The 57,671-nt window shown below is 45.3% G+C and carries 42 protein-coding genes and 1 riboswitch (1 of these 43 running past the window's edge); of the genes, 32 read left to right on the forward strand and 10 right to left on the reverse strand.

Going from position 1 to position 57,671, the window contains the following annotated elements; all coding sequences use genetic code 11:
• Nucleotides 1-683: 683 nt before the first annotated feature.
• Nucleotides 684-2,015 (reverse strand): cation:proton antiporter, encoded by a 1,332-nt coding sequence (locus MTR11_RS17180; protein WP_114323950.1) that lies wholly within the window; start codon nucleotides 2,013-2,015, stop codon nucleotides 684-686.
• 191 nt (nucleotides 2,016-2,206) lie between these two features.
• Here MTR11_RS17180 and metH point away from each other — a divergent pair, with 191 nt between their 5' ends.
• On the forward strand, nucleotides 2,207-5,887 hold the full coding sequence (gene metH, locus MTR11_RS17185; RefSeq protein WP_243328126.1) for a methionine synthase: 3,681 nt from the start codon (nucleotides 2,207-2,209) through the stop codon (nucleotides 5,885-5,887).
• 86 nt (nucleotides 5,888-5,973) lie between these two features.
• Here metH and lysC read toward each other — a convergent pair whose 3' ends face one another.
• Complete coding sequence (gene lysC, locus MTR11_RS17190; protein ID WP_012841364.1) at nucleotides 5,974-7,326, reverse strand: lysine-sensitive aspartokinase 3; 1,353 nt, start codon at nucleotides 7,324-7,326, stop codon at nucleotides 5,974-5,976.
• Between the two features lie 101 nt (nucleotides 7,327-7,427).
• Nucleotides 7,428-7,606, reverse strand: a riboswitch (Lysine riboswitch).
• A 219-nt stretch (nucleotides 7,607-7,825) separates the two neighbouring features.
• On the opposite strand from lysC, the gene MTR11_RS17195 reads away from it, so the two are divergent.
• Nucleotides 7,826-8,947, forward strand: coding sequence for a pyridoxal-phosphate-dependent aminotransferase family protein (locus MTR11_RS17195; RefSeq protein WP_017821323.1), 1,122 nt, complete (start codon nucleotides 7,826-7,828; stop codon nucleotides 8,945-8,947).
• A 59-nt stretch (nucleotides 8,948-9,006) separates the two neighbouring features.
• Here MTR11_RS17195 and MTR11_RS17200 read toward each other — a convergent pair whose 3' ends face one another.
• From MTR11_RS17200 to MTR11_RS17215, 4 genes are all read right to left on the reverse strand, one after another.
• Nucleotides 9,007-10,788: a PglL family O-oligosaccharyltransferase gene (locus MTR11_RS17200; RefSeq protein ID WP_243328127.1), complete on the reverse strand. Its 1,782-nt coding sequence runs from the start codon at nucleotides 10,786-10,788 to the stop codon at nucleotides 9,007-9,009.
• 67 nt (nucleotides 10,789-10,855) lie between these two features.
• Nucleotides 10,856-13,678, reverse strand: a complete 2,823-nt coding sequence (uvrA, locus tag MTR11_RS17205; RefSeq protein WP_243328128.1) for an excinuclease ABC subunit UvrA — start codon at nucleotides 13,676-13,678, stop codon at nucleotides 10,856-10,858.
• Nucleotides 13,679-13,827: 149 nt separating this feature from the next.
• Nucleotides 13,828-14,700 (reverse strand): UTP--glucose-1-phosphate uridylyltransferase GalU, encoded by an 873-nt coding sequence (galU, locus tag MTR11_RS17210; protein ID WP_005397418.1) that lies wholly within the window; start codon nucleotides 14,698-14,700, stop codon nucleotides 13,828-13,830.
• 158 nt (nucleotides 14,701-14,858) lie between these two features.
• Nucleotides 14,859-15,503, reverse strand: a complete 645-nt coding sequence (locus tag MTR11_RS17215; protein ID WP_005397417.1) for a LuxR C-terminal-related transcriptional regulator — start codon at nucleotides 15,501-15,503, stop codon at nucleotides 14,859-14,861.
• A gap of 277 nt (nucleotides 15,504-15,780) precedes the next feature.
• On the opposite strand from MTR11_RS17215, the gene MTR11_RS17220 reads away from it, so the two are divergent.
• The 26 genes from MTR11_RS17220 (at nucleotide 15,781) to tldD (ending at nucleotide 46,981) form a co-directional block, all read left to right on the forward strand.
• Nucleotides 15,781-16,314, forward strand: a complete 534-nt coding sequence (locus MTR11_RS17220) for a single-stranded DNA-binding protein (protein ID WP_005397416.1) — start codon at nucleotides 15,781-15,783, stop codon at nucleotides 16,312-16,314.
• Between the two features lie 242 nt (nucleotides 16,315-16,556).
• A complete protein-coding gene (gene csrD / locus MTR11_RS17225) occupies nucleotides 16,557-18,566 on the forward strand; it encodes an RNase E specificity factor CsrD (protein WP_048626836.1) in 2,010 nt (669 codons plus the stop codon).
• Between the two features lie 11 nt (nucleotides 18,567-18,577).
• The gene (locus MTR11_RS17230) at nucleotides 18,578-20,023 is read left to right on the forward strand and encodes an MSHA biogenesis protein MshI (RefSeq protein WP_243328129.1); all 1,446 of its coding nucleotides are present in this window, start codon (nucleotides 18,578-18,580) and stop codon (nucleotides 20,021-20,023) included.
• Nucleotides 20,020-20,670: a type II secretion system protein GspM gene (gene gspM / locus MTR11_RS17235; RefSeq protein ID WP_047009166.1), complete on the forward strand. Its 651-nt coding sequence runs from the start codon at nucleotides 20,020-20,022 to the stop codon at nucleotides 20,668-20,670. Before MTR11_RS17230 ends, gspM begins: the two co-directional genes overlap by 4 nt.
• Nucleotides 20,663-20,995 carry a hypothetical protein gene (locus MTR11_RS17240; RefSeq protein ID WP_046873588.1) on the forward strand — a complete coding sequence of 111 codons (333 nt, stop codon included), beginning with the start codon at nucleotides 20,663-20,665 and terminating at the stop codon, nucleotides 20,993-20,995. Before gspM ends, MTR11_RS17240 begins: the two co-directional genes overlap by 8 nt.
• Before the next feature lie 20 nt (nucleotides 20,996-21,015).
• On the forward strand, nucleotides 21,016-22,659 hold the full coding sequence (gene mshL, locus MTR11_RS17245) for a pilus (MSHA type) biogenesis protein MshL (protein WP_046873589.1): 1,644 nt from the start codon (nucleotides 21,016-21,018) through the stop codon (nucleotides 22,657-22,659).
• 44 nt (nucleotides 22,660-22,703) lie between these two features.
• A complete protein-coding gene (locus MTR11_RS17250) occupies nucleotides 22,704-23,549 on the forward strand; it encodes an ExeA family protein (RefSeq protein ID WP_046873590.1) in 846 nt (281 codons plus the stop codon).
• Nucleotides 23,546-24,640, forward strand: coding sequence for a tetratricopeptide repeat protein (locus MTR11_RS17255; RefSeq protein WP_243328130.1), 1,095 nt, complete (start codon nucleotides 23,546-23,548; stop codon nucleotides 24,638-24,640). The genes MTR11_RS17250 and MTR11_RS17255 overlap by 4 nt, the downstream gene beginning before the upstream one ends.
• Nucleotides 24,637-26,361: a GspE/PulE family protein gene (locus tag MTR11_RS17260; protein WP_074191841.1), complete on the forward strand. Its 1,725-nt coding sequence runs from the start codon at nucleotides 24,637-24,639 to the stop codon at nucleotides 26,359-26,361. The genes MTR11_RS17255 and MTR11_RS17260 overlap by 4 nt, the downstream gene beginning before the upstream one ends.
• Before the next feature lie 8 nt (nucleotides 26,362-26,369).
• Nucleotides 26,370-27,593: a type II secretion system F family protein gene (locus MTR11_RS17265; RefSeq protein WP_047009160.1), complete on the forward strand. Its 1,224-nt coding sequence runs from the start codon at nucleotides 26,370-26,372 to the stop codon at nucleotides 27,591-27,593.
• A 3-nt stretch (nucleotides 27,594-27,596) separates the two neighbouring features.
• On the forward strand, nucleotides 27,597-28,058 hold the full coding sequence (locus tag MTR11_RS17270; protein WP_012841372.1) for a hypothetical protein: 462 nt from the start codon (nucleotides 27,597-27,599) through the stop codon (nucleotides 28,056-28,058).
• Between the two features lie 291 nt (nucleotides 28,059-28,349).
• Complete coding sequence (locus MTR11_RS17275) at nucleotides 28,350-28,823, forward strand: type II secretion system protein (RefSeq protein WP_115386317.1); 474 nt, start codon at nucleotides 28,350-28,352, stop codon at nucleotides 28,821-28,823.
• 68 nt (nucleotides 28,824-28,891) lie between these two features.
• Nucleotides 28,892-29,116, forward strand: coding sequence for a type II secretion system protein (locus tag MTR11_RS17280; protein ID WP_012841374.1), 225 nt, complete (start codon nucleotides 28,892-28,894; stop codon nucleotides 29,114-29,116).
• Nucleotides 29,117-29,225: 109 nt separating this feature from the next.
• Nucleotides 29,226-29,687, forward strand: coding sequence for a type II secretion system protein (locus tag MTR11_RS17285; protein WP_025501885.1), 462 nt, complete (start codon nucleotides 29,226-29,228; stop codon nucleotides 29,685-29,687).
• Nucleotides 29,684-30,247, forward strand: a complete 564-nt coding sequence (locus MTR11_RS17290; protein WP_025501886.1) for a type II secretion system protein — start codon at nucleotides 29,684-29,686, stop codon at nucleotides 30,245-30,247. Before MTR11_RS17285 ends, MTR11_RS17290 begins: the two co-directional genes overlap by 4 nt.
• Nucleotides 30,247-31,008: a PilW family protein gene (locus MTR11_RS17295; RefSeq protein ID WP_243328131.1), complete on the forward strand. Its 762-nt coding sequence runs from the start codon at nucleotides 30,247-30,249 to the stop codon at nucleotides 31,006-31,008. Before MTR11_RS17290 ends, MTR11_RS17295 begins: the two co-directional genes overlap by 1 nt.
• On the forward strand, nucleotides 30,998-31,426 hold the full coding sequence (locus MTR11_RS17300) for an MSHA biogenesis protein MshP (RefSeq protein WP_025501889.1): 429 nt from the start codon (nucleotides 30,998-31,000) through the stop codon (nucleotides 31,424-31,426). The genes MTR11_RS17295 and MTR11_RS17300 overlap by 11 nt, the downstream gene beginning before the upstream one ends.
• 4 nt (nucleotides 31,427-31,430) lie before the next feature.
• Entirely contained in the window at nucleotides 31,431-35,990 is a 4,560-nt protein-coding gene (locus MTR11_RS17305) for a DUF6701 domain-containing protein (protein ID WP_243328132.1), read from the forward strand.
• Nucleotides 35,991-36,141: 151 nt separating this feature from the next.
• A complete protein-coding gene (locus MTR11_RS17310; protein ID WP_005381144.1) occupies nucleotides 36,142-37,185 on the forward strand; it encodes a rod shape-determining protein in 1,044 nt (347 codons plus the stop codon).
• A 150-nt stretch (nucleotides 37,186-37,335) separates the two neighbouring features.
• Nucleotides 37,336-38,235, forward strand: a complete 900-nt coding sequence (gene mreC, locus MTR11_RS17315) for a rod shape-determining protein MreC (protein WP_046873599.1) — start codon at nucleotides 37,336-37,338, stop codon at nucleotides 38,233-38,235.
• The gene (mreD, locus tag MTR11_RS17320) at nucleotides 38,225-38,713 is read left to right on the forward strand and encodes a rod shape-determining protein MreD (RefSeq protein WP_243328133.1); all 489 of its coding nucleotides are present in this window, start codon (nucleotides 38,225-38,227) and stop codon (nucleotides 38,711-38,713) included. The genes mreC and mreD overlap by 11 nt, the downstream gene beginning before the upstream one ends.
• Before the next feature lie 4 nt (nucleotides 38,714-38,717).
• Nucleotides 38,718-39,287, forward strand: coding sequence for a Maf family protein (locus MTR11_RS17325; RefSeq protein ID WP_048626847.1), 570 nt, complete (start codon nucleotides 38,718-38,720; stop codon nucleotides 39,285-39,287).
• Nucleotides 39,288-39,305: 18 nt separating this feature from the next.
• A complete protein-coding gene (rng, locus tag MTR11_RS17330; protein WP_005381138.1) occupies nucleotides 39,306-40,775 on the forward strand; it encodes a ribonuclease G in 1,470 nt (489 codons plus the stop codon).
• A 12-nt stretch (nucleotides 40,776-40,787) separates the two neighbouring features.
• On the forward strand, nucleotides 40,788-44,669 hold the full coding sequence (locus tag MTR11_RS17335; protein WP_243328134.1) for a YhdP family protein: 3,882 nt from the start codon (nucleotides 40,788-40,790) through the stop codon (nucleotides 44,667-44,669).
• A gap of 33 nt (nucleotides 44,670-44,702) precedes the next feature.
• Nucleotides 44,703-45,524: a carbon-nitrogen hydrolase family protein gene (locus MTR11_RS17340; RefSeq protein ID WP_104969835.1), complete on the forward strand. Its 822-nt coding sequence runs from the start codon at nucleotides 44,703-44,705 to the stop codon at nucleotides 45,522-45,524.
• An 11-nt stretch (nucleotides 45,525-45,535) separates the two neighbouring features.
• Nucleotides 45,536-46,981, forward strand: a complete 1,446-nt coding sequence (tldD, locus tag MTR11_RS17345; RefSeq protein ID WP_047009150.1) for a metalloprotease TldD — start codon at nucleotides 45,536-45,538, stop codon at nucleotides 46,979-46,981.
• A 66-nt stretch (nucleotides 46,982-47,047) separates the two neighbouring features.
• Here the strand turns inward: tldD and MTR11_RS17350 are convergent, their stop codons facing one another.
• Entirely contained in the window at nucleotides 47,048-48,424 is a 1,377-nt protein-coding gene (locus MTR11_RS17350; protein ID WP_006742346.1) for a PhoH family protein, read from the reverse strand.
• Between the two features lie 560 nt (nucleotides 48,425-48,984).
• On the opposite strand from MTR11_RS17350, the gene rapA reads away from it, so the two are divergent.
• Nucleotides 48,985-51,894 carry an RNA polymerase-associated protein RapA gene (gene rapA, locus MTR11_RS17355; protein ID WP_243328135.1) on the forward strand — a complete coding sequence of 970 codons (2,910 nt, stop codon included), beginning with the start codon at nucleotides 48,985-48,987 and terminating at the stop codon, nucleotides 51,892-51,894.
• Nucleotides 51,895-52,002: 108 nt separating this feature from the next.
• Here the strand turns inward: rapA and MTR11_RS17360 are convergent, their stop codons facing one another.
• Nucleotides 52,003-53,268 carry an NRAMP family divalent metal transporter gene (locus tag MTR11_RS17360; protein WP_243328136.1) on the reverse strand — a complete coding sequence of 422 codons (1,266 nt, stop codon included), beginning with the start codon at nucleotides 53,266-53,268 and terminating at the stop codon, nucleotides 52,003-52,005.
• 342 nt (nucleotides 53,269-53,610) lie between these two features.
• On the opposite strand from MTR11_RS17360, the gene MTR11_RS17365 reads away from it, so the two are divergent.
• Together MTR11_RS17365 and MTR11_RS17370 are read left to right on the forward strand one after the other, a co-directional pair.
• Nucleotides 53,611-54,363, forward strand: coding sequence for a pseudouridine synthase (locus MTR11_RS17365; RefSeq protein ID WP_243328137.1), 753 nt, complete (start codon nucleotides 53,611-53,613; stop codon nucleotides 54,361-54,363).
• A gap of 93 nt (nucleotides 54,364-54,456) precedes the next feature.
• Nucleotides 54,457-55,419, forward strand: a complete 963-nt coding sequence (locus MTR11_RS17370; protein ID WP_243328138.1) for a D-2-hydroxyacid dehydrogenase — start codon at nucleotides 54,457-54,459, stop codon at nucleotides 55,417-55,419.
• An 87-nt stretch (nucleotides 55,420-55,506) separates the two neighbouring features.
• On the opposite strand, the gene yjgA is transcribed toward MTR11_RS17370, so the two are convergent.
• A complete protein-coding gene (yjgA, locus tag MTR11_RS17375; RefSeq protein WP_005396253.1) occupies nucleotides 55,507-56,034 on the reverse strand; it encodes a ribosome biogenesis factor YjgA in 528 nt (175 codons plus the stop codon).
• A 110-nt stretch (nucleotides 56,035-56,144) separates the two neighbouring features.
• Between yjgA and pmbA the strand changes: the two genes are divergently transcribed.
• Nucleotides 56,145-57,488, forward strand: a complete 1,344-nt coding sequence (pmbA, locus tag MTR11_RS17380) for a metalloprotease PmbA (protein ID WP_243328139.1) — start codon at nucleotides 56,145-56,147, stop codon at nucleotides 57,486-57,488.
• 61 nt (nucleotides 57,489-57,549) lie between these two features.
• Here pmbA and mgtE read toward each other — a convergent pair whose 3' ends face one another.
• Nucleotides 57,550-57,671 carry the 3' portion of a magnesium transporter gene (mgtE, locus tag MTR11_RS17385; protein ID WP_005396251.1) on the reverse strand. It continues 1,237 nt past the right edge of the window, so only the last 122 of its 1,359 coding nucleotides appear in the window; its start codon lies beyond the right edge, outside the window — the gene reads right to left on this strand; the stop codon is at nucleotides 57,550-57,552.

A 57,671-nucleotide genomic window follows, 5' to 3' on the forward strand; every position in this document is an offset into this window, starting at 1 on the left:
TCATTTCCATATTGAAATCTTGCATCGAGAGGCAGGCTTCCCTCTTCGCTATGCTTTCTAAGCCTTGTCATGAACTAGTTGATGACAGTCTCGAGCTCTCGTTTTGAGTACCAGCACGTGCTTACCAAAGATTCCTCTATAACATATTAGAAATATCTAGCTATGTGACAGAACTTAGTCGTTCGAGGTGTCGCTTTGTTTCTATCTCGAAAACAGAACAACTTTGAATATAAGTTCAGTGTCGCTGAGATCAAGTATGAGGACTCTAAACTTCTGCTAAGGGCTTGAACAACCTGAGTGCCAGCTCAGACCTTAGTTTGGTGGGGGTTCTAGTCCGTTTGGATAGTGATTCGCAATCATCCTAAATGTCTCTTTCTCATAAAAAAATACAAACTCGCTCATTGCAAAGTATTGTGAAAGCTTAGCTTTGATGTTTGCGAGGAGCCTATGTTGCCAAGGGAAGAGAAGTGATATAGATGAAAATGCTTAAACTAAAAGATTCGTCTATGAATATTATCTATCGGTAATAGTTAGTATCTATGAAACAGTAGCGTGACGATTATTCGAATATTTAACTGTATATCAAAGAGTAACAAGCGTTCTATTCTTGAAGGGGAGTCCGAAGATTAGATATGAAAAAAGCAGCTAGATAGCTGCTTTTTCATCTATTAAGTTACGTGTCTTTAAGAGTCCACTGGCTCCGTATGCACCGGAGTGGTTATTGCTTGGTTGTTCTCTTCCATTTTCTTCTCTTCATCTTTTGCTTTTTCAATCATTGGGGTGATTGTTGAGCCTTGAATGAGGATAGAGAAAACAACGACGGAGTAGGTCATTACAAGAATAATCTCTTTTACATCGATTAACTTATCTTGAATCACCCAAATACCTGATGGAATGGAAAGAGCCATTGCCAATGCAAGGCCCCCGCGTAAGCCGCCCCACGTCAAAATACGTACTGACCACGGGTTATATTTTCTGTAACGCTTAAAGCCAATGTACGAGAGAAATACGCTTAGATAGCGAGCTGCTAGTACAAGAGGGACTGATATAGCCATCATGATCCAGTCTTCTTTGTGGAATTCAAATAGTAGCATTGACATACCGATCAGTAGGAATAACACGCCATTCAAAAACTCATCAACAAGCTCCCAAAAATGGTCAAGGTGATCTTCACTCTCTTTTGAAAAGCCAATAAAGCGTGTCCAGTTGCCAATCATAATTCCGGATACAACCATCGCGAGTGGGCCTGATACATGGATGTATTCAGCAAATGCGTAACCTGCCGTTGGGACACCAATAGTAAGTAATAACTCCATTGAGTGATCATCGGTGGCACTGATTAAGTAGTGGAATAGCAAACCGAGGACGAAACCATAAGTGATACCACCGATAGCTTCTTGGATGAAGAGCAAGGTGACACTACCTACAGTTGGTGCCTCAGTACCAAATGCAATCGTGAATAGAGTGACAAAGATAACCAAACCGAAGCCATCATTGAAGAGTGACTCTCCTTCAATCTGAGTGGAGATACGTTTGGGAGCGTCGAGCTTTTTAACTATAGCCAGTACAGCGATTGGGTCAGTTGGCGATATAAGTGCACCGAAAAGTAAGCAGTAGACTAAATCAAATTGGATGCCAATTAACTGACAGAATCCGTAGAGCGCAAACCCGATAAAGAAAGTGGAAAACAGGGTGGCTCCGAGAGCCAAAACGGTAATTTCCCATTTTTGATCCTTAAGGTTCGGGAGTTTGATGCCTAATCCACCCGCAAATAGTAAGAAGCCAAGAATGCCTTTGAGCAAGAAATCTTCGAAGTTGATCCTTGTGACCGTCTCCGTCGCAATTTCGGTGAGATGGAACCAGTTGTTTTGACCCGCAATTAAGATTAGAAGTGAAAGCACCATTGAACCTGCGGTAATCGCAATGGTGGTTTGCATCTTTCCTATCTTGCTGTTTACAAAAGCAATTAGCATTGCAGCTGCGGATAGAAAACATAAAGTATGATAGACCGACATAGAGCTCTCTATTTGTAACATTTTATGAATGGGATTCTCGACTGATGCTGCTTAAATAGCAAACATTTTTTCGCGATTATTTTGTAAGTTAAGAAGGAGATAAAATAATCATTAATTCCACGTTTAGACGTCTAGACTCCTGAAGTTTGTGTGATAGGATGGAATGATAACTAAAGGAATGAGGTTGTACTGTGGGAAGTAATGTAAGACAACAGATTGAAGCTCAATTGAAGCAACGTATTCTTTTGATTGATGGTGGTATGGGAACCATGATTCAGGGATACAAACTTGAAGAGCAAGACTATCGAGGAACGCGCTTTGCGGATTGGCATTGTGATCTAAAAGGTAACAACGACCTGTTGGTTCTAAGTCAGCCTCAACTTATCAAGGAAATTCACGCTGCATATTTAGAAGCGGGTGCTGATATTCTCGAAACCAACACGTTTAACGCAACAACCATTGCGATGGCTGACTACGAGATGGAAAGCCTAAGTGAAGAAATTAACTTTGCTGCTGCCAAGCTTGCACGTGAAGTTGCAGACGAATGGACCGCAAAAACACCCGATAAACCGCGTTATGTCGCAGGGGTTTTAGGGCCGACGAACCGAACTTGTTCTATTTCTCCTGATGTAAATGACCCCGGATATCGAAATGTTTCTTTCGACGAGTTAGTTGAGGCTTACTCTGAATCGACTCGAGCGCTGATTAAAGGTGGCTCTGACCTTATTCTTATCGAGACCATCTTCGATACTCTTAACGCTAAGGCTTGTTCATTTGCTGTTGAAAGTGTGTTTGAAGAGATGGGTATTGAGTTACCTGTGATGATCTCGGGGACTATTACTGATGCTTCCGGTAGAACATTATCAGGTCAAACTACAGAAGCGTTTTACAACTCATTACGTCATGTTAAACCGATTTCGTTTGGTTTGAACTGTGCGCTGGGCCCAGATGAGCTTCGTCCTTATGTTGAAGAGCTTTCGCGTATATCAGAATCTTTTGTTTCCGCTCACCCAAATGCCGGGCTTCCGAATGCATTCGGCGAATACGATTTGTCGCCAGAAGATATGGCTAAGCATGTTCAAGAGTGGGCTCAAAGTGGCTTTTTAAACTTGATTGGTGGGTGCTGTGGTACAACTCCTGAGCACATTCGCCAAATGGCACTCGCGGTTGAAAATATCGCCCCTCGTCAATTACCTGATCTTCCCGTTGCTTGTCGCTTGTCTGGCTTAGAGCCGCTTGCCATTGATAAAGACTCTTTATTTATCAATGTCGGTGAGCGTACGAATGTAACTGGTTCTGCGCGTTTTAAACGCTTGATTAAAGAAGAGCTGTACGATGAAGCGCTCGATGTGGCTCGTCAACAAGTTGAAAATGGCGCTCAAATTATCGATATCAACATGGATGAAGGCATGTTGGATGCACAAGCTTGTATGGTTCGATTTTTAAACCTTTGTGCGTCAGAACCTGAAATCTCAAAAGTACCAATCATGGTCGACTCTTCCAAGTGGGAGGTTATTGAAGCCGGTCTTAAGTGCATCCAAGGCAAAGGCATTGTTAACTCGATCTCTCTCAAAGAAGGCAAAGAGAAATTCGTTGAACAAGCTAAGTTGATTCGCCGTTATGGTGCGGCTGTGATTGTGATGGCGTTTGATGAGATTGGGCAAGCAGATACACGTGAGCGCAAAGTTGAAATTTGTACCAACGCTTACCGAATTCTCGTTGATGAAGTGGGCTTTCCACCAGAAGACATCATTTTTGACCCAAACATTTTTGCCATTGCTACGGGTATCGAGGAGCATAATAACTACGCGGTGGATTTCATTGAAGCCGTTGGCGATATCAAACGTGATTTACCACACGCGATGATCTCGGGTGGTGTTTCTAACGTTTCCTTCTCATTCCGCGGTAATAACTATGTGCGTGAAGCGATTCACGCGGTGTTCCTCTACCACTGTTTTAAAAATGGTATGGATATGGGGATTGTGAATGCGGGTCAGTTAGAAATCTACGATAACGTGCCTGAAAAATTGCGTGAGGCTGTGGAAGATGTCGTTCTTAACCGTCGTGATGACGCCACTGAGAGATTGTTAGATATCGCGGCGGAATACGCAGGCAAAGGGGTAGGTAAAGAGGAGGATGCCTCTGCACTTGAGTGGAGAACTTGGCCTGTTGAAAAGCGTTTAGAGCACGCGTTAGTGAAAGGAATAACCGAGTTTATCGTTGATGATACCGAAGAGGCTCGTGTCAATGCTTCAAAGCCATTAGAGGTGATTGAAGGTCCACTAATGGATGGGATGAACGTCGTCGGAGACTTGTTTGGTGAAGGTAAAATGTTCCTTCCTCAGGTCGTAAAATCTGCACGAGTGATGAAGCAAGCAGTCGCGCATCTGGAGCCCTACATCAATGCAGAAAAGCAGGTGGGACAAACAAACGGTAAGATTTTGCTAGCGACGGTCAAAGGTGATGTACATGATATCGGGAAAAATATCGTTGGCGTTGTATTGCAGTGCAATAACTACGAAATTATCGATCTTGGTGTCATGGTTCCTTGCGAAAAGATCTTAAAAGTAGCGCAAGAAGAAAACGTCGATATTATTGGTTTATCAGGGTTGATCACGCCTTCATTAGACGAAATGGTGCATGTTGCAAAAGAGATGGAGCGTCTCGACTTTAACTTACCTCTTCTCATCGGTGGCGCAACAACTTCAAAAGCCCATACAGCAGTTAAGATTGAGCAAAATTACAAGCATCCTGTGGTTTACGTGAACAACGCCTCACGTGCAGTGGGCGTATGTACTTCTCTATTGTCAGATGAACGTCGCCCTGAATTTGTTGAAAAACTTGAAGCTGATTACGAACGAGTACGTGATCAACATAATCGAAAGAAACCGAGAACCAAACCAGTGACATTAGAAGCGGCTCGAGCGAATAAAGTTGCGATCGATTGGGAAGCTTATACTCCTCCAGTGCCTGTTAAGCCTGGCATTCATATCTTCGATGATTTTGATGTGGCTATATTACGTCAATACATCGATTGGACACCATTCTTTATGACTTGGTCACTTGTGGGTAAGTATCCAACAATTTTCCAACATGAAGAAGTTGGTGAAGAAGCAAAACGTTTATTCGAAGATGCCAACGAGTTACTTGATCGAGTTGAGCGAGAAGGCCTGTTAAAAGCGCGTGGAATGTGTGGCTTATTCCCTGCTGCGAGCGTGGGGGACGACATTGAAGTTTATGCTGATGAAACTCGTACCGACGTTGTGAAAGTATTACGTAACTTGCGACAACAGACCGAGAAACCAAAAGGATTCAACTATTGTTTATCCGACTACATCGCACCTAAAGAGTCGGGTAAACATGATTGGATAGGGGCATTTGCTGTCACTGGTGGTATTGGTGAACGAGAGCTTGCTGATGAATACAAAGCACAGGGAGATGATTACAACGCAATTATGATTCAAGCGGTGGCGGATCGCCTAGCCGAAGCGTTTGCTGAGTATTTGCATGAGCGTGTCCGTAAAGAAATTTGGGGTTATGCTGCGGATGAAGATTTATCTAACGATGATCTCATTCGTGAAAAATACCAAGGTATTCGCCCTGCACCAGGTTATCCAGCGTGCCCTGAGCATACTGAAAAAGGACCGCTTTGGGAGCTACTTAATGTGGAAGAGAATATTGGCATGACTCTAACCTCCAGCTATGCAATGTATCCGGGCGCGTCAGTCTCTGGTTGGTATTTCTCTCATCCTGACTCACGCTACTTTGCGATCGCACAGATCCAAGAAGATCAGCTAGAGAGTTACGCCGATCGTAAGGGGTGGGATAGGATCGAGGCTGAAAAATGGTTAGGGCCAAACATTAACGGTTAAATTGATGTTTACCTCGTCCAAATGTAACAACTAATGAAACGACAAAGGGCTGCAGATACGCAGCCCTTTGTTTTATTGAGTTGAACTTACTTCTCAAACAACTCAGTGTGGAGTTTTTGTATGGCTTGTTTCGATACCGATTCATGGAGCAAGAAGCATAAGTTGTGAGGGCTAGCACCATAACAAATCATGCGTAGGTTAAAGTCTTCTAGCGTGCCAAAAACCTGTTTCGCGTAGCCTTTACTCTCACTCATGTTGTTACCAATGAGAGCAACGAGGCATAGGTCATGTTCAACTTCTACCTTACATAACTCTTCTAACTCTTCTCGTACAGCTTGCGGCAGCTGCGGCGCGCCGCCGGATGTATCGGTTTGATCAAGTGTTAACGATACACTGATTTCAGATGTCGTGATCAAATCGACCGAGATCTTATGCTTTGCAAGGATCTCAAAGACCTTTGCTAAGAAGCCGTATGCGTGGAACATGTTGGCGCTGCGTAGCGTTACCATGGTTTGGTTACAACGCAAAGCTAGCGCACGGAACAACGGTGAGCTTTCGACTTGGTGGCGAATCCAAGTTCCCCCTTTTTCTGGCTCTTTCGATGACCCTACAAATACCGGAATGTCGTGGCGCAATGCGGGTACTAGCGTAGAAGGGTGAAGGATTTTAGCGCCAAAGTTAGCCATTTCTGAAGCTTCACTAAAGCTGATCTCGGGAATTGGTGAGGCTTTTGGCGCAATTCGCGGGTCTGTTGTGTAGATGCCCGGAACATCAGTCCAGATTTCTAACCCTGCCGCTTTGACGCTCTCAGCAATTAAGGCGGCGCTATAATCGCTGCCTCCTCGACCTAGTGTTGTTGTATTACCGGCTTCGTCAGATCCTATGAAGCCTTGAGTAACAACAACGGATTGTTGGCAAAGTGGTATGAGTTTATCTTGCGCAAGCGTCGAAATTGCTTCAATGTTTGGCTCCGCGCGACCAAAGTTGTCATCAGTACGCAGCACATCGCGGATATCAAAGCGCACAGCTTGAATGCCTCGCTCACACATTAACTGAGTTAGAATATGCGTCGACATGAGTTCGCCACATGCGACCAAATGATCGGTTAACTTCGCACTAGCTTGGATAGATGCAGCCTCGGCCAGGCTGGTTACGGTATCTAATATGCCATACACCTCGGCAGCAGTTTTCGTGCTGTCTTCGAGCTGAGTTAAAATGGCGTCATGAATGTTGGCCAGATTTTGCAGCAGCTCAGTACGGTGCGTTTGATCCTGAACACCGTTGGCGAGTTCTACCAATAGGTTGGTGACGCCAGAGCAAGCGCTGCTCACGACCAAGCGAGTATTTGGATTGTTTTCGATAATGGTGGCACAACGACTCATTGCCTCAAAGTTGGCAACACTGGTTCCACCGAATTTAGCTACGTTAAATGCGCTCACTGCGTTCTCCCACGACTTCCTAAAAAATTGTACATCCAATGTTTAGTGAGAAAAGGAACAGAGCAAAAAGAGAGGTATTTAGAATGCTATTTGAAAAATTTACCCTCAGAAGCCCTTCATCAGACTGCGCTGATGACAGTTGATGGGATTCAGCCCAATTCAACCGACAAGTCAAACCCTGCAACTTTGACTTACCTCGGCACTACTCCCCCTCAATGATTGGTGTTGGAATTGCGGTTCCACAAATCATCTACCTGGGTAGCGCTCCTCTTCTACATAAAGCTCAAACATTGAACGGTTTTGAGGCCTTAATGTCAATCAATATTTCAACCTTTATGGTGTTTTTATTAACGATTTTGTGACACTGGTTTGACCTCCATACTTACGGCTAATTGCTGATAGAGGAAAAATCTATTAGGGTGAAGAACCCTACACCTGAGCCATGTTATTGAATAGAACTTTTAGAATGCTCAGGATAAAAGATAATCAAGGAGCTGACATGTCGATCCAAAGCTTTATTCCACCTCACCGTATTTTAATGGGACCTGGTCCTTCTGATATTTATCCTCAAGTGTTACAAGCGCTAAGCCGTCCTACCGTAGGTCACCTTGATCCTCTGTTTATCGGTATGATGGATGAGCTCAAGCAGCTATTGAAGTATGCCTTTCAAACTGACAATGAGTTCACTATTGCGGTTTCAGCGCCAGGTAGTGCAGGGATGGAAACCTGCTTTGTAAACTTGATCGAGAAAGGCGACAAAGTGATCGTCTGCCGTAACGGTGTATTTGGTGAACGCATGCGCGAAAATGTCGTCCGTGCTGGTGGTGAAGTTGTTATCGTCGATGATGAATGGGGGACGCCTGTTTCCATTGATAAAGTCGAGCAAGCACTCGAACAGCACCCAGATACAAAAATTCTTGCTTTTGTGCATGCGGAAACCTCAACTGGTGCAGTCAGTGATGCTCAAGCATTGGGTAAGCTGGCGAAACAGCATAATGCATTATCTATTGTTGATGCGGTGACATCGCTTGGTGGTGTGCCGTTAAAAGTGGATGAATGGCAACTGGATGCGGTTTACTCTGGTAGTCAAAAATGTTTGTCATGTGTACCTGGGCTCTCACCAGTGACGTTTTCTCCTGCCGCGATTGAAAAGATTCAAGCAAGAACAACACCAGTACAGAGTTGGTTCCTCGATCAGAGTTTAGTTTTGGGGTATTGGAGTGGAGAAGGCAAGCGTAGTTACCATCATACGGCGCCAGTTAATAGCTTGTATGCGCTTCATGAAGCTTTATTGATACTGAAAAATGAAGGATTAGAAAACGCTTGGGCTCGTCACCAACTGATGCATGAAAAACTCAAAAATGGCTTACAAAAGTTAGGCTTTGAATTTGTTGTGGACGAAGCCCATCGGTTGCCACAATTAAATGCGATTTACGTGCCTGAAGGAATTGATGAAGCAAAAGTTCGTGCTCACTTGCTAGAAACCTATAACCTAGAAATTGGTGCAGGCCTTGGGGCATTAGCTGGTAAAGCGTGGCGTATTGGCTTAATGGGTTACGGTGCTCGATCTGAAAACGTTGCGCTGTGCTTAAAAGCGTTAGAAGAGTCACTCACTGAATAAAATCATACAGCAATGAGATAAAGAAAAGCGAAGGTCATCCCTTCGCTTTTTTGTATTTATTACTCAGCTCCTGAAGTGGGGGCTAGTGAGGCAGAGATTGCTTGAGAAGGTGGTTGGTAATTGACGTCACTGAAATCAATCTTCGGGAACAAAAACTGCGCTTCAGCTCTGATTTGCTCCGCTTTACTTGAGTCATCTAAGCCTTGGTAGGCCAAAATCAAATTATTATAAAATGCAGGGCGAGGCTTATCTTTGATGATTTTTAGCGACCAATCGATATAAGGCTGAATCAAGGTTGCGTCTTGTTGGTACAGCCCAATGTTTAAAAACGTGCTATAGACATCCCAATCAAACCTGTCTTTCCAAACTACAGGGTTACTGACTTGATTCAGAATATCAGGGTTAGTTGGCCTAGTGGTCTCAAACTTCGTCAATACATAGTTCGTATGCAATGCGCTTACCATGTAAAACGTAAACGCAACGGGAAGTACCAAACTAAAGACTCGCAGCAAGCTTTTGGTCACATGACTAAAGCCGACTTGTCGATAACGAGAGACGCGCTGATCGACCCAGTACAGCAGGATAACGAAGATCAACCAATGCACGAGAGAGTGGTAGAAAGGGTATTCCAGTTGTGAGTGCAATACGATAGGTATAAACAAGGCCAGCAACGCAAGACGAGTTCCGCGTTTGGCTTGATAGATTCGATACAGTACCAGTGCCATCGCTAAGAAGATGCCGAGTATTGGCAGCAAACCACCTTCTACTCCCCAGTAAAGCAGCTCGTTATGCGGATGATCCATGGCTGGCAAACCAGCTGGGTAATTCTCATTTAGGGCATGTTGACGAGCCGTATACAGCATGTACTCAGATTCAAACTTGCCATATCCATAGCCAGTAAAAGGCTTTTCAATCACCATGTCTAATGTTTGCGGAAAAGTATACGCTCGAGGAGACTCCATGTTTACTTTTTCTGCGGCTAACCCACTTCCATCAGGAAAGGCAAGATACATGACAACCACTGAGAGTGCGAGCCCAGTGACAAGCGACGTAACCCAGCGGATAAAGCGCCCTTTGGTCGCAAAGCGATACATGTATGGGATGACCAACAACACGGCGATGATCGAGGCTAACCAACCTGTGCGTGAAGCCAACGCCACAATCAATGGTAAGGTTAAAACTGGCACAGCATAGAGAAGATAAACATCGCTTAACTTACGGTCGTATTTGTAAGGCTGACGTGCAAGTAAATAGCTGGCAATCACCAGTCCTGTTGCAAGAAAGCTGGCCATTACATTGGGCTGTTGGAAAATACCATAAGGACGATTGACCATCGTGTTGTAGCCAAACGCATTGCCTGGTTTGAGATACAGATATTGTGTCAGACCCAAAATGGCTTCGATAACAACCGCAAGGACAATGAACCATAACAGGCGTTGGCGATGTTTATTACTGAAATGAAATTGTTGTAAGACAATAAAAAACAGGACGCCACACCACAGACCAATGAGCTTGTTGGCTGCCAAACTGCTATTCGCATTTGGGTACAGAATGGGCACCGTCATGATAAGAGCACTAATGAACAAGCCGATGGTTAATTTTGAGTAACGTAGCGCTCGATTATTCGCGAGTTGGTAGCACCCAATGCCTAATGCAAAGCTAAAAGCAATCCAAGTTGTCGCATTGAAGGAAAGTGAAAGCCCTGAACCGCCGGGGTTGGGCATGAAAAAGTGCATTGCCAACACAAATAGTGTTGCCAAGGCAATGAGAAACTTGCGATTGAGGGGAACCTGTACTTTTTCGGGAGAAAGCTTTGTTCCACTTACATGTATAGTAGCCATAGTTATTGCGTTGTTTTGAATGAAAAAAGACCAGCACTTGCTGGTCTCGGTACTTTACCTGTTTTTTCTACTTCAACATAGGCTTAAGGAAGTGAGCTGTGTGCGAACCCTCGATTTGCGACACATCTTCCGGTGTGCCTTGAGCGATTATCTCGCCTCCACCCTGTCCCCCTTCAGGTCCTAGATCGATAATCCAGTCCGCAGTCTTAATGACATCTAGGTTATGCTCGATCACCACGACAGTATTTCCGTGGTCGCGAAGTCTGTGCAATACAGTGAGCAACTGCTGGATATCATGGAAGTGCAGGCCGGTTGTTGGTTCATCCAAAATGTACAAGGTTTTTCCTGTATCGCGCTTGGATAGCTCTCGCGCCAGTTTAACACGCTGTGCTTCACCACCGGAGAGTGTCGTTGCGGCTTGACCTAGGCGAATGTAAGACAAGCCAACATCCATTAGAGTCTGTAGCTTACGTGCTATAGCAGGTACGGGTTCAAAGAACGTTCGGGCGTCTTCGACCGTCATTTCTAGCACTTCATCAATGGTTTTGCCTTTGTAACGTACTTCAAGTGTTTCACGGTTGTAGCGCTTACCTTTACATACATCACATGGCACATAAACGTCTGGTAGGAAATGCATTTCAACTTTAATGACACCATCACCCTGACAGGCCTCACAACGACCACCGCGTACGTTAAAGCTAAAACGTCCTGGCTTGTAACCGCGAGAACGCGACTCTTGTGTGCCTGCAAACAGTTCACGGATTGGGGTAAAGATTCCCGTATAGGTCGCTGGGTTAGAGCGAGGTGTACGACCAATTGGGCTTTGATCGATATCGATAACTTTATCGAAGTGCTCTAAACCTTTAATCGACTTATAAGGTGAAGGCTGAGCCGTTGTCGCCCCGTTAAGTTGGGTATGAGCAATTTTAAAGAAAGTATCATTAATCAGCGTTGATTTACCTGAACCAGATACCCCTGTAATACAGCTGAATAACCCAACAGGAATTGAAAGATTAACGTTCTTAAGGTTATTACCTGTTGCGCCTAAGAGCTCAACCGTTTTTTGCGGATCACGCGGCGTGCGATCTTTCGGCACTGCGATTTCTTTAGCGCCACTTAAGTACTGACCTGTCAGAGAATTCGGATTTGCGATTATCTCTTCCATGGTGCCTTCCGCGACAACATGACCACCGTGTACGCCAGCGCCAGGACCGATATCTATGACATGATCCGCACAGCGAATAGCATCTTCATCGTGTTCTACCACGAGCACGGTATTCCCCAAATCGCGCAAATGAGTGAGCGTTTTTAATAAGCGTTCATTATCACGCTGGTGGAGACCAATCGAGGGTTCGTCCAGAACATACATCACACCAACAAGACCCGCCCCAATTTGGCTTGCTAAACGAATACGTTGTGCTTCACCACCAGAGAGCGTTTCGGCGCTGCGAGACAAGTTTAGATAGTTCAAACCAACGTTAACCAAGAACTGCAGGCGATCGTTGATTTCCTTCATCACTTTTTCAGCGATTTGGGCTCGTTGACCCTCCAGTTTCAAGGAATGGAAGAATTCCAATGCATCAGCAATGCTAAGTTCAACAATCTCAGGCAGTGTCGTATCAGCAATAAACACGTTACGTGCTTCAAGGCGCAGACGAGTACCACCACAGCTTGAACAAGATTTAGTGGAGATGTATTTCGCAAGCTCTTCACGGACAGAGTTGGATTCTGTATCACGATAACGACGTTCGAGGGTATTCAGAATACCTTCGAATGGATGGCGTTTAACACGAATATCGCCACGATCGTTGATGTATTTAAACTCAATCTCAGTGCGGCCAGAGCCCTTTAGAATGACATCTTGCGTTTTCTTTGGCAGAGAATTAAAAGGGGCATGGAGATCGAAACCATAATGATCGGCCAATGAGGTGAGCATTTGGAAGTAGTAGTAGTTCTTTTGATCCCAACCGCGAATCGCACCTTGTGCCAAGCTTAATGAATCATCTTGAATTACTCGGCTTGGATCGAAGTATTGCTGCACACCCAAACCATCACAAGTGCCACATGCACCAGCAGGGTTGTTGAATGAGAAAAGTCGCGGCTCTAACTCTTGCATGCTGTAACCACATTGTGGACAAGCGAAGTTGGCGGAGAAAATAATCTCTTCACCGTCTCCATCCATTGGCGCGACAACCGCAATTCCGCCTGATAACTCGAGCGTGGTCTCGAAAGATTCCGCTAAGCGCTGTTGCAGATCGGGACGAACTTTAAAGCGGTCGACCACGACTTCAATGGTGTGCTTTTTATGTAGCTCTAGCGTTGGAGGATCAGATAGATCGCATGTCTCTCCATCAATACGCGCACGAATAAAGCCCTGAGCTGCCAGGTTCTCAAGCGTTTTAACATGCTCACCTTTACGCTCTTTGACAATAGGGGCCAACAGCATCATTTTGCTGCCTTCTGGCATCTCTAGAACTTTGTCCACCATTTGACTGATGGTTTGTGCGGCAAGAGGGGCATGGTGCGTTGGACAGCGTGGTTCGCCTACACGAGCATACAACAGACGTAAGTAGTCGTAGACTTCGGTAATTGTACCTACGGTTGAACGCGGATTATGAGAAGTAGACTTCTGTTCAATAGAAATCGCGGGTGATAACCCTTCAATATGGTCGACATCGGGTTTTTCCATCAGAGACAAAAACTGACGAGCGTAGGCAGAGAGAGACTCTACGTAGCGTCGTTGGCCTTCTGCATACAATGTATCGAAAGCGAGAGAGGATTTACCGGAGCCACTTAGTCCAGTAATGACAATCAGTTTATCGCGAGGGATTGTAAGATTAATGTCTTTGAGGTTATGGGTTCGGGCACCGCGAACTTCTATTTTATCCATCGTTTTTGCTCTATGTATAACCAAGTGGGGCAAGTATTACATAGTGTGAGAAATGTGCAAAGAAAATTACTGGATAAAAAAACAGTAAAAATAAAAGCCCAACATAATGCTGGGCTTTAGAAACAATAATTTCGTACTACGACGATGCTTTATACCGCTTTTTGTGTTGCGTGTTTACCTAACTCTGAAGCTTTTTCATCTTTTAGATAAAGGTTTTCAAAACAGTAGTTGGTTGCTTCGATGTAACCTTCAACACTACCACAGTCAAAGCGTTTGCCTTTGAATTTGTAAGCCAAGACACAGCCCGCTTTTGCTTGTTTAAGTAGCGCGTCAGTGATTTGAATTTCACCACCTTTACCTGGCTCTGTATTTTCAATCAGTTCGAAAATATCAGGGGTCAGAATGTAGCGACCAATGATCGCAAGGTTGCTTGGTGCCGTGCCTTTCTCAGGTTTTTCTACCATGTCGTCTACGCGGTAGATGTCATCTTTGATCATTTCACCAGAGATAACGCCGTATTTGTGAGTCTCATCTTCTGGGACTTCTTGTACGGCAACGATAGAACAACGGAACTGTTTAAATAGCGCCACCATTTGAGCTAGTACGCCTTCTTCTTCGTTGACACAAAGGTCATCAGCAAGAACGACGGCAAATGGTTCGTCACCCACCAGTTCACGCCCGGTCAGAATCGCGTGGCCTAAGCCTTTCATCTCGCGTTGACGGATGTAAGTGAAGTTTGCAGATTCAATGATTTCACGGATATCTACCAATAGCTCTTCTTTATTGGTACCGCTAATCTGGTGTTCTAGTTCGTAGTTCTTATCAAAGTGGTCCATGATAGAGTGTTTGCCACGACCTGTCACAATACACATGCCGTTCATACCAGCTTGAATTGCTTCTTCAACGCCGTATTCAATAAGCGGTTTATTCACGACTGGCATCATCTCTTTTGGCATAGATTTCGTTGCCGGTAAGAAGCGAGTGCCATAGCCTGCAGCAGGGAACAGACATTTTTTAATCATTGGGGGAATATCCTATCTCGTTATTATCAAGAATCTGCGCATAACTTTAACACGAGAGTCGTCAATGAATCATGAATAAAGTAGGAAAAAGTGTGAGACTCAGTGCGGAAAAAAGATGAGCGACTCGTCATTTTAGTCATAAGAGTCGCGGCATCGCATCATGACATTAAGTTTTGATCTGCCCACGCGATTGCCTGAACGCGATTCTTCACTGATAGCTTTTTGAATATCTGATACAAGTGCGATTTGATGGTGAATTCACTGACAAATAATTCCTCGGCCATTTGACTGTTTGAGGCGCCAGCTTGCAAGCAACGCAGTACTTGCAGCTCGCGAATGGTTAGGTCTACCGTGGCTGGGGCAGTATGAGTGTTAATGACGTTACGGTAATAGTGTAAAAGTTGACTGGTTACATTACGCGGCAGCCAGTTTTGACCGTTAACAATGCCTTTTAATCCTTCTCCAATTTGCTCTAGCGTATCTTCGGAATAGAACAGCCCCTTTAATTGACCAAATGAAAGAAGCTCATCCGTGGTCAGCCTTTTAGGGACATTGAACACAACGGTTTCAAAGTTCTTCCATACCAGCGGTAAGTTTTTGATCGATTGAACGAGTGATTTATGTTCACTGAAGTCGATCAGTAGGATTTTATTACGATGCTGTGGCTTAGCTTCCATGAGTGCTTCGGTCGAAATCACCGGGATGCTCATATCAATGTATTTTTCGAGTGCCGCCACCTTTTTTTGCGCATTATCTTCCATACTGATCAGAAATAGCTTTCTTGCGTAAGCCGACTTTCTCACGTGTTCAAATCTCCCAGCGTTCAATAAAGGCCATAAGTTGGCATTAAAGAGAGGTTATAACCATAGCTTTACTGAATAAATGCGTTCGAATTCAAAGCTTCACGAAACGATGTCTGCAAAGCGAATCAAAAATGCTACATGCGTAAGTTGAAATGCGATTTGGGTTCTAGTAGGTGACTCATTAGATCACAATGGTATTAGACTTTAATCAAAACATTAAAGCGTGCTATTCTAATGCGCTAAAATTTTATATATCCAGAGTGAAACGGAGCACATCATGGCCAGCCGTGGAATTAACAAAGTTATTTTGGTGGGGAATCTAGGTAACGACCCTGAAATTCGTTACATGCCGAACGGCGGTGCAGTAGCAAACATTACTATTGCGACTTCTGATTCATGGCGTGATAAAGCGACTGGCGAACAGCGCGAAAAAACGGAATGGCACCGTGTTGTGTTGTTCGGCAAACTTGCGGAAGTAGCAGGTGAGTACTTGCGTAAAGGTTCTCAAGTATACATTGAAGGCCAACTGCAAACTCGTAAATGGCAAGACCAAAGCGGTCAAGATCGCTACTCAACTGAAGTCGTTGTTCAAGGCTTCAACGGCGTGATGCAAATGCTTGGCGGTCGTGGTCAAGGTGGCGGCGCACCAATGGGCGGTCAACAGCAGCAAGGTGGATGGGGTCAGCCTCAACAACCAGCTCAGCAGCAGTACAATGCGCCTCAGCAACAGCAACAACAGCAGGCTCCGCAGCAACCACAGCAGCAGTACAATGAGCCACCAATGGATTTTGACGACGATATCCCGTTCTAAATTCTGCTTATGCTTGAATCGAAAAGGCCGCGAATATCGCGGTCTTTTTTATTGTCACTATCTAATGATCTCAAAGGCTTATCTCAGCAAGGTTAGGCGTAACAATAAAACTTATCAATGAGTGTGATGTTCTTTATGCTCCAGCCTCTCACTATCAGACGAATCCGATTGTTTGATGAACTCTTATCAAGTATAAATATTTCAATAAGGTATATGATGAATAAAAAAGGAATTTGGTATTCATGAGGTATACCCCAACTCTTAAGTTAAGCACACGGCTGGTGGCTTTTGTCACCATGATCGTCATCTGCGCCATGTTTATCTTGTTTGTCGGTGGCACCCTCTCTTTTAAACGTCTTGGGCAGGAATATCTCACCCATTATTTAGAAGGGATCGTAGAGGTGGTCGATAAGGAGATGGAAGATCCTGACGCTGCTTATTCTATGCAGCGCTGGATGCCGAAAATGCTGCAGGCTTCCAATATTGTCGAAATGACATTGTCGACCAACAATGCGGTTGTTTATCGCTTCAAAGATACTTCTCATCAAATGGAAGCGTCAGTCTTGTTTGAGACAGAATACCAACTGACTCACAATCAAGATTACACGATTCATTTTAAAGCGATCCCGCCTTACTTAGGTTACAGCTACTCAATGCAGGCGCTTTGGTCGATCACGCTTGCCGTTATCTTGATCATCTTCTGTTTAATGCGCGGCGTTGCGTGGCTTAAGGAGCAATTAGAAGGCTCTGAAATGCTCGAAGAGCGAGGCAGGATGATCCTTGCTGGTCGGGTAGAGCAGTATGCAAAAGGCGACAAAAAAGAATGGCCTTATACTGCCAGTGAAGCGCTCGATGTATTAATTGAAGAGTTACAAGATGCGCGTCAAGAGCGAAGCCGATTTGATACCTTTATTCGAACTCAAACCTTCCTTGATAAGTTAACAGGTACAGCCAATCGAGTGCTGTTTGATAGCAAACTGGAATCGGCGTTACTAGAAAGTGGGGCTCGCGGCGCCGTTTTGCTAGTACGTATTCAAGACTGGAAACTGGTTGAAGAAGAGCAAGATAAGCAAATTACGGATGAGTTTATTGTTGAAGTTGGGAGTTTATTATCCAACTTAGTTCAGCGATACCCTGATGTTGTGTTTTCTCGTTATTACGATGCTGATTTTGCGTTATTTCTGCCGCATCAAAGTGCCAAAGATGTGGCTAATTTGGCATCACAATGCATTCGCCAGTTAGAAAAATTAATTCCGCCAGAGCCACTCGACCCAGACAACTGGTGCCATATAGGCATCACTACTTATAAAGAGGGTGAGCGACACAGCCAAATCATCGATGAGGCAGAGACAGCTTTGCGTAGTGCGCAACTACAAAATAACAATAATTGGAGTCGCTTCAAAAAATGGAACCACGATGAAGAAGCTCGCGGAAGTGTGAGGTGGAGAACGTTATTTGACACAGCACTTACACCAGAAAATGTGATACTCTACGCACAATCTGTGCACCCAATAAGTGACGCGACGCATAAAAAATCATTATATGAAGAGTTAACATGCCGGATTCGCGATCCTGAGAATGGTATTGTTAAAGCGTCTCGGTTTATTTCTGCGATCAGACAGGTTGGTTATGAAGCGCAAATGGATAAGTCAGTTATTAATAAATTCTTAAGAGAATTTAAGGATAATTTTGATAACTCAAGATCGTATGCGCTCAATTTGAATGTAACGCCTTTTTCTAACCGAGAGTACTTTAAATGGTTTCGTGATGAACTCTTACAGTTGTCACGTGAACAGCGAAAGTGTCTCAGTTTTGAGTTTGTTGAAGCACAATTTGTAAGACACTTAGACTTTATGCGACCAGTCGCTAAAATGCTGGCCGGTTTAGGGTGCCACTTAATGGTTGGGCAGGCTGGACGAACCATCGTCAGCACTCACTATTTAAAAGAAGTGGATATTCGTTACCTTAAACTTCATCGCAGTTTAGTAGCAAAAATCGACCAGCGACATGAGAACCAGCTATTTGTCCGCAGCATGCTAGGTGCCGCGGCAAACAGTAAAACTAAAATCATAGCAGTGGGAATTGAGAATCAAAACGAGCTCAACACGTTAATTGAGCTCGGGGTTTATGGTGGGCAAGGGCGCTACTTCTCTGCAGAGCAGCAGTTTCTTCCTCGTCCACAAGCATTGCCAAGTTCTCAATCAGAATCCCAAGTGAAATTGGGAAGACGAAATCGCTGGCGTAAAAAATAAAGATAATAATCATGGATTTCAAAGCACTACTCGACAAGCTCAAACGATCATCTGGTGGTGGTCGTTCCTGCTTTTTGGTTATTCAGCCAGACGCCGTTTATTTATCATCTTCAATAAAAAGTGGCCGCCCATACCAATTTGATATTTCTGAATCCAATTGGGAGAAAGCCGTAGAGCAAGCATTGAGCGTTGCTGCGAGTGCGTATGATTCTCTAACGGTTGTCCTTTCTCATAACTATTATCAGATGTATCAAATCGACAAACCTGTCATGCCGCGCCAAGAATGGCCTGCAGCATTACCGTTTTTGTTGAAAGAACTGATCTCTGAGCGTGCCGTTGACATCATTGCCGATGCGGTAGAGCTACCCAATTCAACCAAAGTGCAAGCTTACGTCTTATCACGAAAAATGTTGGATAAGATCGTGTTACTGGCCAGTCGCGCCCAGTTGCCATTAGAAGCTATTCTTCCTGAAGACGACATTTGGGGAGAGACCGCAGGTGAGCTAGGTAACTTCCTATTATTACAACGCAGTGTGCGTGGTCACTTCCGTATTAGCGCTTTTGTCGAAAATACTATCGCGTTCCATCGTTCGATTCGAAGTGTGACGCCACCGTTAACGGGGGTTCCGTCTAGCGAGTTACAGATGGATAGCCTCTCGTTAGAACTGCAACGTTCGATTGATTATCTTTCTTCTCAGTTGCGCCATGTGCAGCTGCATCAATTGAAAGTGTGTTGTGATGAGGAGGATGAGAGTGAGCTTGTTCAGTCTCTGAACTACCGTTTAAGCACTAAAGTCTCTCTGTTATTACCACCAGAACATGAGCTATCAGGACACGTTTTAGCAGATGCTGCTGCGGCTTCTAATACTCGACGCGTTAACTTATACCCTGATTACTTAAAGCCGAAAAAAGAGCTCCTGACACTAAGAAATATCGCGTTATCTTGGGGTGTCGCGGCTGCGGCCATTCTACTCTCTTACGGCTATGTGACTTGGCAGAGCAGTGGTTTAGAAGATGAAATTGCTATTGTAAAAAGCAAAGGCGATATCATGAAGTCAGAGCTTGAACGCTATCAAGTCAAGCTACGTAAGCATCAACCCGACAATAATAAGCTGGCAGCTAAAGCCCGCTTAGAGCGTGAAGTCAAGGCGAAGCGAGACTCGCTTAAAGCCGTCGGGAAATACGATGACTCGCAGCGCACGGGTTACTCTGGCGTGATGCAATCATTAGCTAAGCTAGGAAACCAAGAAATTTCTTTGTCCGAAATTCGAATCAATAACCATACCTTAGATCTGAAGGGACTGGCGAAAAAGCCGAGCTCAGTACCAAGTTGGGTTAACCAATTTAAAACTGAGATTAGCTTGGTTGGCCGGACATTTGACGACGTCAAAATTGGCCGAAATGATAAGGATATTGTGACGTTTGAGCTAAAAACGCGCGAGGATAAAGAGAAATGAACGAATTCTGGCTCTCATTAGAAGAGCGCTTTGGCGAAATGAGCGCGCGTGAAAAATTGCTTATCGCGCTGTGTGGTTTAGTTGTCGTGATCATGTTGCTTTTTACGCTGGTACTGGAACCAAAGCTTAACGAGATCATCAGTAATGAGAGGCAACTAAGCAATTTAAAGCAAGCCAATCAAAAGATTGAAATCGACACGCTACGTATTCAAGCGCAGCTGAAGAAAGATCCAAACGCTGAGATTGATCGCTCGATATCTAACCTGCTAACAGAAAGTCAGCACCTTTCGATGCAGCTAGCGGAGATCATCGAACACCTTATTACACCTTCGCAAATGGCTGAGCTGCTGGAAAATGTATTAGAGCAGCAAAGTGGCATTCACCTTTTGTCTTTGCAAACTTTGCCATCTGAGCCAATTACGGAAGATAAAGAAGCATCGCAATACTCTGGTTACTACGTACACCCTGTACGTATGGAGCTGACTGGCGACTACTTTTCTATTGCCAATTACCTAAATAAGTTGGAGAGCCTTCCTGCCAGTTATTATTGGCGCAGCTTTAGTTACAAAGTCGAAGAGTACCCGAAAGCGAAGCTTGTGTTGGAAGTCTACACACTAGGATCTCGAGAGGAGTTTATTGGTGGTTAAAAAACTCATCATCTCATTACTTGTCATGGCTGCGGCAGGAACCGCTTGGGCGAACCAAGATCCAACGGCCCCACTTGGCTGGGAAAAGCCTGCGGTTGAAACGTCAGCGAAACCAAAAGCAAAACAGTACCGACTGCCTACGCTCAACAGTATTGTGTGTAAGCCAAGTACTGCTTGTGTCGCGATTATGGATAACAAGCTTGTTGAAAAAGGCGAGCTATTTAAGGGTTATCGCGTCGCGAGCATCAATAGTGAATTTGTAACTTTAAAGCGTGGTAACCGTCAGTGGGACCTAGAGCTTTTTGGTTTAAACGTAAAAAAATAATAACCAGAGCCTGATCAGATATGCGCAAATTAGTTGTAGGAATAACGATTGCTTCTTTAATGGGATGTTCAATGGGTCACCGTGACCCAGTGGAAGTCAAAGAAGCGCTCAATGAATCTATCAATCAAGCGAACAGCCGCACGTTAGAAGAAATTCCTTCTTCTGTCGAAGCGGACCTGATGCCTAACTTAGACTCGAATGTTGCTTCAGAGCAAGGCACCTCGAAGCGTTTCCGTATTCAAGCGAATGCGGTCGATGCACGAAGCTTTTTTGCCTCTCTAGTCAAAGGCACTGAGTACAGCGTGGCGATTCATCCAGCGGTACAAGGTAATATCACCGTCAACTTGTCAGATGTTACGTTGGATGAAGTCCTGAGCGTTGTACAGAACATGTATGGCTATGATGTGGTGAAGTCTGGCAAAGTTATTCAAATCTACCCTGCTGGTATGCGTACGGTAACCATTCCTGTTGATTACCTCCAGTTCAAACGCTCTGGTCGATCATTGACGAGCATTGTCACGGGCTCAGTGACCTCGGCTGGTACGTCTAATTCTGGCGGTAGCTCAGACAGTTCTGACTCATCAGACTCTGACAATGGAAGTAACAGCGGCGATAGCTCGACGACTTCTACGGGCGGTACGCGCATCGAAACCATCACTGAAAGTGACTTCTGGCCGATGCTGCAGCAAGCCGTTGCGAATCTAATTGGTTCAGGCAAAGGACAAAGTGTTGTCGTAACACCACAAGCAGGCGTGATTACGGTTCGAGCGTTTCCAGATGATATTCGAGAAGTCCGTGAGTTCTTAGGTGTATCGCAGGAGCGCATGCAGCGTCAGGTCATTCTTGAAGCTAAAATTCTAGAAGTGACGTTGAATGATGGCTACCAACAAGGCATCAACTGGTCGAACTTATCGGCGTCAATTGGTAACTCGGGTAGTGTCGTCGTGAACCGTCCAGCGTCGGCATTACCACCGTTGGATGCGATTGGCACGCTATTGGGCGGCCAAACCAACGTGACTATCTCTGATGGCAACTTCAATGCTGTGTTGAGTTTTATGTCTACGCAAGGTGACTTGAACGTTCTTTCGAGCCCTCGTATTACCGCAGCCAACAACCAAAAGTCGGTCATCAAAGTGGGTACCGATGAGTATTTTGTTACCGAGTTATCGAGCAATGCAGGCAACGGTGAAAACTCAAATGCCGTTCCAGAAGTGGAATTGACACCATTCTTCTCAGGTATCTCTCTCGATGTGACTCCGCAAATTGATAACAAAGGCAATGTGTTCCTGCATGTTCACCCTGCGGTTATTGAAGTCTCGGAAGAAGTGAAGAAATTGAACTTGGGCGGTGAGTTCCAAAACATCCAATTGCCATTGGCAAAAAGCTCTATTCGTGAATCTGACTCGGTTATTCGTGCTAAAGATGGCGATGTTGTGGTTATCGGCGGTTTGATGAAACAGCAAAATCGTGAGCTTGTTTCTAAAGTCCCATTCTTAGGCGATGTGCCCGCATTGGGGCATTTGTTCCGCAACGTAAATAACGTGACTGAGAAAACAGAATTGGTCATCTTGCTAAAACCGACCGTAGTTGGTGTGAACTCTTGGCAGAAAGAGCTAGAGCGCTCTCGTGATCTGCTGCAAGAGTGGTTCCCAGATGCGCAATAAGCGCGGGGAAAGGTTCCGTTTTTCAATGAGTTTGTGATTCGAGTATGTACTTGTCACATTTTGGATTTCGAGTTCAGCCTTTTTCGTTAACCCCAAACACAGAAATGTTCTTGGGGTTAGTCCCTCACTATGAGGCGATCCAAACCATTTTAGCCGCTGTGCAAATGGGAGAAGGAGTGATTAAGGTGACGGGAGAAGTTGGCACCGGAAAAACCATGGTGTGTCGTAAGTTAATTGAGCAGATTGAATCTGAAGTCGAGCTGATTTACTTACCCAATCCAGTTTTGAATGGAGAGCAGTTGCAGTTTGCTGTCGCCAGAGAATTAGGCATCGAGAACGATGACCCGCTACGTATTGTTTCTCTCATTCAAGAACACCTGATTCAAGTGCATTCTGCGGGAAAGAAAACCGTCTTGATCGTCGATGAAGCGCAAGCTCTTTCTCCACAAGCTTTAGAAACATTGCGTCTGTTCGGTAACCTAGAAACGGAACAAGATAAACTCATTCAACTGGTATTATTCGGACAACCTGAGTTGGATGAGCGGTTAGCCAGCCACGAGCTAAGGCAGTTTCGTCAACGTATTACGTTTAGTTGTCAGCTGCGTCCTCTTTCTATCGATGAAGGCGTGGCTTACATCAATAATCGTTTAGACAAGGCAGGCAATGGAGCGCACATTTTTTCTATTGAGCAGAAAAAAGCGATTTGGCGTTCATCCATGGGGATTCCACGTTTGATCAACCAAATTAGCCACAAGTCGTTGCTTGCGGCATTTAATGATCGTTGCACACTATTAAAAAATCATCACGTTTACGCAGCTATGCACGATACGTTTGATGCCCGTAAACCTAAGTTTAAAACACCCGTATTTTGGGGATGGAGTCAACCTTGAGTGCCATCAATAAAGCATTATCAGAACTCGCTGAAAAAACATCACCGTCAGAGCTTACTCGTGCGGACATTCCCAACGTTTCACGCAGTAAACCTTGGCTTTGGCTCGTTGCCGGTTTCTCGTTAAGCCTTGCGGTGGGCGGCTGGGCGGTCTCTCGCGGTCCTATCCCGTCAGGCGAGCTTTCACCTGCTCAAACAGAAACCATGTCATCGTCGTCAGTGAATGCTTCGTCAATCACATCATCAGAGCGTACTTATTCGCCAACGAGTAAAATGACGCCCGAGACAGCCCATGTGGTTTACACGAAGCCAGTGACACAACCGGCAGCTCAACAGCTTCATATGCCAGAGACTGATAGGTTCACGCCAAGAGCGGAGGTAAATACGGCCTCTGAAGATGCATTGCTACTCGCGCAAGTGGCAACGATGCCAAGCGATGAGCAATCTAATCACGTAACCCGCACGACAGCAGAAAACAGTTCAATGCATATTGAGCAGGTTGAGCTGACGCACCGCCAGTTATCTCTTAAAGCGGTTAGCCGAGCGGAAAAAGCACTGGATGCTAATGATATGCAAACGGCGTTGTCCGCTTACGCTGAGGCGTTACGTTATGAGCCAATGAATGCAGACACGCGTCAAAAATTATCGGCGTTGTACTTTGGCAAAGGCGACACGCGTAAAGCGTATGAGATTATCCAAGAAGGCATCAACCTTGACACGAACAACCAAGTACTTCGCTTGGCCTTGTCTAAGTTGTTAGTGAAAGCCAATCAACCTGAAGCGGCGCTGAGTCCGCTTGTGCATTTGCCTCCAAGACCAAGTCGAGATTACTTGGCGATGCGTGCGGCATTGGCACAAAAACACAAGCAGAATGATATTGCGCTTGAGAGTTATCAACTCCTTACTCAGCGTGAGCCGGAAAATGCGCGCTGGTGGCTAGGTTTAGCGATTCAACAAGAGCGCGCTCTGACGTTTACCGCCGCGATCAACTCTTACAACCAAGCTCTGGGTAAAGTTGGCATTTCGAATCAATCGCAAGCGTTTATTCGTGACCGTTTGAGCATCTTGAAACAGCTGGAGAATGCACAATGAAAATTCAGTTGAGAAAACGCTTAGGCGATCTTCTGGTTGAAGAAGGCATCGTCTCTGAAGAACAAATCCAGCAAGCACTAAACGCACAACGTAGTACCGGGCAGAAGCTAGGCGATGCGTTAATTGATCTCGGCTTTATTACTGAGAAGCAAATGTTGGACTTCTTGTCCCAACAACTTGGTTTGCCATTGATCGATCTTGGTCGTGCCCCTGTGGATGCGGAAGCGGTACAGATTCTACCTGAGGTACACGCACGTCGCTTACGTGCGATGGTCGTTGCTCGAAATGGGGACACGTTGCGCGTTGCTATGAGTGACCCTGCAGATTTGTTCATCCAAGAGTCACTGATGAATTTGCTAGGTGAATACAACCTTGAGTTCATTGTGGCTTCAGAGCGCCAACTCATTTCAAGCTTTGACCGCTATTATCGCCGCACTAAAGAGATCGCTTCTTTCGCGGAACAGTTGCATGAAGAGCATAAAGACGAGCAAAGCTTCGATTACGGTATTGATGGAACCGACAGTGAGGAAGTTACCGTTGTAAAGCTGGTTAATTCCATGTTTGAAGATGCGGTACAAGTCGGGGCATCGGATATTCATATTGAGCCAGACGATCAGATATTGCGCTTACGTCAGCGTATTGATGGTGTACTGCATGAAACCATCCTGAATGAAGTGAATATCGCATCGGCTTTGGTTCTTCGATTGAAGTTGATGGCGCACCTAGACATCTCTGAGAAGCGCTTGCCACAAGATGGCCGATTCAATATCAAAGTGCGTGGTCAATCAATCGATATTCGTATGTCGACGCTACCAACGCAATACGGGGAGTCCGTGGTAATGCGTCTGCTTAACCAGTCTGCTGGTTTGCGTCCATTAGAAGAGTCAGGTTTGCCGCCAGATTTGCTTGCTCGTTTACGTCGACAGTTGGCTCGTCCGCACGGCATGATCTTGGTGACGGGGCCGACAGGTTCAGGTAAAACCACCACGCTTTACGGCGCATTAAGTGAGCTCAACGAACCTGGGAAAAAGATCATTACAGCAGAGGACCCGGTTGAATATCGCCTGCCTCGCATCACTCAGGTACAGGTAAACAGTAAGATCGATCTGACTTTCTCGCGTGTGCTTCGAACCTTCTTGCGTCAAGACCCAGACATCATTCTTGTTGGTGAGATGCGTGACCAAGAGACGGTAGAAATTGGTCTACGAGCTGCACTAACGGGTCACTTAGTATTGAGCACTCTTCACACCAATGATGCTGTCGACAGTGCGTTACGCATGATCGATATGGGCGCACCGGGTTACTTGGTTGCTAGTGCGGTCAGAGCTGTGGTGGCGCAGCGTCTTGTTCGCCGTGTTTGTCCAGATTGCAAAACAGAAGACCATCTAGACGATTCACGCCAACAGTGGTTAGCTGGGCGTTTTCCAAACCAAGTGGGCACCACTTTTTATAAAGGTGCAGGCTGTCAAAACTGTAACTTGACTGGCTATCGAGGCCGAATCGGTGTGTTTGAAATGCTCGAACTGGAGCAAGAAATGATGGATAAACTGCGCGCCAACGATGCGGTCGGTTTTGCCCAAGCCGCGCGTCGCTCAGAAAACTATAAGCCACTGCTTGCTTCTGCAATGGAACTGGCGCTACAAGGCACCGTCAGTTTGGATGAAGTGATGACCCTAGGTGAGGGTGACGCTTCTGGTAAGACTGATCCCATTTTCATATAGGTAAGTGAATGCCAACTTTTCGTTATCAAGGTCGTACTTTAGACGGCTCATCCACTAACGGCAAAATCGAGGCAGTGAACTCAGAAGCTGCAGCGGAAGCGTTGATGAATAAAGGGATCATCCCGCTCAATGTGCGGTTAGAGAAAGAGTCGGCAAAAAGCCAAGTGAGCTTGTCTAAGCTATTTGTGCCAGCCATTCCATTGGAAGTGATCATTCTTTTCTCTCGCCAGTTGTTTAGCTTAACTAAAGCGGGCGTACCGTTGCTGCGTTCTATGCGTGGCCTGCTGCAAAATTGTGAAAACAAACAGCTCAAAGAGGCACTGGAAGATGTCGTTTCTGAACTGAGTAATGGCCGAGGTTTGTCTTCTGCGATGCAGCAACACAGCAAAGTATTCAGCCCACTGTTCGTTTCTATGATCAATGTCGGTGAGAATACGGGTCGACTCGACCAAGCGCTATTGCAACTGGCAAATTACTACGAGCAGGAACTCGAGACTCGCAAACGCATCAAAGCGGCGATGCGTTATCCGACGTTTGTGATTATCTTTATTACCATCGCCATGTTTATATTGAACATCTTGGTGATCCCTGAGTTTGCATCGATGTTTACGCGCTTTGGTGTTGAGTTACCACTGCCGACGCGTATTTTGATCGCTACTTCTAATTTCTTTGTTAATTATTGGGTGTTGTTGATTGTGGCAATGATTGGCGCGTTTGCGGTTTTTAGAGCCTGGGTGGCGACGGCTGATGGTCGGGAAAAGTTCGATAAGTTTCGGCTTCGGCTTCCAATTGTGGGCGATATCGTTAATCGCGCGCAGCTTTCCCGTTTTGCTAGAACCTTCTCGTTGATGCTGAAATCAGGCGTTCCACTTAACCAGTCTTTAGCTTTAGCCGGGGAAGCCCTGGGGAACCGCTTTTTAGAAAATCGAATTCTTGAGATGAAATCCGCGATTGAAGCGGGTAGCACCATCTCAGTGACTGCCATCAACAGTAAAATCTTTACCCCTTTGGTGATTCAGATGATTGCAGTGGGGGAAGAAACCGGTCGTATTGATGAGCTGCTGCTAGAAGTGTCGGATTTTTACGATAGAGAAGTTGATTACGATCTAAAAACACTAACCGCAAGAATAGAACCGCTACTTTTGGTGATTGTCGCCGGCATGGTCATGGTGCTAGCACTGGGTATCTTCCTGCCAATGTGGGGAATGCTAGACATCATCAAAGGCGGCTAATCGGTGGTTGAAAATCAAAGTCGAGCGACGCTAATCGTTTTTGGGGTAATTGCTACCATCATTGCTGTTGGCTTGGCGGTCAAATTACGTCCTGTTACCGAGCAGGCGCAAGTGACCGGAGCGAAGTTGGCGAGAGTTTGGATGCAAGATAGTGTTCAGCGTTATCGTCAAGCTTGGTTAGTACAAGGCGAGCCAAAACATATGCTGATGGATGGTTTTAATCTCACCATGACTGAGGGCGGGCTAGTGTCTCCCTTTACTCAACAAGGTGTTTTAGATTGTGGTTATTGGCTAGCAGTGCATTATCCACAACGTAAAATAATGACTAATAAGTTAATAGATATCAGTGGAGCCATCAAAACTGATCGTTATGTCTGTCAGTATACTTATGAAAATGGTCAGTCGATTGTAGTTATTTCAACAGCTAATCAACTGAAAATAGACGTCGAAATGTCGGCGGAGTGAATTTTTTGACACCTAATCACTATAATTGGTATTGAAAGTCGGTATAATGCAATCATTACCATAAGTAAGACGCTGTAATAAAGGGTAAACAATAATGTGTTTTTCTCATTGCAGCATGAACTGAATAATGGCGAATCGTCATTCTGCTCAAGCGGTAGATACAGTATCCACTTCACGGTCAGTTTTAGTGAACGTTGCTGCCCCAAACCGTTTTGACAATATCCAAAATGGTCGCGTGACCTAAACGAAACTTTGCAGTTGTACTGCATGCTTACATAGAGAGAGTAAACAATGAAAAGACAAGGTGGTTTCACCCTTATCGAATTGGTAGTGGTAATTGTAATCCTAGGTATTCTAGCGGTAACTGCAGCACCACGCTTCCTTAACCTACAAGATGATGCTCGAGCTTCTGCACTTCAAGGTCTGAAAGGCGCGATTGATGGGGCTTCAGGCATTGTATATGGTAAGGCAGCAATCAAGAGCCAAGAAACTGGTGAAAATGGAGCGATTAGTGTTGCTGGCTCAACTTTACAGCTGGATTATGGTTACCCTGAAGCAACTACAGAGGCTCTTAAGCTAGCGGTCGATGGTATTGATTCTGGAGACTGGGAGCTTATTGCAGACAATAGCGATAAAGATCCTGCAAACATGGTATACGGCATTAAAGGCTACAGTAAGAGCTGTGTTAGATACACTGCTGCTACAGGTGATAACACCCCAGCGAAAACTGAGATTGTTGCTAGTTCTGCAGTATGTACTAAGTAATACATTGATAAAGGCCAGCTAGTCTGGCCTTTAATCTCTCTACTTTGGTTAATTTCGGAATAGTTCATATGCGTAAATCATCGGGTCTTAGTGCAATAGAGTTTGTAGTTGTGCTGATTATCTTAGGTGTGATCGGTTATGTGGTATTACCAAGATTTATCAGCTTTGAGCCAGAAACTTACGAAGCGAAGTGGGAGCAAACTAAGCAGACCGCAGAGCACGTTTCTGAGACGCTAAGCAACAAAGAAACTTACGATCGAATTGAAGAAGAGATCGATAGATCGAAAAACTAACCTAGAGCAATCTTGTTTGCTACGTAAAAGAAGTGTGATTTTAGTCCAAAATTACCATGCTTTTTTGCTTATAATTTAATCGCTTGTTGTAAGCCGAAGGTTCCTAAGTATGAAGTCGCGCTCAACGATATCAGGTTTTACTCTCATTGAGCTGATCATGGTAATCGTCATCCTTTCAATATTATCGCTTTACGCGTCCAGTCGATTTATGCGCACTGGAATTTCTGCCGCAGCAATTCAAGATCAAGTCATTTCTGTTGTTCGCCAAGTCCAGGTGAATCGCATGCAATCAAATGTCAGTAGTGCGGTAGGAAATAACGATTTTATTCTATCCATAGCAACCAATTGTATCGGTTCAAAAGCCTCTTGCTCATCTCAGTCCAGTAGTCGTAGTGATTGGGTCGAAGACAGCAGTGTTACTTTTTCTCCTGTTCAAGAGGTTAAATTTGATCTTCTAGGAAATCCGACCCCTTCTTCGGTCACTATCTCTATTAGCGAAAACAATAGCTCTCAAACTTGTACGGTCACAATTAATGAGCAAGGCTACGTAAGTAAAGGTGGCTGTTCATGACGATGAAATGCAAAAAAACGCTTCGAGGAATGACGCTTATTGAGATGATTATTGCGATCGTCTTGATGGGAATCGCAATGGTGATGTTTTCGACAGCATTGATACCACAAATTAAAGATGCTTCCACCTCCCATTATCAAAGTCGAGCCATTGCTTTAGGGCATAGTATGATGTCGCAAATTTTGGCCCGTAATTTTGACCATTATTATGATGACAATGGTGGCATGCTCCGCTGCGGCGAAAGCGGGGCAGACGCTTGCTCACCTCTTGGAAGAGATGGAGAGACTTCGCCCTCTGCTTTTAATGACGTTGATGACTATATTGGTTGTTGGTACACCGAAAATACTCAGAATAGTTGTCCGTCAGGGATCGAAAAATACCAACTCTCAGATGTTGTCGGTAATGGTGCAGACAGTAGTTATGTCAATTTTCGTGTAGAGGTTGCGGTAGAAACGACAGAGCTCGAAGGAAGTGTTCCTAAAATGAAGCAAGTGAAACTAGATATATTTGCTGGTTCCGCGTTAGCGATTTCATTGGTTGGTTACAGAGGTAATTATTAATGAGTCAAAGAGGCTTCACTCTCATAGAGCTCGTGCTGACCATTGTTATTGGTAGCATCATCATGCTGGGGATTGCAGGTTATGTTCAAGTTGGGATGAAAGGGTATGTTGATGCGAGTTCAAGACAAAGAATTCAGACCCAAGCTCAATTTGTGCTAGAAAAAATGGCGCGTGAAATTAGACACGCCGTTCCCAATAGTTTTGCAATGACAAACACGGTTGACGAATCCTGCCTGTCGTTTGTTCCAACTTTAAATTCCGGTTATTACTTTCAAGAACCAACCAGCAACGATCTGCTTTTTATCACTGGGGAAAATGTTCCAGGAAATACATTAAAAGCTTCCGAGGAGATACGCTTTGTCATTAACCCTACACGCTATGACGATTTGATATCAGGCGCTGTGAGTAATCACTTAATTAATAGTGACCTTTCTTTAAATGGTAATGATGTCAATGGTAATGCCGACTTTTATCGTTATAGCTTAACGACGCCTTTACCTAGTGACTCGATCGCTCATCGTATTTATCTATATCAGTTAGCAACCAAAGTTGAATACTGCATTGTCAAAGCCGGGGCTCATACTAATCGCTTAACTCGCAATGGCACTGTTGTTGAAAATATCGTGGCAGATGAAAGTCAATTTAACTACACGAATGTGAGTTTACAGACTGGTGGGATTGTTTATCTCAAATTTGCTTTTGAACAAAATGGTGAAGTTAGTACCTACCAACAAGATGTGCAGGTGTTAAATGTCCCATAAACAGAAAAACAGTGGAAATGTACTCATTGTATGCCTGTTCGTGATTATTGTGATGGGGTATCTAGGAGCAACGCTTACAAAGACTAACTGGTCCAATCAAAACTCAATGACTCGTGAGTTTTTAGGGACACAAGCATGGTTTTACGCTCAATCTTCAACAGAGTGGGCACTCACTGAAATATACCCACTTAACAATGAAAACCCAGATGTGGGAAGCAATTGCAGCAATAAAGTCAATGGTAAAGCGCCAAGCTCAGAGAGCATTGATTACGGAAGCTGCCGATTAGTTTCGCTTGTGTGTGACGGGGGCGATAAAAAGTTGGATAGTCAAACATTCTATCGTATCGAAGCTGCTGTCCAGTGTGGTTCTGGATTGAGCTTGGTTGAACGCAGACAAGAGATTTGGATTAAGGATTAAAATAATGAGAAAAATACTATTTGCCTTAGCTTTGTTGTCTTCAAGTAGTTTGTCTTTTGCGGATGAATGGGAGGATACGGAGACCTGCCCCATTAAAATGGACGCCCCATTTTTTGTAGAAGCTAATTATTATGACGATGATGAATTAAATGATTCTATTGGCCGTTTTTTCCGAGGCAATGAAATTGAAGATGAAGTGATTTATCTCAAAAAACAAGGTCAAGGCAACGTTTCCTTATACCCACTATGGTCTGCTGACGATGATGTTGACGGAATATTTAACGAACATTCGCTTCTCAACAGAACGCTATACTCTATTCGTTTGGAATACAGCAACGTAAGAAAGCAAGGCAATAGTTATACTGGGGATTTGAACTACTACCTACGTTTTTCTAGTGGTTCATTGATACGTCAAGAAACTGTATTCGATAATGTTTTCTCTAAAATGTCGAATAGTGCTGATGTTTTGATTGAGAAAGGCGAAGAGCTCAAAACTCTGCGATGTGGTGAACTTGAGGGACCAAATCCTCCTCCAGAACCAGATTTAATTGTACCAAATGATGTTTGTGAGCTATTTCCTGAACCTATTCAGGGTTGGCAAAATGAAGACAGCAAACTCATGGTTAGTAATAGTCAAGTAAGAGTATTGGGTTGGTCTAATGAATACACCCTAGCTAATACTATTAATGATAAAAAAGATCTATTTTACTACCGTGATGGTATGAACCAACCGAGTCAAAATCAGTATATTCAGATGGGGTTTGATAATGCGTCTCAGAGTGATGCTATCGATAGGCTATACAAAAATCCTATATGTGCTGATGCCACAGGGTGTGATATCGGTGATAAAACAAGCATTGCTGAACTTAATGCAAGAAAAGCACAACAGCCTAATATACTCGATACGGCTTTTTCGGCAACGAAAGAGTTAACCATTAGTACAAATCGCAATGAGTCCTCCTATTATGGTAATGTCTGTAGTAACAGCTCTAGTGTTTGTAGTTTTTATGATACTGGAGAGACTATTTCCATTCTTTTAAATGAAGACTTAAAAACTCTTCATTTAAAAGACAATAATACGAGTAAGGCTGTTGAGTTAAAGATCAATGCGAAGCGTAAAATTGAAAATATTGATTATGATTCAGCAGGAGATTTTTCTATTTATCTCGCTGATGATGCAGAACTTACTGTCAAAACCTTCCATAACACTGGACAGAAGCCAAAACTAATTTTTGGCAGTAATGTTACCGTTAATGTAGTGGGTACAGATCAACCTACTGGCTCTTATTACAATACAAGTGCCGACTTTGCACTAGAAGGTGCATATTTCGAATATAGAACTGCAAGTAGTGAACTAGTTCTACCAACTATTTACGGTCCACAAGCTAGTTTTCACTTTAAGACAGCGTCAGGAGAAGTTTTTAAAGGGTTTATTTTAGCCAAGAGCATTCTGTTAGATACCAGTGAGAAAATTTATGGTGCGATTACTAGCTTATGGTTAGATATGCGTGGCTCAACAAAAATTGAGAAACCAAAATACCCAGAATCATGTTGGGTTCCACCAGAGCCTCAGCAGTGTACTTATCTACCCAAAGAGACGTTTGACAATGGCAGCGTACTAACCAACTGGTCTGTTATGGGGTTTGGTGACAGTGTTGACCCAAAAATTCACGGTGGCAAGTTCCGTCTGAATGATGATAGAACGCGTCAAGCTACAGCATCTGCTTATAACTACATTTTCCCTTCGGATCAAAACTATCTTGAAATCGAGTTTGATCATTATGCATACGGTAGTAATCGTGGTGGCGGTGATGGCATTGCTTTAGTTATCTCTGATGCTAACGTACCGCCTAAAACGGGTGCTTTTGGAGGCCCTCTTGGCTATGGGATGAAACTAAAGAAAAACCATGGTGGTGAGGTTAGTAGTGATGTTGAAGGGTTTGCTGGTGGTTGGCTGGGTATAGGCATTGATGAGTACGGCAATTTCTATCGCGAAGGTGGAGAAACTATCCCAAATCGAAATGGTAGACCAGATAGTGTAGGTATTCGTGGGTCGGGTGCTCAAGATAACCAAGGAAAATGGCTAAAAGGATACGCATATGTTGATGGTACGCAGTTTTCGAGTTCCATCGACAACCATCACGATTTACATCGCTATAAGATCACTCTGAATTCAAGAGATGGTCAGCATATGATGTTGAAAGTTGAAAGAAGTATTGATGGTGGAGAATGGAATACTGTTATTTCAGATTTTGATGTGCGAACAGAAGGGCACTTTAGCCAAGCTCCAACAAACTTCCGTTTGTCAGTAACGGCATCAACAGGTGCTGCAACGAACTTTCATGAAGTGGATAACTTCCAAGTCTGTGCGGACAAGTACTCGCGATTAACAGATGGTATTCATCATTTCGAGTTTGACTACTCTGGCTCGGGCAGTACGTGTCAGGCTTCTGATGTGACACTTAGAGCTTGTATGAATGAAAGTTGTTCTGAGCAATATCCTAGAGATGCATACGATGATGGCAGCTTAACGCCTCTCTCTGTCACTTTACTTCCATCTGTTGGCAATAATGTTGCCAACTGGGTTGGCGGTACAAATGTACAGTTTGAGAATGAAACTCAGCTTGAGCTGCAAGGTTCAAGAGCTGGCGATGTTACTTTAGGTATCGACCAAAGTTCCGTACCACAGTTTGGCTTTGAAGGGGCGCGATGTCGAATTAATGGCGGTCCACTATCTGCTAACAACTGTAATGTAACCTTCGCTTCAAATGTGCTCGCGGTGAATGTTAATGATGTAGTTGCTAGTCGCGAAACTACGGGTGAGGATTACCTATCGTTTTGCTCAACTCGAACAGAAGACGGCGGTGAATCTCGCGGTGTTAATATGTCGATTGATTATGAAGTGGCACCGGTCGATAGCTCTCAACCTGTCGTGATTTCTTACAAGAAAAAAGTGAAAGATCAGGCTGTGGAATGGAGTTCAGATGTCGAGCTAACCAAGGCTAATAAATACCTGCCTAATGTTTATTTTGATGGTGAAGGCAAGGCATTCTTTAAGTTGAGATACGCTGAAGCTGGAAAGGTCAAACTTAAAGCCAGTGTTGAAGGTGTTGATGACTCGGATGGATTCGGCAGCTTCGTTAGTTTTCCTTCAAAACTGAAAGTGACTGCAAAGAGTGGTGATAAGAGCGGAGAGTGCACCAACAGTGAAAATGGCTGTTCTTCGGGGTTTGTTGCTGCTGGTGAAGTTTTTGAACTAACTATTTCTGCGCTGCAGGATGACGGTTCAGTTGCTGAGAACTATCAAGAGAAGACTATTACGGTTAGTAATAAAGTGAAGTACCCGTCTAATGGTTCATTAGCCAAACTTCTGAATGAGAGATTACCAGAATCAAGTAAATGGTCTGGCGGTAATGTGAAGTTTGACCAATCGGTTTCAGAAGTCGGTGTTTTCGAGCTTATTGCTGAGGCACCAGTTGCTAAAGATGAAAATGGCGATGATATTGGGACATCTCTGTATCTTGGCAGCAAAGCTTTTAAAATTGCAGATGGCAAGTCAACAATTGGTCGCTTCTATCCTGATTATTTTAAAGTAACAGGAACCGAGTGGACTTATCCTGATAATCAGAATGACTCTGTTTATATGGGGCAAAACTTTGCGTCAGTTAAGTTTGAAGTCACCGCATATAACGCTGATGGGTATGCTACGCAGAACTATGGTAGTTTTGCCGATTCTTTGAAAGCAGACTTGTATTTAGCTGGAAGCTTTTCTGACCGACTGAGTATCTTGGACTCTGATCTAACGAGTAAAAACTGGTCTGGTGCGATTTGGAGTAAAACCTGGGTTAATTCTGTTGATTGGAGCAAAGCTGCTAATTTAGATGGTCCATTTAACTCCAAAGTATCAACAGATAGTTCTACTGAGTCATCAATTGCGTTGTCTCTTAATAAGACAGCGAGTACGAAGACAGCACATATTGACCCAACTCTATTTCTGACAGAAGGTAATGATGGCAAACAATCTCGTACCGTAGAGCAACAACTGTTATCTCAACCTGATGTTAGGTATGGGCGTATGGTTTTAGATGATATTGGCGGAAGACAAGGGGATACACTCAGCATTCCTCTTAAAGTTGAGTACTGGAATAAGAACCGATTTGTTGTCAATTCTGAGGACAACCGAACGGCCGTTTCTGCTGTAGAACAAGGCGATGATAAACTGATTTGGAGCAGTCCAGATGGTGTTACTGCCTGTGATATCAATATTCAAGTTCTTGATTCAGCAGACAGTGAAACATCCAGTGCTAAAGTTACCGGGGGCATATTACCAAATGCAAATAGAGAGCGTTTAACCGCTGTACAAGGTTGTGATAATGAAGTTCGACAGCAATCACAAGTTTGGTTAGATCTTGATGACTCTGAAAATGGCTTACCTTGGCTCAAGTACAACTGGGATAATAAGAAAGCTGGTGAAGAAAACCCATCTTCTGTCGTCACCTTCGGTATTCACCGTGGTAATGACCGTGTGATTTACCGTGGTGAGCCTGGGTTAACCGGACAGTAACAACTTAGGTTTTTGCCCTTAAGTTAGGAAACTGCAAGAAATTGAGGCTTTCTGCTCATGTTTGTGTACCAATACCTTGCTGTGACAGCGAGGCATTGGTACATTTAGAGCAATTTTTGTCTTCTATATTTTTGCAGGATGAGCGAAGAGTATGTTTAAGAAACTTCGTGGCATGTTTTCTAACGATCTATCTATCGATTTAGGTACAGCCAACACTCTAATTTATGTAAAAGGGCAAGGTATTGTCCTTGATGAACCTTCTGTAGTTGCTATTCGTCAAGATCGTGTAGGTTCTGCAAAAAGCGTTGCTGCAGTCGGTCACGCAGCAAAACAGATGCTTGGTCGTACACCTGGCAACATTTCCGCTATCCGCCCAATGAAAGACGGCGTAATCGCTGATTTCTACGTAACCGAAAAAATGCTTCAGCACTTTATCAAACAAGTGCATGACAACAGCATCCTAAAGCCAAGCCCACGTGTTCTTGTTTGTGTTCCTTGCGGTTCTACCCAAGTTGAGCGCCGCGCAATTCGTGAATCAGCACTCGGTGCTGGTGCGCGTGAAGTTTACTTAATCGACGAGCCAATGGCGGCGGCAATTGGTGCTGGTCTGCGCGTGTCTGAGCCGACAGGTTCAATGGTGGTTGATATCGGTGGTGGTACAACTGAAGTTGCGGTTATCTCTCTAAACGGTGTGGTTTACTCATCGTCTGTACGTATCGGTGGTGATCGCTTTGATGAAGCCGTGATCAACTACGTACGTCGTAACTACGGCAGCTTAATTGGTGAAGCAACGGCTGAAAAGATCAAACACGAAATCGGCTCTGCTTACCCTGGCGATGAAGTTCAAGAGATTGAAGTTCGCGGTCGTAACCTTGCAGAGGGTGTGCCACGCAGCTTTAGCTTGAACTCAAACGAGATCCTAGAAGCGCTTCAAGAGCCGCTATCTGGCATCGTCTCGGCAGTCATGGTTGCACTAGAGCAGTGTCCACCAGAGCTTGCTTCAGACATTTCTGAAAACGGCATGGTTCTGACTGGTGGTGGCGCGCTACTGAAAGATCTCGATCGTCTATTAATGGAAGAAACCGGTATCCCTGTGGTTATCGCGGAAGATCCACTAACGTGTGTTGCGCGTGGTGGCGGTAAAGCACTAGAAATGATCGATATGCACGGTGGCGATCTGTTCTCTGAAGAATAAAGGTTTAGGTGAAGCTCATGTCGGGCTTCACCTTCATTTCTGCTCTCTCTGTAATTCAAACATGCTCCATACCTAAAAGTATTTATTTAAGTATTTTTAGGTTGCCAAGTAAGGCTCAATAATCATGGAAGCAATCAGGTCAAAAACAAGATGAAACCGATTTTTGGCAGAGGTCCGTCTCTGCAATTACGTCTGTTTTTTGCTGTCATCGTGTCGGCGAGCTTAATGCTGGCTGATAGTCGTCTAGATACGTTTTCCAACGTCCGATACTTATTGAACAGTATGGTTGCGCCCATTCAATACGCAGCCAATTTGCCTCGCAGCATGTTCGATGGCGTATTTGAACGTTTTAATACTCGTCAGGCATTAGTTGAAGGCAATCGCAACTTAAAGCGAGAAGTGCTACGCCTGAAAAGCGAGCTGATCTTGCTCGATCAGTATAAAGAAGAAAACCAACGTCTACGCAAATTGTTAGGCTCTTCATTTGTCCGGGATGAAAAGAAAGTCGTAACTGAAGTGATGGCGGTTGATACTTCACCTTATCGTCATCAAGTGGTGATTGATAAAGGACAAATAGACGGTGTGTACGTCGGACAGCCAGTGATCAACGAAAAAGGCATTGTTGGTCAGGTCACGTTTGTCGCAGCGCACAACGCACGTGTTCTGTTGCTAACGGATGCGAAAAATGCGATTCCTGTCCAGGTGATCCGTAACGATATTCGAGTGATCGCGTCGGGCAATGGTGAAATGGATGAAATCCAACTGGAGCACATTCCAACCAGTACTGATATTCAGGTTGGCGATCTACTGGTGACATCCGGCCTAGGTGGGATTTACCCAGAAGGGTACCCAGTCGCGACGGTTACCAATGTGGATCACGATACGCGCCAAGAGTTTGCGTCAATCAAAGCTGAGCCAGTTGTAGAGTTTGATCGTTTACGTTACCTCCTGCTGATTTGGCCGAATGAAGATCGTCAACACAAAGTGCTGCGATCCAATGTGGAAGAAGGGTTAGAGCAAGAAGAACAAGAGGTAACTGATGGCCAATAATGTAATGAGTAGCCGAATGGTGATTGGTGTCAGTTTCTTCGTTGCGCTGGTATTGCAAACCATTCCGTGGCCAGGTGTGTTGGATGTTTTACGTCCATCATGGTTGTTCCTTGTCACGTGTTATTGGGTGTTGGCACTGCCGCACCGAGTGAACGTTGGAACCGCGCTAGTGCTGGGCTTATTATGGGATATTTTGATCGGCTCAACGCTTGGAATTCGCGGCATGATGATGTCGATTGTCATCTATCTGGTGGCGTTGAATTTCCTATTGATTCGTAACATGGCATTGTGGCAACAGTCGATTTTAATTGCCTTTTTTACTGCGTTATTGGAAGTTTTGATATTCTGTGGGGAATATTTGAACCAGGACGTAGTATTTAATCCATTATCTCTGTGGACGGCAGCAATAAACTGTATACTTTGGCCATGGATGTTTTTATTAATGCGACGAGTTCGTCGTGCATGGCACGTAAGGTAAAGCGGTGAAGAAAAGCTTATCTCTCGTTCTCGCTTCGGGTTCTCCGAGAAGAAAAGAGCTGCTTGCTCAACTAGGTTATGACTTTGAGATCGTATTGCCTGATATTGAGGAAGCTAAACAGGCTCATGAGCAGGCACGAGAGTACGTGCTGCGTCTTTCTTTGGAAAAAGCTCAGGCAGGCTTAGCATTAGCTAAGCCTGATTCCGTTGTATTGGGCTCTGACACGGTCGTAGTATGCGATGACCGTGTGCTAGAAAAACCAAAAAGTTTTGAAGATTCAAAGCGTATGCTTACTGACTTATCCGGTCGTCGTCATCAAGTGATGACTGCGGTGAGCGTCGTATCATCGGAACAACAACATTCAGTGGTCGTCACCACTGACGTGTGGTTCAAACAACTGACTCACGAAGAAATCGAACAATATTGGCAGTCAGGAGAGCCATGCGATAAAGCTGGAAGTTATGGTATTCAGGGACTCGGAGGGCGATTTGTCACCCGAATCGAAGGCAGTTATCACGCTGTAGTAGGCTTACCTTTGTTCGAAACCGATCAGCTAATTCAAGAATTTTTATAATTGTTTTGAGGTGTGCACATGAGTGCAGAATTGCTGCTTAACGTGACCCCGAGTGAAACTCGTGTGGCCATGATTGAAGGTGGAGTACTACAAGAAATACATATCGAGCGCGAATCGCGTCGTGGCATTGTGGGCAACATTTACAAAGGCAAAGTCAGCCGAGTACTGCCAGGTATGCAAGCGGCTTTCGTCGATATCGGTTTAGATAAAGCGGCGTTTTTACATGCGTCAGATATTGTCCCGCATACCGAATGTGTGGCAGAGAACGAAAAACAGCAGTTTCAAGTCCGTGATATCTCTGAGCTGGTACGTCAGGGGCAAGACATTGTTGTACAAGTGGTCAAAGATCCGCTCGGTACGAAAGGCGCGCGTTTAACGACGGATATCACCTTACCTTCGCGTTATCTTGTTTTTATGCCGGGGGCCAGTCATGTCGGTGTTTCGCAGCGTATTGAGAGTGAGAAAGAGCGCGAGCGTCTGAAAAAAGTGGTGAATCATTACTGTGATGAGCACGGTGGTTTTATCATTCGTACCGCAGCGGAAGGCGCAGATGAAAAAGAGCTTTCTCAAGATGCGGCATTTCTTAAGCGTTTGTGGCTAAAAGTCATGGAGCGTCGTTCAAAATACAAAACGCGTTCAACGCTTTACGGGGAGCTTGGTTTGGCCCAGCGTATTCTGCGTGATTTTGTCGGCACAGAGCTCGATAAAATCATGGTCGACTCCCGCCTCGAATATGAAAACCTGAAAGAATTCACTTCTGAGTATGTACCTGAGTTAACAGACAAGCTTGAGCTTTACGAAGGTGACAAGCCAATCTTTGACATGTACGACACCGAGAATGAAATTCAGCGCTCCTTAGAGCGCAAGGTTGAGCTAAAGTCGGGTGGCTATTTGATCATTGATCAAACTGAAGCTATGACAACTATCGACATCAACACTGGTGCATTTGTTGGTCGTCGTAATCTTGAAGAGACCATCTTTAATACCAACATCGAGGCAACTCAGGCTATTGCTCGTCAGCTGCGTTTGCGCAATCTCGGCGGCATCATCATTATCGACTTTATCGATATGGCGTCTGAAGAGCACCGTCAGCGAGTGCTTACCTCATTGGAAACCGCACTGGCTAAAGATCGAGTAAAAACCAACATCAACGGCTTTACTCAGCTCGGCTTAGTCGAGATGACGCGTAAGCGCACACGAGAAAGTATTGAACATATCTTGTGTTCTGGCTGTCCTACTTGTGAGGGCCGTGGTAGCGTGAAAACGGTTGAAACTGTGTGCTTTGAGATATTACGCGAGATTACTCGTGTAAACCGTGCTTACGACGCCGATAATTTTGTTGTGTACGCATCGCCGTTTGTTGCTGAAGCGCTGTTGGGTGATGAGTCTCATGCATTGGCTGAGCTCGAAGTATTTATTGGCAAGCAAGTGCGAGTTCAGGCTGAGCCCCTGTACATTCAGGAACAGTTTGACGTCGTAATGATGTAATTTGGAACATTTGTGAATTCTGGTGTTAACCGTTTTGGGCGTTTTTGTGCGTGGAGTTTAGTTACTGTACTGGTGTTATTGGCCATATTAGTAACCACACTGCGCGTCACATTGCCACAACTTAACCACTTCCAAGATGAGATCAAAACCTGGGTCAAGCAGGACACAGGTTTTGACTTTTCTATCGCCAACGTCGCAGGGACGTGGCGCAATAATCACCCCTCGATCGCGCTACTCGGTTTAGAAGCGAACCTGCCGAATATTCAGGATGCACGCTTTGCCGTTGAAGAAATCCAAATTGAATTCGATCTCATTCAATCTCTTTTGCAACTCAAACCGGTGGTTGCTGACCTTACCATCCATAACCTTGCTCTGGATATTCACACCGTAGACATTCTGCCGACCTCTAGTCGTCAAGAGCAGGAGCCGAGTGTGGACAAGAGCGAAGTGAAGCTCATCGACCAACTCGACTCACTTCTTTTACGTCAGTTTGAAGACTTCACCATTACCGACTCACGGATTTGGTATAAATCGGTATCTGGTGAGACTCGCCGTTTAGATATCGAGCAGCTCCGTTGGAGCAACCAAGGCAAGCACCACTTAGCAGAAGGCACCGTGAACATTGCCGATGTTCGTCTGAATTCATTGTTAGTGAGCGCTAACTTTAAAGACCATGGTTCGCTGCGTGATGTGTCTGGTGAGTTTTACGTGAGCGCCCAAGATGTCTCAGTGACGCCTTGGTTAACCACTTACATGCAAGAAGAGTCGGGTGCTGAGTCGGGTAAGGTCAGCTTAAACACTTGGCTGACGCTGAAACACAGCCAACCGAATGATGCGTATGTTGAACTGTTGCCTTCTGAGCTGGTGTGGAATGAAAACGGTCGTCATGAGCTGTTTATCGAGTCAGGTATTTTCAACCTTCGACCAGATAAACAAGGTTGGAAAGTAAATGGTCACTCACTTCGGATCCGAACCGACAACACCCCTTGGCCGGAATTAGACGCAGCGTTTGATTGGCAACCGAATGGTTGGACGCTCAACCTTTCTCAACTCGATATCGAAGCACTTATTCCGCTCATCAAATTGGCTCCAGAGTCAGAATCGACCAGTGACCTTATCAACAAATTGGCACCGAAAGGCCGAGTTGAAGATGTTCGCTTGTCCATGAACGGTGGTTTAGACACGTTACGCTACTCCGCGGAACTGGATGAACTTGCGATGACGCAATGGGAACTGCTACCAGGATTCCATCATGTGCAGGGCAGTGTATCTGGTGATTTAGATCAGGCAAAAGCGAAAGTAACCGTCATTGATGATGTATTTCCGTACGGTGATGTATTTCAAGCTCCGCTGAATATCAAACAAGGTGAAGTCGATATTATCTGGCAACAAGATGAGAGTGGCTGGCGCTTGTGGTCTGATAAAGTGACGGCAGCGACACCGGATCTTCAAGTACTAGGAGCATTCCGTCTTGATTTTCCAAAAGAACAAAGCCCATTTTTATCGTTTTATGCTGAGGCGGATCTTTATAACGCAGGTGAAACATGGCGTTACCTGCCGACTCTGGCACTCGGACAAGACTTAACGGATTACCTATCGACTGCGATTCAAGGCGGTAAAGTGAATACGGCTAAGCTGCTGTGGTATGGCGAGTTAGGGGATTTTCCTTACAAAGATCATAATGGCATGTTTCAGGCGTGGGTCGGTTTAAAAGACGCGAAATTTAGCTTTGATACGGCGTGGCCAACCATCACGGATCTGCAGCTGGACTTGCTGTTTGAAAATGATGCCATGTATTTGGATTCAAAGTCCGCCACGCTAAATGGTGTTCATGCCAAGCGTATTACTGGGCGAATCCCTGAGTTGGCGGAAGGTGGACACATTGAGATTGAAGCCAAAGCGAGCGCGCCGGGTAATGAAGTTCGTGACTACATGATGGCGACGCCATTGGTGGACTCGGTCGGGGCAGCGTTGACGGCGCTGCAAGTGAGTGGTCCGGTTTACTCTGAGTTCCAGCTCAACATTCCGTTTGATTTTGAAAAAGAGTCCCGTGCTTGGGGTTATGCCGATTTAACAGAAAACCGTGTCGATATTGAAGCGCCGCCAATGACGCTGGAGAAAGCCACAGGGCGTATCCACTTCGATAATGATGTGGTCACCACATCGGGTTTGTCTGCAGAGTTGCTTACCCAGCCTATCTCCCTCGATTTTCGTGGTGAGAGTGCGGAACAGGGCTACAATGTGACGATTAATACATTAGGGGATTGGGACGTTGAGCCTCTCAAACCTTATGTTGGTGAGCGTTGGTTAAAGCTTGTTTCTGGGCATGCGCCGTGGCAAATGGACATTGACTTACAACTTAATGATGTAGGCTTCACCTATCAACTTGATGTGTTGGCGCAGCTAAATCGTTTAGCGAGTCAATATCCCTATCCGCTAGCGAAACAAGTTGGCGAGTCCGGGCAAGCAAAACTACAGGCATCCGGCAACCAAGAAAGTATTTCAGCAAGACTACAGATACCAAATGCTAAGTATCAAACCGAGATAGATATAACTGGCGACGTACCTGTTCTGACGGCGACTCATTTAATGGTCGGCAAAGGTGGTTTCAGGATCAGCCCTATTGTCGGACACGATGCATCAGTGCGTGTCGCTGAGCTTAATTTAGACCAGTGGGCAGAGCTGGTTCAGGGCTCGGAAGGTAAGCAATCCTCATCTGTTTTGGCAAGCATGAAGACGCCGAGTATTCCATTGCCGACACGGATTGATGTTGAAACGCCAAACTTGCAGCTTGGTGGGATTGAGTTTCATGATGTGGACTTCTCCGCAAGCAAAAAGAATTTGAGCTGGCAACTCGATGTGGACAGTCAAGAGGTTAAAGGTAAGGCTAACTATCTGAAACCGTATGACTTATCGGTCTCTTTGGAGCACTTGCACCTGTATATTCCAGGGTTTGAAGAGATGACCAAAGAGCGTAGCTCGCTCTTTGCCAGTGAGGATCAAAACGCACCTTTGATTACCAATTTTGACCGCCAGTTTCACGCTGAGATGCCAAACTTAACTTTGAACATCGATGATTTCTGGTTGCAAGGTTACAAAGTGGGGAAGGTGAATGTTGATTTACAGCGTCGCGAGAACCGTTTGGAGTGGAAAAATATCACCTTTAGCAGCGGCAAAAACCGTATTGATATGAGCGGTTGGTGGGACCTGACAAAAGAGAATAGCCATTCCAACTTAACCATGAAAATGAAAGGTGATAACAACACTGACCTTATGGAGCGCTTTGGTATCACATCAGGTATTCAGCAGGCACCATTTGAGATCAATGCCAATATGGAATGGGACGGCGCGCCTTGGTCGATGAAGACACAAACCTTGCAAGGGAATGTCTCAACGGAATTTGGTAAAGGCGTGATCAGTGAAGTCAGTGGTGCGGCACGCTTGTTAGGCTTGTTCAGTTTGGATTCTATCATCCGTAAGATGCAGCTCGACTTTACCGACGTATTCGACAAAGGCATGGCGTTTAACTCGATCACAGGCACGGGCAAAATCCAAGATGGCGTATTTATCACCAACGATATCGTGATGGATGCGTTAGCAGGGGAAATGCAGATCCGCGGCATCGCCAATATGAACAGCAGAATGGTCGATGCGGAAGTGAAGTTCACCCCAGACATCACATCAGGCCTACCAATGCTGACCGCGTTTGCAGTAGCACCACAAACCGCGTTGTATGTTTTAGCCATCTCAACAGTGATTTCTCCGGTGGTTGAGGTCTTCACTCAAGTCAATTATGAAGTGAAAGGACCACTAGACTCTCCAACGGTAAAAGAAATTTCTCGAAGTAAAGGTGAATACAAACTACCAGAAAAGCTGCGTGAACAGGCGAAATAACTCACCGACTAAAATGGAATAGGGAGGAAACACATGGAACGTGTTGGCATTATTCAAATGACATCGGGTCCAGATATCACTGCGAATCTGGACTTTATTGAAAAACAGTGTGCTTTGGCGAGTAAGCAAGGTGCCAAGCTTGTCCTTACCCCTGAAAATACGGTGCTGTTTGCCAACCGCGAAGCGTACCATCAGCATGCAGAGCCACTTGGGAGTGGCATGATACAACAGCGGCTCTCTGAAATCGCAAGAAAGAACCAGTTAACACTGATTGTCGGAAGCATGCCCATTCAAACCGCAAAAGGTGTCACGACCACAACACTTGTATTGCCGCCGCACGGTAAATGCATTGCTCACTATGACAAACTGCATATGTTTGATGTCGACGTAGCCGATGGTTATGGTAGTTATCGTGAGTCGGATACGTTTATGGCGGGTAATCAAATTGTAGTGGCGGAAACCGATATCGGCAGCGTTGGATTGAGCATCTGTTACGATCTTCGTTTCCCTGAGCTTTATAAAGTATTACGCCAAGAAGGCGCGGATATCATTGTGGTGCCTGCTGCGTTTACCGCTGTGACGGGGCAAGCTCACTGGGAAGTATTATTGCGAGCTAGAGCGATTGAGACACAATGTTGGATTTTGGCAAGCGGACAAACTGGAACGCATCCATGTGGACGAAAAACATGGGGACACTCGATGGTCGTTGACCCTTGGGGACGTATCCATAAGCAGCTTCAGGATGAAGTAGGCTTGTTAGTGACAGAGATAGATTTGTCACAAAGCCAACAAGTAAGGCAGAATATGCCGCTGACTCAACACAGTCGCTTTCAAAATGAATTGAGACGGAAATAAAAGAGCTAACTATGAGCACAAACCAAATAGAACAGGCACTCCTTGCCCCAAATGGTCTGACAGAACAAGACATTGCTGACACGCTTGCCAGCATTGCGACGCGCCAGATCGATTATGCGGACATTTACTTTCAGTCCAGCTGGCATGAGTCTCTGGTTCTAGAAGACAGCATCATCAAAGATGGCTCTTTTAACATTGATTGTGGTGTTGGTGTCCGCGCCGTAACTGGCGAAAAAACAGGCTTTGCCTACTCTGATCAAATCCAGCCTGAAGGCCTGAAGCAGAGTGCAATGGCGGCGCGCGGTATTGCTCAGCAAGGGCAAAATGGCAAAGTTCATGCGTTTAAACGTACGGAGAACCAAGCGTACTACGCGGCTGTGAATCCACTAGCTGAATGGGAAAAGCAGCAAAAAACAGAATTACTTAAGTCTCTAGATGCTTACATCCGCACTAAAGAACCATTGATTAAAGAAGTCTCGATCAGCATCAGCGGTGTGCATGAGCAGATGCTTGTTGCGGCAACAGACGGTACTTATGCAGGCGATATTCGTCCTTTGGTACGTTTGTCTATTAGCGTGCTCGCTCAAAAAGGTGAACGACGTGAACGAGGTAGCGCTGGTGGCGGTGGCCGTTTTGGTTACGATTTCTTTTTAACGGAAAGCAATGGTGTGAAACAAGCTTTCCATTATGCAGACGAAGCGATTCGCATGGCGTTGGTTAACCTTGAAGCAGAAGCCGCGCCAGCAGGCATGATGCCAGTGGTATTGGGCTCAGGTTGGCCAGGCGTATTGCTACATGAGGCGGTAGGTCATGGCCTAGAAGGTGACTTTAACCGTAAGGAATCTTCGGTTTTCTCTGGCAAAATGGGTCAACAAGTGACGTCTTCACTGTGTACCATTGTTGATGACGGTACATTAAAAGACCTTCGTGGTTCACTCAATGTGGATGATGAAGGGGTGAATGGCCAGTACAACACGCTTATCGAAAATGGTGTGCTGAAAGGTTACATGCAAGACAAGCTAAACGCGCGGTTAATGGGTGTGAACCCAACAGGTAACGGTCGTCGTGAGTCGTATGCACATTTGCCAATGCCTCGTATGACCAACACCTACATGCTTCCAGGTGAACATACGCCAGAAGAAATTATCTCGACGGTCGAGAAAGGGTTGTATGCGCCAAACTTTGGTGGCGGCCAGGTGGACATTACTTCGGGTAAGTTTGTGTTCTCTGCATCCGAAGCATACTTGATTGAAAACGGTAAAATTACGCGCCCTGTTAAAGGTGCGACGTTGATTGGCTCTGGTATCGAAGCAATGCAGCAAGTGTCTATGGTCGGTAACGACCTAAGTATCGACAAGGGCGTTGGCGTATGTGGTAAAGCAGGTCAAAGTGTGCCTGTTGGTGTTGGTCAGCCGACCTTGAAGCTGGACTCACTGACAGTGGGTGGCACTGAGTAACTCAGTCGAATCGTTATAAAAAGAGCGCTCATTAGAGCGCTCTTTTGCTTTGTGAGTCGGTGTCAATTACAGGTTTTCTTCAGCAAATTCCGCCAAGCGGCTACGAACCACTCCGTTGAGGTGAATATTTGCGCTGCCTTCAAAGTTCTTGAAGCGCTCAACCATGTACGTCAACCCTGATGTCACTGGGGTGAGGTAATGAGAGTCAATCTGCGCCAAGTTACCGGAGCAGACGATCTTGGTTCCTTCGCCGCAGCGGGTGATGATGGTTTTGATTTGTGAAGCGGTGAGGTTTTGACACTCATCAAGCAGCACAAACGCATTTTGAATAGAACGGCCACGCATAAAGTTGATCGATTTAAACTGAATATTGGCTTTATCGCAGATGTACTTCAATGAGCCTTCAGTGCAGTGATCGTGTTTATGTAGCGCTTCCAAGGTATCGGTCACCGCCGCTAACCACGGCATCATTTTCTCCTCTTCTGAGCCGGGTAGGAAGCCGATGGATTCACCGATGTCTGGCGTGTTACGCGTCACGATAATTTTATCGAACATGCCTTTTTCAATCGTTTGCTCCAGTGCTGCTGCCATGGCTAATAGCGTTTTACCACTACCAGCGGCACCGGTTAAAATCACCAGGTCAATATCCGGGTCAAGTAAGGCATCCAACGCCATTCCTTGGTAGATATTTTTTGGTGTGATGTCCCAAGCCTTACGGTGCATCATGCGTTCGCGGCTCAGGTCGAGTAGCGTTAATTTGTCTTCATTGATGGTTTCTACGCGGCCAGCAAAGTCGCTGTCTTCATCAATCACATATTGGTTAATAAAGGTTGGTTCAAAAGGTTCACGACTGAGCTTGTGATAGGTTTTTCCGCCCAGCGCATAACTTTCTACTTCCTCAATATCACTCCAGAAGTCCCCCTCACGCAGTTGAAAACCTTTGGTGAGGTATTGAATGTCGTCAATCAGTTGATCGGTTCGGTAGTCTTCAACAAAACGTACGCCAGCGCCTTTGGCGCGCAGACGCATGTTAATGTCTTTCGTGATCAGTACCACTTCACGTGGTGCTCGTTTGTTTTGCAGATAAAGCACCGCATTGAGTATGCGGTTGTCACCGGCTTTGTCGGCGAAGGCTTTGACGGTTTCCTGCAGTTCAAAATCCGCCAAAATGGAAATGGTGCCTTGGTCGGGGCTGTCTTTAGAAACAGGAATACCTTCAGAAATTTCATCGGGCGTTGCTTCTTTAAACAAATCTTCCAAAGCGCGAATAGCCACGCGAGCGTCTCTTGCGACATCGCGTTTGCTGTCTTTGATTCGGTCGAGTTCTTCCAACACGGTCATGGGGATAACGACATCGTGTTCTTGGAAAGAGAAGATGGCAAAGGGTTCATGAAGAAGAATGTTGGTATCAAGTACAAACAGTTTCCGATCGGTATCGCCCATAGCGTCTCCTTGCCGTAATACGGCTCTGCATGCGAGTGGTTAGGTCGTTCTCAAATAGGTGTGAAGCGGCCTAACTCTGATTGCTTGCAATAGAGGTTGTCGGGCTGATGTCGGTTAGTGTGCAACCGAGTAGCAAGACAACTTACTGCAAACCCGTGTTGATCCTAATCGTGTACTAACGCGCTTAAATCATATGCAATGGTTTTAAACGCCCCTCACTAGAAGTATACGTAATATTTACGTTCTACAACTTAATAATTGGCATGAGTATTTTACAATTTGATTGCATTTATAGTTTGGGAAAAAAAGTTTCCGCTTGATGCGGTTTCGGCGTGACCTAAATCACAGCTTCAAGTAAGATTAGCGACCTTTTTCTGCGTATAGGCTACGTCCGATTTATCATGTTGAGCTGGCTTAAAAATACTCAGTTCATACTGGAATGACGAATGCTATCGGCATAGCAGAAGCCAGAATCAGATCTAAACTATTACCCATGCCTACGGGCATGAGTAGACCAACAAGAAACACGAATCAAGAACTAATAACGAGGTAGTCAATTCATGACATTTGCTTTGGGGCAGCGCTGGATTAGCGATACGGAAAGCGATTTAGGTTTAGGTACCGTTGTAGCAATGGATGCTCGTACTGTGACATTGATGTTTGCAGCGTCAGAGGAAAACCGAGTTTACGCACGTAGCGATGCACCTGTTACCCGAGTCACCTTTAACGTTGGTGATGTCATCGACTGCCAAGAAGGTTGGTCTCTAAAAGTTGAAGAAGTACTGGAAGATGAAGGTCTATACACCTATTTCGGTACTCGTGAAGACACGCAAGAAACCGCCGTTGTTCTGCGTGAGATTTTTCTGAGCAACCAAATTCGTTTTAATAAACCTCAAGATAAGTTGTACGCCGGTCAAATCGACCGTATGGACAACTTTGTTCTGCGTTACCGTGCGCTAACCAACCAGTTTGAGCAGCATAAGAGCCCAATGCGTGGCTTGTGTGGTATGCGTGCTGGTTTGATCCCTCATCAGCTTTACATCGCGCACGAAGTTGGCCGTCGCCACGCGCCACGCGTCTTGTTGGCGGATGAAGTTGGTTTGGGTAAAACCATCGAAGCGGGCATGATCATTCACCAGCAAGTGCTGTCTGGCCGTGCAGAACGTATTTTGATTGTGGTGCCTGAAACACTGCAGCATCAATGGCTGGTTGAGATGATGCGTCGTTTCAATCTGCATTTCTCTATCTTTGACGAAGAGCGCTGTATCGAAGCTTTTGCGGATGCAGAAAACCCATTTGATACCCAGCAATACGTGCTGTGTTCTTTAGACTTCCTACGCAAGAGCCGCAAGCGTTTTGAACAAGCACTGGAAGGCGAATGGGACCTATTAGTTGTCGATGAAGCGCATCACCTTGAGTGGAGCCAAGATAAACCGAGCCGTGAATACCAAGTGGTAGAAGGTTTAGCTGAACGTACTCCTGGAGTGTTGTTACTGACGGCAACGCCAGAACAGCTTGGTCGTGAGAGCCACTTTGCTCGTCTGCGTTTGCTGGATCCTGACCGTTTCTACGATTATGAAGCGTTTGTCGAGGAAGAAGAGCAATACGCACCTGTAGCGGATGCGATTACTTCACTTTTCTCTGGTGAAAAACTGCCTGATGAAGCGAAAAACCAGATTACTGAGTTGTTGTCTGAACAAGACGTAGAACCACTTTTCCGCATTATCGAAAGTGAAGCGGACGAAGAAGCGAAAGCGTCTGCGCGCCAAGAGTTGATCGACAACTTGATGGATCGTCACGGTACGGGACGAGTTCTGTTCCGTAACACACGTGCGGCTATCAAAGGGTTCCCTGCGCGTAACGTGCACCTGATGCCAATGGATATTCCACCGCAATACACCACGTCAATGCGTGTTGCTGGGATGATCGGCGGTAAGATGAGTTCGGAAGCACGTGCAATGAAGAACCTTTACCCAGAAGAGATCTTCCAAGAATTTGAAGGCGATGATGCAAGCTGGTGGCAGTTTGACTCGCGCGTGAATTGGTTACTTGAAAAGGTAAAAGAGAAGCGCAGCGAGAAAATTCTGGTGATTGCCTCTCGTGCAAGTACGGCTCTACAATTGGAGCAAGCACTGCGTGAGCGTGAAGGCATTCGTGCGACCGTCTTCCATGAAGGTATGTCGATCCTTGAGCGTGACAAAGCAGCCGCGTACTTTGCGCAAGAAGAAGGTGGTGCACAGGTTCTTATCTGTAGTGAAATCGGCTCTGAAGGCCGTAACTTCCAGTTTGCCAACCAATTAGTCATGTTTGACTTGCCGTTCAACCCTGACTTGCTTGAGCAACGTATCGGTCGTTTGGACCGTATCGGCCAGAACCGCGACATCGACATTCATATTCCTTACCTGAAAGGTACCTCGCAAGCCATTCTTGCTCGCTGGTTTGATGAAGGTTTAAACGCTTTTGCAGAAACTTGCCCAACAGGCCGTGCCGTTTACGATAAGTACTCTGATGATCTGATTGAAATCCTTGCTTCTGGTGATACCAGCACGCTAGATGAGATCATTGAAGCGTCCGCAAAAATGAATAAAGAGCTGAAATCCCAATTGGAGCAAGGCCGTGATCGCCTATTAGAAATGCATTCAAATGGCGGGGAAAAAGCACAACAAATCGTTGAGAAAATTGAATCAACCGACGGCGATACCAATCTGGTCACCTTCGCACTTTCTCTATTTGACACGATTGGCTTGAATCAAGACGACAAAGGTGAAAACGCACTGATTGTGACCCCATCTGAGCACATGATGGTACCAAGCTACCCAGGCCTGCCATACGAAGGGGCGACGATCACGTTTGATCGTGATACGGCTTTATCTCGTGAAGATATGCACTTTATCAGTTGGGAGCACCCAATGATCCAGGGTGGTATCGATCTTTTGATGAGTGAAGGGGTGGGGACGTCTGCGGTATCTCTACTGAAAAACAAAGCGTTACCAGTCGGGACCATTCTTCTTGAGTTGATTTACGCGGTAGATGCGCAAGCGCCAAAACGCAGTGGCATCGCGCGCTTCTTACCGAAAACGCCAATCCGTTTGATGATGGACTCGCGTGGTAATGATTTGTCTGCTCAAGTGGAATTTGAAAGCTTTAACCGCCAGCTCAGCCCTGTAAATCGCCACTTAGGCAGCAAGTTGGTCACGTCGGTACAGAAAGACGTACACCGCTTAATCGAAGCGGGGGATAGTCTTATCGAAGCGAAGGTTGAGGAAGTACGCAAACAAGCTCATCAAGATATGCAGCATAGCCTGAATGCGGAGCTTGAGCGCCTGCAAGCACTTAAAGCGGTGAACCCAAATATTCGTGACGAAGAAATTGAAGCTATCGATGCACAAATTAAAGAGCTCACTGGTTACATCAACCAAGCTCAAGTGCAGCTCGACTCGCTACGTTTGATTGTGGTAAGCCACAACTAAGTAAGTTTTTATTGCTCATTAAAAAAGGTCTTCAGTTGAAGACCTTTTTCTTTATTTGCGGTTTAGTTTCTTTATGCGGAATGCATTAATCACTGATAGCTACCTCATTTACATCAACCACTTCCACCAGATAAACACAGCCAAGAAGCCAAACAAGTAAATCAGGCCTGCAATCGACAACCACTTCAATTTAGGTCCAACAGCCAAAGTTTCAGGTAACTCGGTTTTGCTCACTAATGTGTAATTTAGCAGAGCAAAGAATGGCGTGGTCATAAAGGCGAGGATCATCGCAAAGTTCAGCATAGGCAATAACGCAGAAGCCCAGAAAACCACAATACCTAATGCAAGTAAGGCGACCACCAGCATGATCGCTGACGTGGCTTTAGGGTTAGTGTCTGGTTGTGAGCGCAGTAGACGTTGAGAGTCAGAAATAACGCGTGAGTAGCCATCAATAACGGTAATCGTGCTGCCAAAGATACAGAAAAACGCAATTACCGCGATTAAGTAACGAGACCATTCGCCAATTGTTGCCGCATATAAGCCAACTAATTGATGGGAGAAGCCAACGCCTGAGCTTTCAAGTGCAACGCCAGAGCCATAGAGCATCAAAGAACCTAACGATACAAAGATAATGGCAAGAAAAGCCGTGCCAATGTAACCGACATTAAAGTCAAATAGAGCAGAGCGATACGTTACTTCTTGCTGGCTTGATTGGCGTTTTAACCACGCAGAGGTCAAGCAGGAGATCTCTATCGGTGCTGGCATCCAGCCCATTGTTACGACGATAAAGCCAATTGCCGCAATAGACCAAGGTGACGGTGGCTCGAAGTTGGCCACTTGCTCAACAGGGTTACCAAAGGCGATAGAAACGGCAAGTAAAGTCGCGATGGTTAACACCGACATGATCACCTTAGATAGCGTATCGAGCGCTTTGTAATGGCCAGCAAATAATATGATCAGGCAGGTGACAATCACAATGATACTGAGTGATGCCATTGATAGTGAAAACGGAATGAAGTAGCCCAGCAAGCTAGCACTAAACATCAACAAAGCGGCGGTATTGATTACGGCTGAGACCACGCTCAGAAATAGAAATAGCCATAGATAAGGCCGACCTAATTTCGCGTAGCCCTCAACCAAGGTGAGCCCTGTCCCCATGGTGTACTGTACGCCCGCTCGGAAAAAAGGGTATTTAAACAGGTTTACGAGCAGAATCAGTGCAGCCAATTGCCAGCCATAAATCGCACCAGCTTTGGTTGATGCGACGAGGTGAGAGCCACCCACCGCAGCAGATGCCATTAATATGCCGGGGCCTAGCGAACGAAAAAATAAGGAAAGTTTGGATTGGGGTTTATCTATAACGGCGGAGTCCATTGCTTATTGTCCTTTTTATCTTATGTATCTTTCTAAAGAGATACATACCGCAGTGCATGACAAGCTGAGCGCTCGCCCTATACTGCGCAACGGTAATGTCTTTTAAATGCTGTGTTTTGATGTCTTTATTTTAAGTATTCTTTGCGAATATCATGCTGTGTGCATCTAGCACTCTATTCAGTTATGCGTCTTGTTGTCAAACTAAATTTACAACGTGCTATTTTTATTTTTTATGCTAAAGGATTGACTTTGTTTTATTGGTTTGAACTTTTCTTCAGAACCCTGCATCTGGGTGCTATTTGGGTATATAATCGCGGCGTTTTTATTTTGTAGAGATCTCCCATGGCAATGCTTGAATATACCCCTCCCACCGACCCTTGGGTCGATATCGTTTTTGAGGATGACGACATTCTGGCAGTGAATAAGCCATCAGGATTGCTGTCTGTTCCTGGTCGCCTTGCAGAGCATTACGACAGCATGTGGAGCCGCCTCAAGGAAGTGCATCCAGAAATCCAAGTAGTGCATCGCTTGGATATGTCGACATCAGGGTTGATGCTGCTGGCGAAAAACAAACCTTCGGAGCGAGCATTAAAAAAGCAGTTCCAATATCGTCTCACCCACAAGGTGTATTACGCACGTGTTTGGGGGCATGTCGAGCCGCAAGAAGGGAATATTGACCTTCCATTAATTTGTGATTGGCCAAATCGTCCGCGACAAAAAGTATGCTTCGACGACGGCAAGCCATCTCAAACTTTATTCCAAGTGGTGAAGCGTGAAGTGCATCCAGATGGCACCCATACGACCGTTGTGCGGTTACTCCCCATTACTGGTCGATCGCATCAGTTGCGCGTGCATTTGATGGCGATTGGTCATGCGATTATTGGTGATGAGTTTTATGCAACTGAAGAGGCGTATCAGTTTTCAGAGCGTTTAGAGTTGCACGCTGCGGAGCTAAGTTTTTATCACCCAGCTACGGATCAGCTGAGTAGTATTTTTGTACCTTGTGACTTTTATCCTGAAGCCGAGGCGGCGATCTTTAACTATTTTTCGCCAGAACGTACATTGCCTGATTATAAAACGTTGCCACACCCTTAATGCCAACCGCAGTCAACAACGGTTCTTTCTAGTTCGCTATTTCGTTACTGTGGTTGATGTATCCTGCCTTTCAGCCGTGAATAAGGAGTTGTTATGTCTTTGCCGACCATCGTATTTTTGGACCGAGCGACCATCCCAGAACATATTAAGATCCCACGACCTAGCTTTCAGCACCACTGGCGTGAGTACGACTTAACCGCGCCAGAGCAGGTAATAGAAAGGTTAGCAGATGCAGATATCGTGATTAGCAATAAAGTCCTGCTTGACCAAAATGTATTAGAGCAACTACCACAATTGCGGATGATCGCGGTTGCCGCAACTGGTTTTAACAACGTCGATGTGGACTACTGTGCTAAGCATGATATTGCGGTTGCCAATGTACGTGGTTACGCGACGCGTTCGGTACCTGAGCACGTGATGGCGATGCTGTTTGCTTTACGCCGAAATTTATTTGGTTACCATCAAGATATTGCTGCTGGCGAATGGCAGCGTAATAAGCAGTTTTGCTTTTTTACGCACCCAATCGGGGATATAGGTGGTAGCACGCTAGGTGTTATTGGCAGCGGCGCTTTAGGGCAAGCGACAGCACAGTTAGCTGATGCGCTAGGCATGCAGGTGATCTTTGCTGAGCGTAAAGGTGCATCAGAATGTCGAACTGGTTACGTACCGTTTGAGGAAGTGTTGAAACGTTCTGATGCGTTGACTTTGCACTGTCCGCTCAACAAGCATACTCAGAATTTGATTGGTCAAGCAGAGTTGCAACAAATGAAGCCCAACGCCATTCTAATTAATACGGGGCGTGGAGGCTTGGTGAATGAGGACGCGCTGGTGGATGCCCTAAAACAGGGAGAAATCGCTGCGGCTGGTTTTGATGTTTTTACACAAGAACCAGCTGATGAGAGCAATCCGCTGATTGCCAATATGGGTTTACCTAATTTGTTACTTACACCGCATGTTGCATGGGGCAGCGACTCATCGATTCAACGTTTAGTGGAAATCTTGATTGAGAACATTAACGCTTTCGAGCGCGGAGAGCGTATTAATCGCTTGGTGTAACGCTGACATTTAAGTAAAAGATAAAAAAGCAGACATCATGTCTGCTTTTTTCGTTAATTGAATGCTCGTTGGAATCGAACCGTCTAATTAAAACTCTTCTTCGTTCAGACCTTTTAGGATCTGGAAGATTTCGCGGTACGCTTTTGCTGGTTTCCCAGCCTTTTTCTCTTTCGCTGCTTGGCGAGCCAATTGGCGTAGACGCTGACGATCCGCCTCTGGGTACATTTCCATTACGTCATCAATGGCTTTGTCGCCTTCTTCTACCACGCGATCACGCAGAGCTTCAAGCTTGTGGAATACCGCCGTTAATTGAGAGTGCTTGTTACGAATCTTATCCAATGCCGCTTGGATTGGCTCTGGATCTTCATAACGCATCAACTTACCAATACGTTGTAATTGGCGACGACGTGCTTCGTTTTTAAAGCGTTGTGCGTCTGCAATTGCTTCTCGCAGGTCTTCGCTCAATGGAAACTTTTCTAGAACTGCAGGTTTGAGGCCGACAAGCTCCTCACCTAGCTTTTGCAGTTCTTCCATGTCTCGCTTCATCTCGGATTTGCTTACCCAGATGATCTCTTCTTCTGGTTCCCATGGCGCTTTTTGATTCTTACGTGCCATTTCAGTTGCCTGTGTTTTGATTAATATTATGACTATTTTAACAAGAATCGTGGGGAGAAAGCGAAATTCTTGTTATCCTATTGTTCATCAAAGACAAGATGTGAAAGACAATGGATATTAAACAGCAGGTTGCTGAGCAACGTACCGAGCTAGAGCAAGCCGTCGCAAGAGCCTTAAAGCTTGCATCGGCAAAATCTGACGCCGCCGAAGTCGCAATTACCAAAAGCACTGGTTTAAGTGTATCTACTCGCATGGGCGAGGTAGAAAATGTCGAGTTCAACAGCGATGGTGCGCTGGGCATTACCGTTTACCGAGGTCAACGTAAAGGCAGTGCTTCCACGTCTGATTTAAGTGAAGCTGCTATCGAGCAAACCGTTATTGCGGCGCTGGATATTGCGCATTACACATCTGAAGATCCATTTGCAGGGCCCGCAGCCAAAGAATACATGGTGCAAGAGATCCCTGAGCTTGATCTTTTCCACCCAGACGCCCCTGATCCCGATTATGCTGCCGATGTGGCGATCGCCGCTGAAAAAGAAGCGTTAAGTTATAACAGTGCAATCAAGCAAAGTGATGGCGCGAGTTATGATAGCCACTACGGTGTAAAAGTGTATGGTAACAGCCATGGCTTATTAGCAAGCTATGCGTCTAGCCGCCACAGTACCAGCTGTTGTGTGATTGGCGTTGGTCAAAATGGCGAAATGGAGCGTGATTACAGCTACACAGTGGCACGTCATCGCGATGACTTATGGACACCAGAAACAGTGGGTCGTAAGGCGGCAGAGAATACGATTAACCGCTTAGATGCGCAGCGCTTAAAGACCGGTAAATACCCAATCATGTTTGCCGCTGATGTTGCAACTGGCTTGATTGGCCATCTCGTTATGGCGATCAGTGGTGGTAACCTGTACCGAAAATCTTCTTTCTTACTTGACCATCTAGGCAAACAAGTGCTTCCTGAATGGTTCAATATCTCAGAACGTCCGCATGTATTGCGTGGTTTGGCATCAAGTCCATTCGATAGTGAAGGTGTGTACACTCAAGACCGTGAGATCATTACCGACGGTGTGCTAGCAACTTATCTGTTAACCAGTTATGCCGCACGTAAAATGAAGATGACGCCGACAGGTCACGCTGGTGGGATTCATAACTGGTACGTGAAGTCGACAGGCCAAAACTTCGAACAAATGCTTAAAGAGCTCGGTACTGGTCTTCTAGTGACAGAAGTCATGGGACAAGGTGTGAACGTGGTAACGGGTGATTACTCTCGCGGTGCTGCAGGCTTTTGGGTTGAGAACGGCGAAATCCAATACCCAGTATCGGAAATTACCATCGCTGGTAATCTAAAAGACATGTTCAATAAGATTGTTGCCGTAGGTAGCGACGTTGAAACGCGCTCGCAAATTCAAACGGGTTCAATCTTACTGGATGCGATGAAAGTGGCGGGTGAGTAAGCTTTCCTAATTCAGAATTAAAAAAGCCTGATGTGTTCATCAGGCTTTTTAGTTTTTGCAGCTAGGTAATCAGTATTGTGGCAAGCCCTAAGAATACTGATAAACCAATTACATCCGTTACGGTCGTTAACGCCATACCACCAGCTAAAGCTGGGTCGATGTTCATTTTCTTTAAGAGGATTG

The organism is Vibrio sp. CCB-PB317 (assembly GCF_022808245.1).
Lineage (GTDB): Bacteria > Pseudomonadota > Gammaproteobacteria > Enterobacterales > Vibrionaceae > Vibrio > Vibrio diabolicus.

What these genes read in the sequence shown, in the direction of transcription:
- MTR11_RS17180 (WP_114323950.1), bottom strand. Translation starts at nt 2,015, where the DNA reads ATGTCGGTCTATCATACTTTATGTTTTCTATCCGCAGCTGCAATGCTA.
- MTR11_RS17195 (WP_017821323.1), top strand. Translation starts at nt 7,826, where the DNA reads ATGTCGATCCAAAGCTTTATTCCACCTCACCGTATTTTAATGGGACCT.
- MTR11_RS17200 (WP_243328127.1), bottom strand. Translation starts at nt 10,788, where the DNA reads ATGGCTACTATACATGTAAGTGGAACAAAGCTTTCTCCCGAAAAAGTA.
- uvrA (WP_243328128.1), bottom strand. Translation starts at nt 13,678, where the DNA reads ATGGATAAAATAGAAGTTCGCGGTGCCCGAACCCATAACCTCAAAGAC.
- galU (WP_005397418.1), bottom strand. Translation starts at nt 14,700, where the DNA reads ATGATTAAAAAATGTCTGTTCCCTGCTGCAGGCTATGGCACTCGCTTC.
- MTR11_RS17220 (WP_005397416.1), top strand. Translation starts at nt 15,781, where the DNA reads ATGGCCAGCCGTGGAATTAACAAAGTTATTTTGGTGGGGAATCTAGGT.
- csrD (WP_048626836.1), top strand. Translation starts at nt 16,557, where the DNA reads ATGAGGTATACCCCAACTCTTAAGTTAAGCACACGGCTGGTGGCTTTT.
- MTR11_RS17230 (WP_243328129.1), top strand. Translation starts at nt 18,578, where the DNA reads ATGGATTTCAAAGCACTACTCGACAAGCTCAAACGATCATCTGGTGGT.
- gspM (WP_047009166.1), top strand. Translation starts at nt 20,020, where the DNA reads ATGAACGAATTCTGGCTCTCATTAGAAGAGCGCTTTGGCGAAATGAGC.
- mshL (WP_046873589.1), top strand. Translation starts at nt 21,016, where the DNA reads ATGCGCAAATTAGTTGTAGGAATAACGATTGCTTCTTTAATGGGATGT.
- MTR11_RS17250 (WP_046873590.1), top strand. Translation starts at nt 22,704, where the DNA reads ATGTACTTGTCACATTTTGGATTTCGAGTTCAGCCTTTTTCGTTAACC.
- MTR11_RS17260 (WP_074191841.1), top strand. Translation starts at nt 24,637, where the DNA reads ATGAAAATTCAGTTGAGAAAACGCTTAGGCGATCTTCTGGTTGAAGAA.
- MTR11_RS17265 (WP_047009160.1), top strand. Translation starts at nt 26,370, where the DNA reads ATGCCAACTTTTCGTTATCAAGGTCGTACTTTAGACGGCTCATCCACT.
- MTR11_RS17275 (WP_115386317.1), top strand. Translation starts at nt 28,350, where the DNA reads ATGAAAAGACAAGGTGGTTTCACCCTTATCGAATTGGTAGTGGTAATT.
- MTR11_RS17280 (WP_012841374.1), top strand. Translation starts at nt 28,892, where the DNA reads ATGCGTAAATCATCGGGTCTTAGTGCAATAGAGTTTGTAGTTGTGCTG.
- MTR11_RS17285 (WP_025501885.1), top strand. Translation starts at nt 29,226, where the DNA reads ATGAAGTCGCGCTCAACGATATCAGGTTTTACTCTCATTGAGCTGATC.
- MTR11_RS17290 (WP_025501886.1), top strand. Translation starts at nt 29,684, where the DNA reads ATGACGATGAAATGCAAAAAAACGCTTCGAGGAATGACGCTTATTGAG.
- MTR11_RS17295 (WP_243328131.1), top strand. Translation starts at nt 30,247, where the DNA reads ATGAGTCAAAGAGGCTTCACTCTCATAGAGCTCGTGCTGACCATTGTT.
- MTR11_RS17300 (WP_025501889.1), top strand. Translation starts at nt 30,998, where the DNA reads ATGTCCCATAAACAGAAAAACAGTGGAAATGTACTCATTGTATGCCTG.
- MTR11_RS17305 (WP_243328132.1), top strand. Translation starts at nt 31,431, where the DNA reads ATGAGAAAAATACTATTTGCCTTAGCTTTGTTGTCTTCAAGTAGTTTG.
- MTR11_RS17310 (WP_005381144.1), top strand. Translation starts at nt 36,142, where the DNA reads ATGTTTAAGAAACTTCGTGGCATGTTTTCTAACGATCTATCTATCGAT.
- mreC (WP_046873599.1), top strand. Translation starts at nt 37,336, where the DNA reads ATGAAACCGATTTTTGGCAGAGGTCCGTCTCTGCAATTACGTCTGTTT.
- mreD (WP_243328133.1), top strand. Translation starts at nt 38,225, where the DNA reads ATGGCCAATAATGTAATGAGTAGCCGAATGGTGATTGGTGTCAGTTTC.
- rng (WP_005381138.1), top strand. Translation starts at nt 39,306, where the DNA reads ATGAGTGCAGAATTGCTGCTTAACGTGACCCCGAGTGAAACTCGTGTG.
- MTR11_RS17340 (WP_104969835.1), top strand. Translation starts at nt 44,703, where the DNA reads ATGGAACGTGTTGGCATTATTCAAATGACATCGGGTCCAGATATCACT.
- tldD (WP_047009150.1), top strand. Translation starts at nt 45,536, where the DNA reads ATGAGCACAAACCAAATAGAACAGGCACTCCTTGCCCCAAATGGTCTG.
- MTR11_RS17350 (WP_006742346.1), bottom strand. Translation starts at nt 48,424, where the DNA reads ATGGGCGATACCGATCGGAAACTGTTTGTACTTGATACCAACATTCTT.
- rapA (WP_243328135.1), top strand. Translation starts at nt 48,985, where the DNA reads ATGACATTTGCTTTGGGGCAGCGCTGGATTAGCGATACGGAAAGCGAT.
- MTR11_RS17360 (WP_243328136.1), bottom strand. Translation starts at nt 53,268, where the DNA reads ATGGACTCCGCCGTTATAGATAAACCCCAATCCAAACTTTCCTTATTT.
- MTR11_RS17365 (WP_243328137.1), top strand. Translation starts at nt 53,611, where the DNA reads ATGGCAATGCTTGAATATACCCCTCCCACCGACCCTTGGGTCGATATC.
- MTR11_RS17370 (WP_243328138.1), top strand. Translation starts at nt 54,457, where the DNA reads ATGTCTTTGCCGACCATCGTATTTTTGGACCGAGCGACCATCCCAGAA.
- yjgA (WP_005396253.1), bottom strand. Translation starts at nt 56,034, where the DNA reads ATGGCACGTAAGAATCAAAAAGCGCCATGGGAACCAGAAGAAGAGATC.
- pmbA (WP_243328139.1), top strand. Translation starts at nt 56,145, where the DNA reads ATGGATATTAAACAGCAGGTTGCTGAGCAACGTACCGAGCTAGAGCAA.